This is a genomic window from Nonomuraea fuscirosea (genome assembly GCF_003001935.1).
Classification (GTDB): Bacteria; Actinomycetota; Actinomycetes; order Streptosporangiales; family Streptosporangiaceae; genus Nonomuraea; species Nonomuraea fuscirosea.
Genome location: NZ_PVNG01000001.1, coordinates 747335 through 804257 on the forward strand (window position 1 = coordinate 747335; position 56923 = coordinate 804257).

Here is a 56923-nt window from a genome sequence, read left to right on the forward strand (position 1 = left end):
CGTCGGACGCGGTTTTCTCTCAGCGGCCGATCGTTTGCGGGCCGGCCGAGGCCGGGCGGGGCGAGGGGTGCAGGATGCGGTCGAGGCGGGCGGCGGCGTAGCCGAGTACGGAGAGCGCGGTGACGATCAGCAGGTCGCCCGCCTCCAGCGGCTGAGTGCCGAGGAGCTGGCGCAGTGGCGGCGCGTACAGGGCCGCCAGTTGCAGGACGAACGCGCCGGCGACGGCGAACAGCAGCATGGGGTTGGCCAGGGTTCCCGGCCGGGTTCTGGAGCCGAGCGCGACGCCGAGTTGAGTCGCGCCGAGAGCGAAGAAGGCCATGCTCTGCCACGGCCGTCCGGTCGCCGCGGCCCAGACGGCGATGCCCAGGGTGACGGCGGTGAGGACGATGCCGATCCGGACGACGCGCTGCCACAGGCCCGCGCCGAGAATGCTCTGGCCGGGTGGCCGGGGCGGGGCGGCCATGGCTCCGGGGACGGTGGGTTCGCCGCCCAGGGCCACGCCGGGCAGGCCGTGGGTGAGCAGGTTGATCCACAGGATCTGGGCGGGAAGCAGGGGGAGCGGGAGGCCGGCGAACGGGCCCAGCAGCATCACGGCGATCTCGGCGGTGCCGCCGGACAGGCCGTAGACGAGGAAGCGGCGGATGTTGGCGTACACGCGGCGGCCCTCCTCGACGGCAGCCACCACGGTGTCGAGGTTGTCGTCGGCGAGGACCAGGTCGGCCGCCTGGCGCGCCACCTCGGTGCCGCGTCTGCCCATGGCCACGCCGATGTCGGCGCGGCGGAGCGCGGGGCCGTCGTTGACGCCGTCGCCGGTCATGGCCAGGATGCCGCCCTGCTCCTGGAGGCTCTGGACGATGTCGAGCTTCTGCTCGGGGGTGGCGCGCGCGTAGACGCCGGTCTGTCCCCGGTCTCGGTCCTGGTCGAGGGCGCCGGGTTCGCGGCAGTCGACGACCCGATCGCCGTCGGCGATGATGCCCAGCTCGGTGGCGATGGCGCGGGCGGTGCCGGGGTGGTCGCCGGTGATGAGGATGGGTCTGATGCCGGCTCGCTTGCAGTCGGCGACGGCGGTGGCGGCGGCCGGGCGCGGCGGGTCCAGGATCGCGATCAGGCCGAGCAGCGACAGGCCGCTCTCCTGGATCGAGTCCGGTAGGGAGTCAAGGTCGGTGCTCGCCACCGCCAGGACCCGGTAACCGTCCTGGGCGAACCGGTCGGCCCGTGCGGCGGCGCGGGCGAGCAGGTCTGGTTCGTCGATCAGAGCGGGGTGGTGCAGCAGGGCTTCCGGCGCGCCCTTGCAGACGAGCCGGACGCCGCCGCCGGGCAGGTGGTGCAGGGTGCTCATACGCTTGCGGTCACTGTCGAAGGGCAGCTCGGCCAGGCGGGGGTAGCGGGCCTGCACGTCCTGACGGTCGAGGCCGAGCTTGGCGGCGGCGGCGAGCAGCGCCGCCTCAGTGGGGTCACCCAGCGCCACCCATTCGCCGATGCCCGGTGCCGCCGACCCGCCGGTGCCCGGTGCTCGCGCCGATTCGGCGGAGTCAAGTGTCGCCGGTCCGCCGGTGCCCGGTGCCGTCGCCCCGCTGGAGCCCGGTGCTGCCCGTTCGCCGGAGCTCAGCGCCGGCGATTCACCGGAAGCCAGTGTTGCCGGTCCGCGGGAGTCTGGTGTTGCCGGTCTGCCGGTGCCCGGTGCCGCCGACCCGCCGGTGCGCAGTGCCGCCGGTTCGCCGGACGTCCGCGGTGGGGGTGAGAGACGGGCGTCGTTGCAGAGGACTGCTGCCGTCAGCAGTGCGTCGAAGGTGCCGGGGGCGGTGTCGCTGGTGATCTGGCCCTCCGGGGTGTAGCCGGTGCCGCTGATCGTGGCTTGGGCCGTCGGGGTCCACAGGTGGCGGGCCACCATGGTGCCCTCGGTCAGGGTGCCGGTTTTGTCGGTGGCGAGGGCCGTGACCGAGCCGAGGGTCTCCACCGCGGGAAGCTTGCGGACGAGGGCGTTGCGGGCGGCCATCCGGCGTGCGCCCAGGGCCAGGCTCAGCGTCACGACGGCGGGCAGGGACTCGGGTACGGCGGCGACCACCAGGCTGATGGCGGTGATCACCATCAGCTGCACCGGCTGCCCGCGTACCAGTCCCAGAGCCAGGACCACCGCCGACAGCAGCACGGCGACGCCCGCCAGCAGTCGGCCGACCCCCACCAGGCGGCGCTGCAGCGGGGTCAGCCCGGTGCTCTTGACCATGAGGGAGGCGATGCGGCCGCTCGCGCTGGCCGCCCCGGTGGCGGTGACCTGCGCCCGGCCGCGCCCGCGTACCACGACGGTGCCGGAGGAGAGCGGCTCGCCCGCGCGCTTGTCCACCGGCACCGACTCGCCCGTCAGCGCCGACTCGTCGACGAGCAGGGCCGCCGCCTCGTGCACCTCGGCGTCGGCGGGGACGATGTCGCCCTCGGCCAGGATCAGCAGGTCTCCCACCACGACGTCACTGGAGGGGATCTGCCGCTGGCGGCCGTCGCGGACCACCCGCGCCTCCGGGCCGGCGAGCTGTGCCAGGGCCGTGATCGCGCGGTCGGCCCTGACCTCCTGGACCACTCCGACGGTGGTGTTGACCACGATCACCAGCATGATCACGGTCGCGTCTGGCCAGTCGCCCGTCGTGATGGTCAGCACCGCCGCGATGAGCAGGACGATGATGAGCGGGTCGCGCAGTTGCGTGGCGATCCGGCGCCACAAGGGGACGGGAGGCCGCTGCGGGAGCAGGTTCGCGCCGTCGCGCGCCAGTCGTGCGGCCGCCTCGGCCGACGTCAGCCCAGTCAAAGGCGTCACCGTCATGTCCTCCGTGTTCGCCGCGGTCCTCCGGCCGGCGAACGGCCGCCCGGCTGTGTCCGCTTCCTACTGTTCGCGAACGTGGACCGCGGCGACCAGGGACGTTAGTCCTTTCCCGCCAGGCCGGAAGCACACATCGCGGCTCCCGTCCGAGGCGGGCGGCCCTAATACCTCCAGCCGTCGGGACTTCCGGCCCTGTCGGAGGGCCCCGGGTTGAGATCGGATGGGAGACGACGGAGAAGCCGTGCCGCTCGACGAACGGTCGCGAGCCGGGCACTCCCCGCCCCACCATGCCGAGAAGGGAACGTGCGCATGACCGCGGTTTCGGATGAGCAGGTCCGCGAGGGCGTCGACGAGGACACGCTGCGGAGACTGGCCGCCCCGGCACCCGAGGAGGTCGAGCAGCTGGACGCCTGGTGGCGGGCCGCCAACTACCTCACGATCGGGCAGATCTACCTTCAGGGAAATCCGCTGCTGCGCGAGCCGCTGGCGCCGAAGCACATCAAGCCGCGGCTGCTGGGCCACTGGGGCACCAGCCCGGGACTGTCACTGATCTACGCGCACGTCTCCCGCCTCATCCGGCACACCGGGCAGCAGGCGATCTACCTGGCCGGGCCAGGCCACGGCGGACCGGCGCTGGTGGCCGCCGGCTACCTGGAGGGGACCTACAGCGGGATCTATCCGCACGTCAGCCAGGACGAGGCCGGGATGTCGCGGTTGTTCCGGCAGTTCTCCAGCCCGGGCGGCATCCCCAGCCACGTCTCGGTGACCACCCCCGGCTCCATCCACGAGGGCGGCGAGCTGGGGTACGTGCTGGTGCACGCCTTCGGCGCCGTCATGGACAACCCCGACCTGCTGGCCGTGGCGGTGGTGGGCGACGGCGAGGCCGAGACCGGGCCGCTGGAGGGGTCGTGGAAGGGCGTGTCGTTCCTCAACCCGGAGCGTGACGGCGCCGTACTGCCGATCCTGCACCTGAACGGCGCGAAGATCGCCGGCCCGACGGTGCTGGCCCGCAAGGACCCGGCCGAGGTGCGCCGGCTGCTCGGGGGCCACGGGTACGACGTGCTGGAGGTGGAGGGATCGGACCTGCCGGGCATGCATCTTCGCTTCGCGGCGGTGCTGGCCGACGCCTGGGCCAGGATCCGCGCCATCCAGCATCGGGCTCGTACCGGCGCGTGGGACGGCACCCGCCCGCGCTGGCCGTTGATCGTCCTGCGCTCGCCCAAGGGGTGGACCGGCCCTGAGCAGGTGGACGGCGTGCAGGTGGCGGGCACGTGGCGGGCGCACCAGGTGCCGCTGTCCGGGGTGCGTGACAACCCGGAGCACCTGGCGATCCTGGAGAGCTGGCTGCGCTCGTACCGGCCGGAGGAGCTGTTCGACGCCGACGGCGCGCCCACCGAGCCGGTACGGAGCCTCGCGCCGCGGGGTGACCTGCGGATGAGCGCCAGCCCGCACGCCGACGGCGGGCGGCTGACCCGCGAGCTCGCCCTGCCCGACTTCCGCGACTACGCCGTCGACGTGCCGCGTCCGGCGCGGACGCGGGCCGAGTCGACCCGCCGGCTCGGCGAGCTGCTGCGCGACGTCTATCGCGACAACCCCGACACCTTCCGGCTGTTCTGCCCGGACGAGACCAACAGCAACCGGCTCGGCGCCGTGTTCGAGGAGTCGGACCGTGCCTTCGCCGAACGCGTCACCGGCGACGACGTGGCGATCAGCCGGAACGGGCGGGTCATGGAGGTGCTGTCGGAGCACAACTGCCACGGCTGGCTGGAGGGTTACACGCTGACCGGGCGGCACGGCATGTTCGCCACGTACGAGGCGTTCGCGATGGTCAGCGCCTCCCAGACGGTGCAGCACGGCAAGTGGCTGCAGGAGGCCGGCCGGCTGCCCTGGCGGGCCAAGGTGCCCAGCCTCAACGTGCTGCTGACCTCGACCGCCTGGCGCAACGACCACAACGGCTTCTCCCACCAGGGCCCCGGCCTGATCCAGGTCGTGCTGACCCAGCGCGGCGACGTCGCCCGCGTCTACCTGCCCCCGGACGCCAACTGCCTGCTGTCGGTGGCCGACCACTGCCTGCGCTCGCGGTCGTACATCAACCTCATCGTGATCGACAAGCAGCCGCAGCTGCAGTGGCTGGGCATCGACCAGGCGATCGAGCACTGCGCGCGCGGGGCCGGGATCTGGGACTGGGCCGGCACCGACGACGGCACCGGCGACCCTGACATCGTGCTGGCCTGCGCCGGGGACGTGGTGACCATGGAGACGGTCGCGGCGGCCCGGATCCTCAGGGAACGGCTGCCCGGCCTCAAGGTACGGGTGGTCAACGTCGTCGACCTGATGACGCTGATGCGGCCGAAGGATCATCCGCATGGCATGAACGGCACGCTGTTCACCGAGCTGTTCACCGACACCGTGGACGTCGTGTTCGCCTTCCATGGTTATCCGGGCGCGATCCACCAGCTTGTGCACGGCCGTCCGGACGCCGACCGGTTCCGGGTGCGCGGCTTCATCGAGGAGGGCACCACCACGACACCCTTCGACATGACCGTGCGCAACCGGGCCTCCCGCTACCACCTGGTCATGGACGCCATCAACAACGCGAGGCGGCTGCCGCGCGGCGCGAGCGACCTGATGGCCTGGTGCGAGCGGAAACTCGCCGAGCACCAGGCGTACGTGGTCGAGCACCTGGAGGACATGCCCGAGGTGCGTGACTGGTCGCTGGACGGTAAGGACTGATCGGGAACCGGCCCCCGGCGGCGGTCACCCCGGGGGCGTAGCACGTCTCAGGCTGTTTTCAGCTCGGCGGCGGGCCGCCGCGGGCTGCGCGCGACGGGAAGCCCGTAACCGCGGCCAGCTCGGCGCGGTAGTCGTGGTCGCGGGCCAGCTCCTCCTCGGCGATGGCGGCGTAGTCGAGCATGTCGTCCGTCGCGTGCCGGTCGAGGAACACCGGCCCCGCGCACCACGCGGAAGCGCCACGGCCGGGTGTTGAACACCGACGGCGCCTGCCCGGCCGCCACGAGCAGCCGCCGGGCGCCGAGTTCGGTAGCGAGTGAAACGGACTTCACACACCTCCTGCCGCCGACGCTGCCGCACCGGTCCAGCTGTGGTGAGTGTCCGAAGACCCGGCCCGCGCGCCGAAGGTCCCGGCCGAGGGGGAGGACCAAGGTCCTTCGGGCTCGGGTCGTACGGCACTGAGCATCGGCCGCCGCGAACGGTGTGATGGAGGTGAGACAGGAAAGCGCGAAAGATCAGGAAAGGGGAGGCCCGCCATGGCCACCACCATCAACCGGCCCGCGACGCACATCAGCGTGGACAAGGCGGAGCACAAGACCCCCGTCGACTACGTCTGGGCGCTCGCCCGGATCTCGCTCGGCTGGATCTTCCTGTGGGCGTTCCTGGACAAGACCTTCGGCTGGGGCTTCGCCACTCCGGCGGCCAAGGCCTGGATCAACGGCGGCAGCCCGACCACCGGCTTCCTCAAGGGCACCGGCGAGAACGCGCTCGGCGGCCTCTTCTCGGCCCTGGCCGGACAGGCGTGGGTGGACTGGCTGTTCATGGCCGGTCTGGCCGGCGTCGGCCTGGCGCTCGTGCTGGGGGTCGGCACCCGGATCGCGGCCGGCGCGGGAACCGCGATGCTGCTGCTGATGTGGGCGGCTGAGCTGCCCCTGACCACCAACCCGTTCATGGACGACCACATCGTCTACGCCATCGTCCTCGTCGGCCTGGCCCTGGCCGGCGCCGGCGGCACCCTCGGACTGGGCAACCTGCCCGTCGTCCGCCGCACCCCGTGGCTCAGGTGACCGCTCCGGCCACCCGCCCGCCCTGCCCCGCAGGGCGGGCTTTCGCTGATGAAGCCCGATGAAGCCCGATGAAGCCCGACGAAGCTGACGAAGCTGACGAAGCCGATGAAGAAGCGCGGATGGAGGAAAGATCATGATCGTCGTGGGAGTGGACGGCTCGCGGGCCGGGCTGGAGGCCGCCGGCTGGGCGGCGCGGGAGGCGGCGCTGCGTGACGTGCCGCTGCTGGTGGCGCACGCGATGCCGCGGTGGGCGTACGAGACGGAGACCGGCCGCCTGGCCGAGGTGGCCGCGTGGATGCGCGAGGGCGGCAGGAGCGTGCTGGCGGCGGCGGAGGAACGCGTCCGCGGCGACCAGCCGAAGATCAGCGTACGGACGACGTTCCTGCCCGACGACCCGCGGGCCGCGCTGATCGAGGCCACCCGGGACGCCGAACTGCTGGTGGTGGGCTCGCACGGGCTCGGCGGGGTGCGCGGGATGCTGGTCGGCTCGGTCGCCTACGGGGTGGCCGGCCATGCGTCCTGCGACGTCGTGGTGGTCCGGCCGGTCACCTCGACGGGGGAGATCGTCGCCGGGATCGACGGGTCCGAGGCGTCTTCGCGGGTGCTGGAGTTCGCCTTCGCCGAGGCGGAGCTGCGCGGCACCCGGCTGCGGCTGGTACGGGCCAGGGCCCAGCAGGGGTTCGACCCAGACCCCGTCGCGCGGGAGGAACCGGGCACGCTGAGGGAACCGCTGAGCGGCCTGCGCGCGCGGCACCCGGGCGTGCCCGTCGTGGAGGAGACGGTGCACGGCCATCCGGTCGAGGTGCTGCGCCAGTCCGCGACCGGAGCGGAGCTGCTGGTGGTGGGCTCGCATGGGTACGGCACCCTCACCGGGATGCTGCTGGGTTCGGTCAGTCACGCGCTGCTGCACCAGGCCCCGTGCCCGCTCGCCGTGGTCAGGATCACCCGGTGACCCGGTCCCGCCGGCTGGACAGATCGGCTCATCGCGGGCACCATTTATTTTACGGGACCGTTTCGTAAATAAAATGGTGAGGTGATGGTGATGGACACGGAGGTGCTGGTGGTCGGCGCGGGACCGGTCGGTCTCGCGCTGGCCTGCGGGCTGCGCCAACACGGTGTCGCGGTACGGGTGATCGACAGGGCGGCCGTCCCGGCGACCACCTCGCGGGCGAACTTCGTGCACGCCCGCGGCTCGGAGGTGCTCGACCGCCTCGACGCCCTGGGCGAGCTGCCTCAGGAGTCGGTGCGGGCCATGACGATCACCACGTACGCCGGTGACCGCCCGATGATGCGCATCCGGTTCGGCGACCCGGGGCTCGGCACCGCCGCCGCGCCCATGGTGATCTCGCAGGCGCGGGTCGAGGCGCGGCTGCGCGAGCGGCTGGCCGAGCTCGGGGTGCGCCCGGAATGGGGCAACGGCGTGGTCGAGATCGCCCAGGACGCGACCGGCGTCACCGCGGTGCTCGCCGACGGCGGCACCGTACGGGCCGGCTGGCTGGCCGGCTGCGACGGCGCCGGCAGCACGGTGCGCAAGCTGGCCGGCATCGGCTTCCCCGGCGTCAAGGTCAGCGAACGCTTCCTGCTCGTGGACGGCAGCGTCGAGGGCGAGCCCGCGCTGGACCGGTCAGGCACCAGCGGCTGGGTGCACCGTGAGGGGATGCTGGGCGCCATGCCGATGCCCGGCGGGCAGTGGCGGCTGCTCGCCTACGACCCCGCCTTCGTCGAGGAGAAGCCCGGTGAGGAGCAGATCGCCGACCGGATGCGGCACATCCTGCCCGCCCGTAGCGGCCTGCCCGGCCTGCGGCTGGGCGAGGTCACCTGGGCGTCGCTGTTCAGCGTGCACCGGCGCCTGGCCGACGGCTACCGAGCCGGGCGCATCCTGCTGGCCGGCGACGCGGCGCACGTGCATGCCCCGTTCGGCGGTCAGGGCATGCTGACCGGCCTCGGCGACGCCGAGAACCTCGCCTGGAAGCTCGCCCTCGTCGTACGCGGCTCGGCAGGGGAGCGGCTGCTCGACACCTACCAGGCCGAACGCCGCCCGCTGGCCACCGCCGTGCTGCGCGGCAGCACCGCGGCCACCAGGGTCAACATCGCCGGCGGCCCGATCGGCCGGTTCCTGCGGGACCAGATCCTGCTGCGCGTCTTCAGCCAGGCGTGGATCCAGCGGTGGATCACCTACACGACCTCGCAACTGTGGGTCGGCTACCGCCGCGGGCCGCTCGGGGGCCGGGGCGGCCGGCCCCGTCCCGGCGACCGCGTGCCCGACCTGGCCTGCGCACGCGACGACGGCACCCGCACCCGGTTGCACGCCGAACTGCGCGGCGCCTGGGCGGTGCTCGGCGCGGACGCCGCCTTCGAGGCCGCCCGGCGGCGGCTCGGCGACCGCGTCGTCCGGCTGCACGCCCCCGACACCGCGGGGCCGGCGCTGCTCGTCCGCCCGGACGGGCATCTGGCCTGCAGAGGCGGTCCGGCCGAGTTCGGCCGCTGGCTGGACGGGGCACTCGGATGACGGCCGCCGAGGACGAGGGCGCCCGCGCGACCCCAGACACCGATCTACCCGAAGGACTACATTCTGCCCCGCAGGGAGCTGGCCGCCGCCCTCCTCCGCCGCGCCCAGCGGGACGGCACGGTGGCCCCGGACGCGGACCCGTACCCGTCAGAACCATGAGGTCCCGGGGTCAGGCGCCGCCCCAGACCGGCAGGTCGGCGATGTCGTCGTGCTTCCAGCTCAGCTCGTCGTGCACGGCCACCACGCCGTCGATGTTCTCGGCCAGGTGCACGGCGGTGACGGCCTGGCTCCGCTCGGCGTAGGTCCCGGTCAGGGTGACGACGGCGTCGTCCACGGAGACGTCGGCCCTGCCGCGCAGGGCCTCGCGGACGTCCCGCTCGATCTCCTCGTCCAGGCGCAGGAAGACCTTGATGAGGTCGCGGCGGCTGACGATGCCGACCAGGCGGCCGCCGGCGTCCACGACCGGCAGGCGCTTGACGCCGTAGCGGTCCATCAGCCGCGCGGCCGTCACGACGGCCGCGTCGGGCGTGGTGACGCGGGCGGGGCTGGTCATGAGAGCCCCGGCGGTCTCGCCGAGCGACTTGCGGTAGCCGCTGCCCTCGCTGCCCGCGCTGTGCCGGATGCGGGCGCGCAGCGGCGGCCGGTAGTCGTCGCCGTAGTAGCGCTCCTTGAACTCCTCCTTGGCCAGCAGATCGGCCTCGGAGACCACGCCGAGCACGCGGTTGTCGTCGTCCAGCACCGGTACGCCACTGATGCCCCGGCTGATGAGCAGTTCGGCCACGGTGTGGAAGGAGGCGTTTTCGTTGACGGCGGCTACGTCGGTGGTCATGACGTTCTCGACCTTCTGCACGGACATGGCTACCTGCCTTCCCACTTCGAATCGTCGGTCTTCCAGGTGAGCCGGTCGACGACGTCGACCACGCCGTTGACCCGGCCGACCATGCGTACGGCGATCGCGGCCTCGGTGCGGCGCTCCATCCGGCCGGACAGCGTCACGACGCCCTGGCGGACGTCCACGCGGACGTCGCCGGTGTCGACCCACAGGCTGCGGTCGAGAACATCGTCGCGCACCTCGGCGGCGATCGCCTCGTCGCCGCGCAGGAAGAGTTTGACCAGGTCACGGCGGCTGACGATGCCGACCAGGCGGCCGTCGTAGTCGACGACCGCGAGCCGCTTGACGCCGTGGCCGTCCATGAGGCGGGCGGCCTCGACGGCGGACGCCTTCGGCGAGACGGTGACGGCCGGGGTGGTCATCAGCTCGGCGGCGGTGTCGCCCTCGGCCTTCTGCCGGCCCTTGGGGTGGCGGAGCCGGGCGCGCAGCGGGGGCCGGTAGCCCTCGCGGTAGTACTGCTCGCGGAACTCCTCCTTGCGCAGCAGGTCGGCCTCCGACACCATGCCGAGCACGTGGTTGTCGTCGTCGGTGACCGGGACGGCGCTGATGCCGCCGCTGATGAGCGTCTCGGCGATCTCCTTGAACGGGGTTGCGGCGGATACGGCGACGACCTTGTCCGTCATCACGTCCGCGACGGTCCTGCGCATGACATCCTCCTTGCCGGTTGCCTTCATCACACCTCGGGAAGGCGGCGGCGTTCAGAGGCGAAGGTCCCGAACGGGACGGTCGTTGGTCAGCGCGGCGGCAAGGGCGCCGGCCGGTCAGCTCAGCAGACCTCGCCGATACGCCTCGCCGACGGCTGCGGCACGGTCGCGGACGCCGAGTTTGTCGTAGATGTGCAGCAGGTGGGTCTTGATGCTGGCCTCGCTGATGAAGAGCTTGGCGGCCGCCTGACGGTTGGAGGCGCCGTCGGCGACGAGGGCGAGGACCTGGAGCTCGCGGTCGGTGAGGGGAGCCCTGACCGGTTTGCGTACCTGGCCCATCAGCCGGCCCGCGACGGACGGTGACAGCACCGGCTCGCCGGCGGCCGCGGCGCGGACGGCGCGCAGGAGCTCGTCGGTGGGGGCGTCCTTGAGCAGGTAGCCGGTGGCGCCGGCCTCGATCGCGGGCAGGACGTCGGAGTCGCCGTCGAAGGTGGTCAGGACGAGGGTCTTGATCCGCGGGTGGGAGCGGCGCAGGGCCGTGATGGCGGTGACGCCGTCCATCTCGGGCATGCGCAGGTCCATGAGCACGACGTCGACCTCCAGCGCGGCGGCGCGCTCGACGCCCTCGCGGCCGTTGGCGGCCTCGCCGGCGACGTGGATGTCGGGCTCGGCCTCGAACGCGGCGCGCAGGCCGTTGCGGACGATGGGATGGTCGTCGACGATGAGGAGGCGGATCACCGGGGGCTTCCTTGGAGGGCGGGGACGGTGGCGCTGACGGCGGTGCCCTCGCCGGGCGTGCTCTCGATCTCGAGGGACCCGCCGACGCCGCGCAGGCGTTGTCTCATGCTGCTGAGGCCGAATCCCTGCCCGCCGGGCTCACGGAAGCCGGTGCCGTTGTCGCGGATGTCGAGCAGGACGACGGCGCCGGTGTAGGACAGGGTGAGGCCGGCCCGGGTGGCGTCCGCGTGCTTGGCGACGTTGGCGAGGGCTTCCTGCGCGACGCGGAAGAGGGTGACCTCGATGGCGGGGCTGAGCGGGACGCGGTCGCCGGTCACCTCGACGTGGAGGTCGACGCTGGTGGTCTGGGCCCAGTTGCGGGCCAGGACGGTCATGGCTTCGGGCAGGTGGGCGTCCTCCAGCTGGTGCGGCTGGAGGGCGGCGACGGAGCGGCGGGCCTCGGTGAGGCTGTCCTGGGCGAGGTCGAGCGCGAGCCCGACGTGGGTGCCGGCGTCCTCGACGCGCTGGGCGGCGCGTAACTGGGTGATGATGCCGGTGAGGCCCTGGGCGAGGGTGTCGTGGATCTCGCGGGCCATGCGCTGGCGTTCGTCGAGGATGCCGGCCTGGTGGGCCTGGGTGAGGAGCTGGGCGTGCAGGTCGGCGTTCTCCTCCAGGGCGGCCTGAAGGTCGCTGACCGCCTTGCGGTATTTACGCTGCCGCTCCTCGATCTTGACGCCGGCGATGTGGCCGCCGCCGATGGCGACGGTCTGCACGGCGACGATCGCCAGGTGGAAGGCGATGAGCTGGAGGTCGGCGTGGGCCCAGTCGATCGCCGACTGGTACAGGACGACGGAGGTGGCGGCCACGGCGGCGAACGTCCACTTAGACGGAGCGAAGTTGGCCGCCAGGAAGAAGCCGGAGATGGAGTAGATGATGAAGATCGGGTCGTGGGCGGTCAGCAGCGCGACGGTGACCAGCAGGCCGGCGAAGTGGACGGTGATGGCGACCCGCCGCCCGCGCACCTCGGCGGGCAGCAGGGTCCGCGCTCCGAGCAGCCAGGCGAGGGCCAGACCGGTGAGAAGCAGGGTGCGGGGGATCGCGCCCGGCGGTTGGACGGGGGTGGCCAGGCTGATGACGAGCGAGGCGGCGAGGGTGATGTAGGGGACGGTCTCGGCGATGCCCAGGAAGCGTCGTTCCCAGGTGGAGGGCGGGAAGGGGTCGTTCATCCCGGGTTCCCCTTCTCTCGGGCGCGGACGGGGCTCACTCGGTGGTGGTGGCCGGTGAGGACGAGCTTAGGCGCATGGGGATCAGGAAGGCGTATCCGTACATGAGCAGTCCTGTGGCGATCATGAAGATGATCGTCGGCCATTGCCAGAGCGGCGGGAGATGCAGGGCGAGGAACCAGACCGGGTCCTCGAACCCGAAGATCTTCATCACCAGGGGCACGAGCCCCTGCGGGAACAGGGGGAGCCAGGCGATGGTGTGGCAGATCGTGACCCCGATGCGGTGGCGGAGCGGAAGATCGGCGGTGGCGGGCTTGCCGGGCTGGGGCGCGGGACCGTGCTTCATGAGGTTGAGCAGCTCGATCCCGCGCTTCTCCAGCCTGCGGCGGGCGATCCAGCCGAGTCCCCAGGCGCTGAGGGCGCCGGTCAGCACCCCGACGGCGAGGCCGGCCCACGGATGGAGGAGGACGGCGCCGGCCGCGGGCAGGGCGGTGGCGGGCACGGTGATGAGCACGAGCCAGGCGAGGCCGGTCTCGGCGCTCTCGTCGGCGCCGGTGCTGAGCGGGTTGCCGCCCCGCTTGTGGGGGTCGGTGCCGGGCACGAGCGAGGTGACGGCGAGCAGGACGACGACCCCGGCGCCGCCGCCGAGGAGGGCGGGGAGCAGGCCGAGCACCCACGGCCAGGCCCAGCTCTGGCCGCTGACCAGCAGGCCGGTCAGGGAGAGCACGACGGCGGCCGGGCCGACGACGAGCAGCCAGGCCAGCTGGCGGCCGCGTACGTCGGCACGTTCCGCGCCGGGGGTCATGAGGGTGAGCCAGAGGGCGGTCCCGTCGGCGCCGTAGAGGTTGGCCGAGGACGCGGCGGCCATCACGATCGCGATGAGCCCGGTGAACGGGACCACCATCCAGGCGCCGATGGTGACGAGCAGCAGGGGAGAGACGACGGCGTAGGAGAAGGCGGTGACGAGGAGCTGGATCCGGACGAGGTCGCGCCACCAGGTACGCAGCTCCTTGGCGGCGGCGGCGCGGGCGCCGCCGGCGGCGGGGAAGGGGCGGGGCGCGCCGCGGCGGGGCGGCACACCACCGCGCGCGGCCGAGACGACGCGCCGCGACAGCAGGCTCGCCCACGCGGTCAGCAGGAGGGCGATCAGGCCGGCGGCGGCCACGAGGATGGCGACGGCGAGGGGCCAGGGGGCCTCGACGGCGGCCACGCCCCATCCCGAGGGCAGGACGCGGACGAGGACATGGGACCAGGCCGCGCTGTCGGTGCCGCCCAGGGCGATGAGGGGTGCCCAGCCGTTGCTGCACAGGGCGATGGCGGTGCCGGTCACGACGCCGACGGCCGCCGCGGTGGCGCGGGACCTGACGAACAGGCCGATGGTCGCCACGATGACCCGGGAGATCATCACCAGGGTGACGAGCGTGGTGACGGCCGCCACGAGGCCGATGAGCACTCCGCCGGGGCCGAACCGCCAGCCGTACACGGGCAGGGACAGCAGGGCGATGAGGGTGATCAGGGGCGCGGGGCCGGCGAAGGCTCCGGCGAGCAGCGCCGCCGCGATCCGGCCCGGCGTGACCGGGAGCAGGGAGAAGTACTCGGGGCGCAGCGCCTCGCTGCCGCCGCCGATCAGGAGCGGGCCGAAGATCCAGCCGGAGAGCCAGACGGCCAGGCAGAGGGGCAGGTAGACGGGCCACAGGACGGCGACGGCGATCGTCCCCAGGGCCAGGATCAGCCCGAGCGCGGCGCCGGTGTAGAGGTTGGTGACGTTGTCGCCGCGCAGGGAGTTGCGCATGAGCGCCAGCCGCATGCCGACCATGTGCCGGGCCAGGGCGGCCGGGCGCGGAGCCGTGACGGCTCGATCTGGGGTCAGGAGCTGAGCCATGCCAGTCCCTCCGTCGCTCGGGGGCGGGCGCCGACGAGGTCGACGAACGTGTCCTCCAGGGTCGCGGCGCCGCGTACGTCGGCCAGCGGCCCGGCGGCCACCACGCGGCCGTCGGAGATGACGCCCACGTGGTCGCAGATCTGCTCGACCAGGGGCATGACGTGGCTGGAGATGATCACCGAGCCGCCGCCGCCGATGAATCCGCGCAGGATCGCCCGGATCGTGGCCGCCGAGACGGGATCGACGGCCTCGAACGGCTCGTCCAGGACGAGCAGGCGCGGCGCGTGCAGGAGGGCGACGGCCAGGCCGATCTTCTTGCGCATGCCGGTGGAGTACTCGATGACCAGCGTCCGCTCGGCGGCGTCGAGTTCGAGAACCTGGAGGAGATCGCCGGTGCGCTCGGCGACGACCTCGTGGGGCAGGCCGCGCAGCAGGCCCAGGTAGGTGAGGACCTCGCGGCCGGTGAGGCGTTCCGGCATGGCGTTGCCGTCGGGCAGCACCCCGATCAGGCCCTTGGCCCGGACGGGGTCGCTCCAGACGTCCACGCCGAAGATCTCGGCGCGGCCGGCGTCGGGACGCAGCAGGCCGACGGCCATGGCCAGGGTGGTGGTCTTGCCGGCGCCGTTGGGGCCGACCAGGCCGTAGCAGGACCCGGCGGGCACGGTGAGCTGGATGTCGTCGGCGGCGACGTGGTCGCCGAAGGCCTTACGCAGTCCGGCGACGCGGAGAGCGGGTTCCCGGTGTGTGGGCATGTCTTGAGAATCGCGCGGGAGCGAGGGCGGCGGATCGTCCGGGCGGGCAGCGGGACGGTGGATTCCGGCATCAACCGATCGGTTGATGCCGGGCGCGTCGTCAGGAGACCGGGATGTTCGAAACCCGGCCGAGGTTCTCCGCTTCCAGCGTGACGGAGGAGACGGTGTCGGCGGGCGCCGGATAGTAGACGTACCCCCGGCCGGTCATGCCGGCATCGAGGGCCGGCACCCAGTTCTCGACGAACTCCGTGTCCATCTTCAGCGGGTGGTAGCGCGTCTTCGTCGCCGGGTCGACCAGGATGAACGCGCCGAAGTCCGCCGCCGCGGAGAAGGTGCTGTCCCAGCCCGTGAACGGGGCGGGAACGGGGATGAACCGGGAGGCGCCTTCCGAGACGACGTCGAACGTGGCGAGCAGGTAGGCGCCGTCGCGGTGGAAGGGGTGGAAGTCCACGCGCAGGCGGTCCTGGCCGCGCTGCCGGCCGAGCGAACCCGCCACCGGCCCGGCCTGGTGGAACGGCGCAGGCGGGCGGGTGGATCCCCTGATGTCCGACGGCGGCCCGGTGGTGACCGTGACATCCGGCTTGTCCTGCTTGATCTGGTAGGAGATCTCCACCCGCCGGTTACGGGCTCGTCCCTCGGGGTTGTCACCGCCGCCCGGCTTCTCGTTCTTGGCGATGGGCTCGCTCTCGCCCTTGCCCGTGGCCTGGAAGGTGTAGCCGGAGCCGAGCTTGCCCGCGAGATAGTCACGCACCGCCTCGGCGCGCCAGACCGACAGGTTCTGGTTGTAGGCGTCGTCGCCCTTGCTGTCGGTGTGTCCCTCGACGGTGATCGGCGGTTTGGCGGGGTCGGCCCGCTCGCGGGTCTCGCGTACGGCGTCGTCGAGGACGGCGGTGGCCTTGCCGGAGAGCGTGGCCTTGTCGAAGGCGAACAGCACGTCGGTACGCAGTCCCACCGTCTCCTTGCCGCCCTGCCTGCGTTTCGTCCGCTGCGGCGCCTCCACCAGCTCGTTCACGTCGGAGACCCCGGACCAGATCGCGCCGGAGGGCGGCACCACCGGCCACTGGAACTCCGTGCCGGGCGACGGCTCCGCGCCCTGGCCGCGCGCCTTGGCGGCGGGCGTACCGGCGCCTTCGGTGACCGGAAGGCCCGTCATGGGCGCCATCGGCAGGTCGGGCACCAGCGACACGCGCGCGACGCCGGCGGGCAGCGGCGGGAAATACACCTCGACCGGGTAACGCACCCCCGGCCGGAACTCGTCGGGCAGGATCCCCGAGGTCATGGAGTGCCGGGTGCCGAACGCGATCCCGTTGACGTCCTTCTCCCGCAGCGTGAAGTACACCTTCCCCGCGACCGGGTCCAGCAGCCGGAACCTGCCGAAGCTCACGCTCTGCCCGCGCAGGCCGTCGTATCCGAAGTCACCGGTGATCGGCCTGTCGGCAGTGGTCGTGATCACCATCTTCATCGCGGTGAGGCCGGCGTGGCGTTCCACCGCCTCGACCTCCACCCGGAAGGGGGCGGGCACGTCGTACCCGGCCAGCCCCTCGCCGGTGAAAGCGCTCGCCGGGCTCGGAGACGCCCGCCGCGTGGCCGCGGTCTTCGACGGGGGCGGGCTGTCGTCCGGAGTGGGCGGGTTGACCCCGCCGCAGCCGACGAGCACGGCGGCGGCCAGGACGGCAGCGGCACCTCGGATCGCGCGCACGGATCACCTCCGGATCAACGCCGGGGAGCTTAGTGCCTTCCCGCCCGCCGTGGGCCGCTTCCCGCCGACACGTGCGCTCCTGTCCGGTTGCCGGGGCTCAGGCCGTCCTGGCCGCGCGGATGTCAGCGGAGCACGCGGAAGCGGTGGGTGCCGTCCCGCTTCAGCTGCTCGACCAGGCCGAACTCCCACTCCAGGTACGCCTCCATGGCCGCCCGGCCGTTGTCCGTGCCCTCGTACGGCCGCCGGTACCGATCGGCGGGAGGGACCGCGTACCGCGCCGGCTCCGACTCCAGCGGCGCGCCGGTGCCCCAGGCCGCCGTGCCGCCGTCCAGGCTGAACACCGGTGCGGACGTGAGCCGGCTGAGGTCGGCGGCGGCGAGGCGGGCCAGCCGGCCGGTCGGTGACGTGACGACGTACCTGGTGACGATGTGCCCGCCGGTGGTGTGCCCGGTGGTGTGCCGGGCGGCGGCGTCGATCGTGCCGAGCGCGGCGGGCAGCCGGGCCCTTGCAGCGTGCCAGGCGCCGGGGACGTGCCCGGCGGCGTAGTCCCGGCTGGGCCCGACGTCGATGACGACCGTGGCGGCCCGAACGGCATCGAGCGGGTCGAGGTGGTCGGTGCCGAGCCGGTCGATCACGGCCGTGGCCTCCTCGCAGGCGCCGAGCCAGGTGCGAAGGGTGGCCGCGTCCACCGTCTCGACCTGCGGCGGATCAGGGACGGGACCGGGTTCCGCGCCCCGCAGGACCAGGTCCCCTGGATCGGCGGGGCTGATCGCCCACGTCTCCCATCCCATCTGGGCCAGCCACGACCCGGTCATCGCGGCGCGGACCCCGTCGTCGTCCACGAGGACGATCCGGGCGCCGCGCACCGGCGCGTGGTGGTCGGTCTCCTGGACGAGCTGCCCGCCGGGAGCGTGGAGGGAGCCGTCGAGGTGACCGGCGGCGAATTCGGCCGCGGACCGCACGTCGAAGAGGTACCTGGTGCGGCGGGGATCGTACAGGCCGGGCAGCTCGCTCGTACGGATGAATCGGACGCCGGCCCGCCGGGCGACGGCGCGCGCGCCGGAGCGGGCGAGCGCGTGGTGGGACTCTGACACACCGGGCGGAGCCGTGCCGGTCGCCCCGTGGTCGAGCCGCTGCCCGGCCAGCGTCCAGCCGATGGTGCCGTTGCGCAGCGCCGCCACGGGGTTGGGCAGGCCGGCGTTGATCAGGGACTGCGCGCCGATGATGCTCCGCGTGCGCCCCGCGCAGTTCACCACGACGGGAGCGGCGGGATCGGGGGCGAGTTCGCGGATGCGCAGCACCAGCTCGGCGCCGGGCACGCTGGTGGCGGTCGGGATGCTCATGGTGCGGAACTCGTCGAACCGGCGCGCGTCCACGATCACGGGCGGCGTGCCGGCCTCGATCAGGGCTCCCACGTGCTCGGCGGTCAGCGACGGGGTGCGGTTGACCGACTCGACCAGCTCGCCGAACGCCTTGCTGGGCGCGTTGACGTCCTGGAAGAGCTCGCCGCCCGACGCGGTCCAGCCGTCGAGCCCGTCCAGCAGCGGGCGCACGTCGGAGTAGCCGAGCCGGCGCAGGACGTCGATCGCCTGCCGCGCGGGCGCGTCCGCGTCGCCGTACACGACGACGGCTGTGTCCAGGCGGGGGATGCGCCGCCAGGCGTCCAGCTCCAGCAGCGAAAGGGGGAAGTTCGCCGCCCACAGCGGATGCCCCCGCGCGTACAGGGCCTCTTCGCGTACGTCGGCGATGACGATTTCGTCGCGGCGCAGCAGCAGCGCGCGGACCTGCGCGGCGGTGACGGCGGCCGGCTGAGCGGGCATCGGCCGGCTCAGCGGAGCTCGACGCCGGACCAGTCGAGCCCGTCGAGGTTGACCACGATCGCCTCCTGGGTCGTGCGGGCGATGACGACGACGGCCTCGGTGTCCGGGTCGGGGTTCTCCTCGCGGTGCGGGACGAACGGCGGCACGAAGACGTAGTCGCCGGGACCGGTCTCGATCCGGTGCTCCACCGGCTCGTGGCCCTCCACGTCGAGGAAGACGAAGACGGGATGCCCGGACACGACGTAGATCGCGGTCTCGGACGCCCCGTGGTGGTGGTCGCCCGACGCCGTGGCCGCGGTGACGTGCGTCTGTCCCATCCAGAGGTTCCTGGCGCCGACCGTCTTGCCGCTGATCGCCTCGACCCGCGTCATCCCCGAGGTCTGCGAGGTCCGCCCGATCAGGCCGCTCGGCGCGACGTGGTGCAGGGTGCGGTGGAACGGGTCGACGCCGGCGGGCACGAGCACACCGCTGGGCGTGCGGACCAGGCGGGCGCCGGTAGCGTCGGACGGGTCTCGGACCAGGCCGGGGCCGGTCGGGTCGGACGGGTGAACGGGCATCATGCTCCTTTGGCGAGGGCGAAGTCGTGGGCCGGCACCTTGGTCAGGACCGGTGCCGACAGCAGGGCGCGCAGCGTGTCCGACACGCGGCCGGAGACCGTCGGCGCGACGCCCTGCCGGGTCCACAACGCCAGCGGCAGCGGGCTCGGCCGCGGCAGGTCGTCGCGAGGAACGAGGCCCACAGGGGTCTGCCCGAGCGTCGCCAGCAGCGCCACGCCCGCGCCCGCGCTGACGGCGGCCTGCACCCCGGCCAGCTGGTTGGCCTCGGCGGCGATGGCGGCCGGGATCGAGTGGTGCGCCAGGGTCACGAGAGCCCGGTCGCGCAGGGCGCAGGGATCGTCGAAGGCGACGACGGGCAGCGGCTCGCCCCGCCTCGGCGCCGTCCATCCGGGAGCGGAGTACCAGGTGAGCATCAGGTCGCCGACCGCGGTGGCGCGCGGGTCGTCGGCGGGGCCGATGAGCAGGGCCAGGTCGATGCGCCCTGTCGCGAAGCTCTCGCGGAGCTTGGTCCCGCGGTCGATCCGGAACTTGACCCCGTACCGGGGCGCCGGCGCGTCGAGCGCGGTGGCCAGGTGCGGCAGCAGCTGGGCGGCGGCGTGCTCGGTCGAGCCGATGACGATCGTCCCGCGGGCCTCGTGGCCGAAGCTGCGCAGCCCTTCGTCGTGCAGCGCCAGGAGGTTGCGCGCCAGGCCGAGCAGCTTCTCGCCGTCGGCGGTGAACCGGGAGCCGCGGCCGCGCCGCTCCACCAGCGGGCGGCCGATCGCGGACTCCAGCCGGCGGACGTGCTGGCTCACCGCTCCCTGGCTGAGGTGCAGGGCGTCGGCGGCGCGCTGGAAGCCGCCGGTGTCGGCGACAGCGACGAAGCTGCGCAACGGAGCGATGTCCAGCGTACGGTTCATGTCCTGGAGTATACCTATTATTCCTACCTGATGTAAGGGTATTTATCACGCGACGTGATGAGCCGTGATTAGAAAGCGTCGTTGGACAGTCCGGCGGGTGACACCGCAGGCTGACGAGTGTGCACCGGCCGGCCGTCGGCGGCGGTGTGACCTCAGCGCCCACCGAAGGCGCCGCCGAAGGCGCCCACCGAAGGCGCCTACCGAGAGCGCCACCGAAAGCACACCGAACGCGGCCGACGCGGCCTCAGTCCACACGTTGAAAGGTTCGCACCTTGTCGATCCAGATCCTGGGGATGGTCTCGACCGCCTACGGCTCGGAAAGCGCCGGTTGGCGGGGACCCGTCGTCGACCCCGGCTACCTCGCCGACTTCGCCCGAGCCCACGAGGAGGCCGGTTTCGACCGCGCGCTCATCGCCCACAGCGCCAGCTCGCCCGAGGGCTTCGCCGCGGCCGCCCACGTGCTCTACAGCACCGAGCGCCTGGGCGTGCTCATCGCCCAGCGGCCCGGATTCATCCAGCCCACCCTGACCGCGCGCAAGCTGGCCACGCTGGACAACCTCACCGGCGCCGGCCGCGTGGCCATCCACCACATCACCGGCGGCAGCGACACCGACCAGCGGCGCGACGGGGACTTCGCGGACAAGCGGGCCCGCTACCGGCGCACCGCGGAGTTCATCGACGTGCTCAGGCGCACCCTCACCGCCGACGAGCCGTTCGACCACGAGGGCGAGTTCTACCGCTTCGAGGGCGTGTTCAGCTCGGTCAAGCCCCGGGGGGAGGTGCCGATCTTCTTCGGCGGGCAGTCCGACGACGCGATCAGGGTGGGCGGCCGGTGGGCCGACGTCTACGCCCTGTGGGGCGAGCCCCTGGCGCAGACGCGCGACCGCATCGAGGTGATCCGCGCCGAGGCCGCGCGGCACGGCCGCGAGATCGGCTTCTCCCTGTCCGTGCGCCCGATCGTGGCCGAGACGGAGGACGCGGCCTGGGAGAAGGCCGACGGCATCCGCCGCGCCTTCGAGGACAACCTCGCCGGCAAGGGCAACGCGGCGTGGCGGATCGGGCGCGGCGAGAACACCGCGGTCGGCGCGAAGCGGCTGAAGGAGGAGGCGGCCGAGAAGCTCGTGCACGACGAGCGGCTCTGGTTCGGCGTCACCCGGCTGAGCGACGGGGGCGGCAACTCCACCGCCCTCGTCGGCACGCCCGCGCAGGTCGCCGACGCGCTGCTGAAGTACTACGACCTGGGCGTCCGCGCCTTCCTCATCCGCGGGTTCGACCCGCTGGCGGACGTGCGCGAGTGGGGCAGGGAACTCGTTCCGCTGCTGCGCGCCGGCGCCGCGGCCCGCGAGGAGAGCCCCGTCGCCACGGGGCGGGGCCGATGAGGGTGGGCGAGGCGGTCAGGGCCGCCGGCGTCGCCGGCCTCGCGGTGCTGCTGCTGGCCGGCTGCGCCTCCCGGGCGTCCGTCGGCGGCGCGGCCTCCTCCGACGGCACCGCGGTGGCCGCCGCCGGCCAGCGCGGCGACACCCTGACCTGGGGCTGGTCGCTGCCCTCGACCTGGGACCCGGTGACCTCCGCGGTCGGCAACGACGTCCACGCCCTCACCCTCGTCTACGAGGCGGTCACCGAGGTGGACGAGAAGGGCGAGGCCAAGCCCGGCCTGGCCGAGTCGTGGACGTACGCGAAGGACGGCCGCTCGGTCACCTTCCACCTCCGCCCCGGCCTGACCTTCTCCGACGGCACGAAGCTCGACGCCGCCGCCGTCAAGGCCGGCCTGGAACGCGGCAAGACCGCGAAGGACTCGACGATCGCGCCGCAACTGGTCACGGTCGAGCGCATCACCGCCGACGGCGCCACCGACGTGACGCTGCACCTCACCCAGGTGGACTACCAGATTCCGCTGCTGCTGTCCGGCAAGACCGGGCAGATCGTCAGCCCGGCGGCGGCGAAGGACCCGGCCGAGCTGGCCGTCCAGCCCGTCGGCGCCGGCCCGTTCATCCTGAAGACCTATGTGCCCGGGTCGCAGGCGACGCTGGTGCGGAACCCGGCGTTCTGGAACGCGGACGAGATCCTCGTCACGAACTTCGTCCTCAAGCCGACGCCCGACCCGTCCGTCGCGGTGGCGGGGCTCAACTCGGGTCAGTTCGACGTCGCCGACCTCACCGCGTCGCAGGTCGGCGGGGTCGAGGCGGCCGGATTCCCGGTCGAGGCGACCGACGTGCTGCCGGTGCGGGTCCTCGACGTGAACAACACCGTCAAGCCGTTCGACCACCCCAAGGTCGTCCAGGCGATCAGTACGGCGATCGACCGGCAGGCGCTGGTCAAGGCGGCCAACTTCGGCTACGGCCAGCCGGTCTGGCAGCCGTTCCCCAAGGGTTACGTGGCCCACAACCCGGAGCTCGACAACCTGCACCCGCACGACGTGGCCGCCGCGAAGCGGCTGCTGGCCGAGGCGGGATACCCCGACGGCGTGGACGTCCAGCTCGCGCTGGGCAGGGCGGACGACCCGGTCGGCGAGCTGATCCAGCAGCAGCTGAACGCCGCCGGCATTCGCACGACACTCACCGTCCAGACGCCGGGGGTCAACAACTACATCACCCGCAGGTACCCGTTCGTGCTCGACCAGTTCAACGCCCGCCAGTCGCCGGTCCAGGCGCTGCAGGTGCTGTTCGGCGCGCAGGGGCTGATGAACCTGGGCAAGAGCACCCCCGAGGCGCTGCCCGGCGCGGTCGCCAGGGCGAGCGGTCACCCGCTGACCGACCCCGCCTACCCGGCGGCGATCCAGCAGGCCACCAAGATCGCGGTGACGAACATGCCGAACGTGTTCCTGTTCACGGTGACGCGCTTCGCCGCGCACAGCCCCAAGGTGCACGGCCTGCGGAACTGGGTGGACATCCAGCGCTTCGAGGGCGTCTGGGTGGAGAAGTGACCACGCTGGTCGCGCGGAGCGTCGCCGCCCTCGGCCGGGCGCTGCTGATCGCGGTCCCCGTGCTGCTCGTCTCCACCTTCATCACCTTCATGCTCGGCGGGCTGACGGATCAGGACCCCGCCTCGGTCGTGCTCGGCGACTCCGCCACTCCGGCCGACGTGGCGCGGATGCGCGAGGTCTTCGGGCTGGACCGGCCGCTGCTCGCGCGCTACGCGCTGTGGTTGTGGGACGCCCTGCACGGCGACCTCGGCGCCTCCTGGTTCACCAGGATCCCCGTGGCGCGGAGCATCGCCGAGCGGCTGCCGGTGAGCCTGTCCGTGGCCGCCGGGGCGCTGCTCATCGCCGTCGTGCTCGGCGGCGTCTTCGGCGTCCTCGCCGCCGTCAGGCAGGGCGGCCGGCTGGACCGCGCCGTCACGGTCGTCACCTCCGTGCTGGCGACCGTGCCCGGGTTCGTCGCCGCCATCGCCCTCATCACGGTGTTCTCGCTGCTGGTGCCCGTGCTGCCGTCGGGAGGCTGGGCGCCCGCCTCCGACGGGCTGCCGACCTGGGCGAGCTTCCTCGTGCTGCCGTGCGTGGCGCTGAGCCTGGACGCCGCCGCCGACGTCGCCCGCCAGCTGCGGACCGGGCTGGCCGACACCCTGCACGAGAACTACGTCGTCGGGGCGCGGGTGCGCGGCCTGCCGGGGTGGCGCATCGTGCTGGTCCACGCCCTGCGCAACGGCGCGGGACCCGCGGTCGCCGTGCTCGGCATGCACGTGCCCCGGCTCATCGGCGGAGCCGTCATCGTCGAGACCGTGTTCGCGCTGCCCGGCATCGGCGAGCTCACCAAGACCGCGGCGCTCGGAGGTGACGTGCCCGTCGTGCAAGGGGCCCTGCTCGTCACGATCGGCGTCGTGCTGGTCTCGTCCGCGCTCGTCAACGTCCTGCTGGTCAAGCTGCGCCCCGCCGCACGGAGGGAGATATGAGGACCGTCACCGACGCCCTGCGCACCCGCGCGGGCGCCATCGCCGCGGCCGTGCTGGCGGCCGTGCTCCTGCTCGCCGCGATCGGGCCCTTCCTCGCGCCGTACGACCCGCTGCGCAACGGCGCCGACATCCTCATGCCGCCGAGCGCGGCGCACTGGTTCGGCACCGACTACCTCGGCCGCGACGTGCTCAGCCGGGTCCTGGCCGGCGCGCCCGCCTCGGTGCTCACCGCCTTCGAGGCCGTCGGCATTGGGCTCGTCATCGGCGTCGTCCCCGGCATCACCTCCGTCCACCTCGGTCGCGCCTATGAGTGGATCACGCTGCGGGTGATGGACGGGCTCATCGCGCTGCCCTTCCTGATCTTCGCCATCGCGGTGGCCGCGCTGCTCGGCAACGCCGTCCACCAGGCGATGATCGCCGTCGGGATCCTGCTCGCGCCGTCGTTCTACCGCATCACCAGGGCCGCCGCCCTCAGTCACGCGAACGCGCAGTACGTGACCGCCGCGCAGCTGTTCGGCGCCTCCACCTGGCGGGTGCTGCGCACGCACGTGTGGTCGAAGATCCTGCCCACGCTCGTCGTGAGCACCGCGAACGCCACCGCGGGCGGCCTGCTGATCGTCTCGTCGCTGACCTTCCTCGGCATCGGCGTCGTGCCGCCCGAGCCCACCTGGGGCGGCATCGTCGCCAGCGACCTCGGCTACCTGACGCAGCGGCCGTACGGGCCGGTGTTCCCGTCCCTGTTCATCATGGCCACCGTCGGCGCGCTCAACCTGCTCGCCGACGCGATCAGGGACGCCGGCGGCGACCACGGCCGCGCGCGGACGCGCGGGAGAGGAGGAGCCGCCCGTGTCCGTCTCACCTGACTCCGCGACGGCGGTCCGCACGGTCGCGGACGCCGTGAGCGAGCCCCTTCTGTCGGTACGCGGGCTGCGCGTCAGCGTCGCCGACGGCACCGAGGTCGTCCGCGGCGTGGACCTGGACGTGCCCCGCGGCTCGGCCGTCGGGCTGGTCGGCGAGTCCGGCAGCGGCAAGACGCTGACCTGCCGCGCCGTCCTGGGCCTGCTGCCCGCCGGCGTCGAGGTCACCGGCGGCCGGATCAGCCTCGGGGACACCGAGCTGACCGCGTTGCCGGCGGCCAGGCGAGCCCGCCTGCGCGGCACCCACCTCGCGGCCGTCTTCCAGGACCCCGCCTCCTACCTCAACCCGTCGATCACCGTCGGGGCGCAGCTCGCCGAGGTGCTCCGGGTCAAGGTCGGGCTGGCCCGCCGGGCGGCGCGGGAACGGGCCGTCGAACTGCTGCACGCCATGGGGCTGCGCCGCCCCGAGCACGTCTACGCGCAGTACCCGTTCGAGCTGTCGGGCGGGATGTTGCAGCGGGTGCTGATCGCGATGGCGATCACCGCCGAGCCGGAACTGCTGATCGCCGACGAGGCGACCACGGCCCTCGACGTGACCGTGCAGGCCGAGGTGCTGGAGCTCCTGTCCGAACTGTGCCGCGACCGTGGCCTCACGCTCATGGTCGTCTCGCACGACCTGGCCGTGATCGCGCAGCTGTGCGAGACCGTGTACGTCTTCCGCGACGGCGCCGTGGTCGAGGAGGGACCCACCCGGCGGGTGCTGCGCGGGCCGCGCCATCCGTACACGCGCGAGCTGATCCGCGACCACGAGCGCTTCGGCATCGACCGGGTGCGCGAACAGGGGAGCCGCCGATGACCGCGCTGCTCGACGTCACCGGACTGCACGTCGCGCTCGGGCGAGGCCGCGGGCGGACGGAGATCCTGCACGGCGTCGACCTCACGGTGGCGCCGGGCGAGATCGTCGGACTTATCGGCGAGACCGGCTCGGGGAAGACCACGCTCGCCCGCGCCGTGCTCGGGCTGGTGCGGGCCCACAGCGGCTCGATCGCGATCGACGGGCGCGAGGTGAGCGGGCTGCGCAGGAGCGCGCTGCGGGCCTTCCGCCGCGGCGGCGCCGCCCAGTACGTCTTCCAGGACCCGCTGCGCAGCCTCGACCCCGAACGCACCGTGTTCGACACGCTGATCGAGGGCCTCGCCGTGCGCGGCGGGCACTCCCGCGCCGAGCTGCGCGAGGCCGCGCGAGAGGTCGCCCGGCTCGTCTCCCTGCCGCCCGGCCTGCTGCCCCGGCATCCCGGCGAGCTGTCGGGCGGCCAGCGGCAGCGCGTGGCCATCGCCCGCGCCGTCGCCGTCGATCCGCGGCTGCTCATCTGTGACGAGCCCGTCAGCGCCCTCGACGCCTCGACCCGCATCACGATCCTCGAACTCCTGCTCCGCCTGCGCGAGACCCGCGACCTCGGCGTGCTGCTGATCACGCACGACCTCGGCTCGCTCGGCGGCGTGGCCGATCGGGTCGTCGTGCTGTACCACGGGCAGGTGGTGGAGACGGGGACCACGGAGGAGATCTTCCTGGCGCCGCGGCATCCGTACACCCGGCTGCTCGTGACGTCCGTGCCGTCGATCGGGGACGCCGAGCCGCCCGACCCCGAGCTGCGCCGGGCCCTGCGCGCCGAAGTGCGCGGCCTCACCGCCCACCCCTGAACCCTGGAGCACGACATGACGCAGACCACCGACTTCCACGCTCCCGCCGGGCTGCGGACCAGGGGCACGATCCTCGTGGTGCCCGGCCGCGGCGAGACACCCGCGACGTACGGGCGGTTCGGAGCGCGGCTCGCCTACGACGCCTACCGGGTCCGCATCGTGAACCTGCCGGCTACCGACCCGGTCACCGACCCGGTCACCGACCCGGTCACCGACCCGGTCACCGACCCGGTCACCGGCACGGCCGTCGGCGCGGCTGCCGCTCCGGCTCGCGTCGCTCCCTTCCTGGAAGCTCTCGCCCGGGGGCTGTCCGAGGCCGTCGGGGACCTCGGGGCCGAGACGACGGACGGGCTGCCGCGCCCGCTGGTGCTGGTGGGGTCAGACCTGGGCGCGGCTGGAATCGCCGCCCTGCTCGCCACGGCCTCCCCTTCGGCGGTGTGGTGGCCGCAGGCGGTCGTACTGGCCGGGCTGCCCGGCGGCGGGTCGCAGGCCGGCGGCGGGTGGGAGGACGAGCTCGACGTCAGGACCGCCTGCCCGACCCACCGCGGCGTGCTGACCGGCGACACCGCCGTGGAACGCGGCGCGCTGGCCGGCCCCGTGCCGCAGGACCTGCTGGACGCGGCGTACGCGAGCACCGCCGACGTGCCGCACCTGCTGCTCGTAGGGGACGCCGACCCGCTGGCGGACCGGGACGCGATCACGCGGGCGGCCGAGACGCTGCCCCAGGCACGGCTCGGCGTCGTGCGCGGCGCCCACCACGACGTGCTCAACGACCTGCAGCACCGCTCGGTGGCCGCCGAGGTGGTCACGTTCCTGGAGGCCGTGCGCGAGGAGCTGCGACGGGCCGTCACCGTGGAGGCCAGCGCCTGGTGACCGTTCTACTCCGTTCGGTGTAGTTCGTACGGCGATCGAAGCAAGGGCAGGTGACGATCAACGGACGACGCGCTCCCGCCTCGGCCCGGCCTAACGTTTCTCCCCGAGACAAGCCGGACGAGAACCGAAGGAGTCGCCATGAGCAGGAAAGTGATGACCGCGATCGCCGGGCTGAGCGTGACGGCCGGGCTGCTGGTCGCGGCCGGCGCGCCGGCGGGGGCCCAGGCCGGCGCGTCATCCGTCCGGGCCGGCACCGCCGAGGTGGCCGCGCCGAAGCCGCCGAAGGGCGCCAGGGCGGTGGTCCAGGTGAGCCCCAATCCCACCACCAGGCGCGGCCAGAAGGTGACGATCACCGGCCACTGCGGCGGCGGTAAGGGGCTCAAGGCCGTGCTGGCCGGGGTGGACAGGAAGCACCCCGTGCTGCGGGACATCCGCATCGTCAAGGACGACGCGAAGGGGTTCGTGGCGAAGGCGACCCTCGCACCGGAGATCGGGAACGGCGTCGGTCCCATCTTCGTCGACTGCGGCGGCGAGGCGGGAGTGACCCTGCTCGTCACCCACGTCTGATCCGACCTTTCCGAAGCCGCCGCGGTCCCTTGCACCCGTCGGCTCACGCGGCTCCGGGAACCGTGGTCGCGGGCCGCGTCGTCCAACAGGCCATCTGGGCGACGCGGCCCGGCCCCGTCACCTCCTCGAACATCGCCCCCGCCTCCCTTCTTGAGAAAAGGCCTCGTACGCATGGCCGCATCACCTCCACGCCGCGAAGCCGTTCCGGCCCGGCACCTCGCCCGGATCACCGACCTCGCGCTCGCCGTCCTCACCCTGGTCTTCTTCGTCGCCGTGGCCCTCGCGACCGGGGTGCACAACCCCTGGTCGGGCCCGATCCCCCTCGGGCTGTTCCTCGGAGCGCTGCTCCTGGTCAGACGCCGATGGCCGATGACCGTGCTGCTGCTGTCGATCGGCGGCGTCATCGTCTACCACCTGACCGGGCACTGGTCTCCCGCCGGGTGGATCTGGCCGGCCGCGGTCGCCTACTTCACCGCCGCCACCACGCCACACGTGCGCTGGGCGGCCGCCGCCGGCCTGGCCCAGCTGGTCCACTCCGCGATCGACTTCCGCCTGGTCCTGGACCTCAATCCCAGCCGCTACCTGGTCCACGTCGCCGGGGAAGGGCTGCTCCTCGCGATCCTGATCGTCGCGGGCCGCAGCTATGCCGCCGCGTCGCGCCGCCGCGAACAACTGCGCGAAGCGGACGACCGGGCCCGCGTCGCCGAGGAACGGCTGCGCGTCTCGCACGAGGTGCACGACGTCATCGCGCACACGCTGGCCGTCGTCGGCGTGCAGCTCAACGTCGCCGCCGACACCCTGGAGGAGGATCCGGCCGCGGCCGCCGCCGCGCTGAGCCTGGCCAAGGACGTCAGGAACCGGGCGATGGCCGACCTCCGCTCCCTCATCGCGATCCTGCGCGACGGCCCGGAGGGCACCGCGCCCCAGGCCGACCTGGCCTCCCTGGACACGCTCGTCGCCGACGCCCGCGCCGCCGGCCTCGAGGTGACCTTCGAGGAGCACGGCGACCGGGCCGCCGTCACCGCCATTCCCGCCATCGCCGTGCACCGGGTCGTCCAGGAGTCCCTCGCCAACACGCTCAAGCACGCCGAGGCGAGCGAGGTCACGGTGACGATCGGCTACGGGCCCCGCTCGATCGTCGTCGAGATCACCGACGACGGCCGCGGCGCCTCAGGTGCAGGCGCGGGCACCGCGGGCCACGGCCTGGCCGGCATGCGGGAACGGGTGAGCGCACTCGGGGGCGCGTTCACCGCCGGGCCCGCACCCGGCGGCGGCTTCGCCGTGCGGGCCGAGATCCCCGTGGCAGGAGGCTCGACGGCGTGACGATCACGGTGCTCCTCGTGGCAGGCTCGTCGGCATGACGATCACGGTGCTCCTCGCCGACGACCAGGCACTCGTCCGGGCCGGCTTCCGCAGCCTGCTGGCCCGTTCACGGGACATCACGGTCGTCGGCGAGGCCCAGGACGGCGACGAGGCCGTACGGCTGGCGTCGAGCACCCGCCCCGACGTGATCCTCATGGACATCCGCATGCCCGGCACCGACGGGATCGCCGCGACGCGCCGCATCGTCACCGACCCGGCCACGCGGAGCAGCCGCGTCATCATCCTCACCACGTTCGACACCGACGAGCACGTCTTCGCCGCCCTGCGCGCCGGAGCCAGCGGCTTCCTCACCAAGGAGGTCGAGCCGGCCGAGCTCCGCCGCGCGGTCGCCGCCGTGGCCGGCGGGGACGCGCTCCTGTCGCCGGGGGTGACCCGCCGCGTCATCGAGCAGTTCGCCCACCGGCAGGACCTCACGCCCGCCGCGGGGGAGCGGCTGGCCGCGCTCACCTCCAGGGAGCGGGAGACGGTCAGGCTCGTGGCGCTCGGCCTGTCCAACCACGAGATCGCCGAGCGCCTCGTCATCAGCCCGCTCACCGCCAAGACCCACATCTCCAGGGCCATCGCCAAGCTGAACGTGCGCGACCGGGTGCAGCTCGTCATCCTCGCGTACGAGAGCGGCCTGATCCGGCCCGGCGCGTGAACCCCCTGTCCTGAGCGGGAGCGCCGTCACCCGTCCAGGCGTCGCCGGTGCAGCCGCCGGGTCGTTCTCACCCGTCCTGGAGGTCGCCGGGGACGACGGCGACGGGGCAGGCGGCGTGCTCGACCATCGCCCTGACGACCGTGCTCAGCCGGCCGTGGTGGCGGGTCCGTTCCGCGCCCACGACGAGCAGGCCGGCCCGGCACGACGCGGTGCGCAGGGCCTCCTTCGCCGGCGCGGTGACGGCGTGCCCCTCCACCCGCACCTCCGTGTGCCGGACGCGCCAGGGGGCCAGGCGTTCCTCCATCCGCTCGCGCCCGGTCCCGGCGGCGGCCTCGACGTCCGGCACGGGCGCCATCGCCACACCCCAGGCCATGGTCTGCAGGTGCACGGCGTGCACGGCCACGAGCGGAAGCCGGCGCAGGGTCGCTTCGTCGAAGGCGAACTGCAGGGCCGCGTCCGGCGTGGCGGGGCTGAGGCCCAGGAGCACGGGGCCGGGGCTGGACGATGCCGGGATCGGGCCGGGGCCGCGTACGACGATCACCGGGGAGTGCGCGTGGGCGGCGACGTAGCCGGCGACCGAGCCGACCAGCGACCTGGCCAGGGCGCCCAGGCCCCGGGAGCCGACGACGACGAGGTCCGCGCCGGCCGACAGCTCGACGACGCGCTCGGCGGGGGATCCCTCGTACAGATCGGTCATGACGTGGTCGACGGCGCTGGTGGAGCGCGCGCATTCGGCGCCGTGGGCGAGCACGTGCTCGGCCGCCTTGCGCAGATGCAGCTTGGCCTCCTCGGCCGCCTCGCCGTACGGCCAGCGCCAGGCGTGCGTCAGCGTCAGCGGCAGCCCCCTCAGCTCGCACTCGTCGAGCGCCCAGTCCAGAGCCTGGACCGAGAAGTCGGAGCCGTCGTAGCCGACGACCACGCTGCGGGTTTCGGCCATGGTTGTCACCTCGCTCTGACCGACGGCTACCCCATGAGAGGGGGCATATCCCTTGGTCACGCCGCCGAACGGCGTGCGAGGGGGCGGGACCACTACATGAGTGCGCTATCGTAATTGCGAAGATTCGTAATTGATGAATTTCGGCGTGAGGGTGGTCGTGTCGGGGAGACGGCGGGATGAGGCGGAGGGCCCGTGATGTCGGTGCCGCTGTACGAGGCCAAGGCCGAGCTGTTCCGCCTTCTGGGCCATCCGGTCCGGATCCGGGTGCTGGAGCTGCTGCAGGACGGCCCGAAGCCGGTCCGCGAGCTGCTGGCCGCGATCGAGGTGGAGCCCACCGGGCTGTCGCAACATCTGGCGGTGCTGCGCCGCTCCGGCCTGGTCACCGCGCAGCGGGAGGGGACCACCGTGGTCTACGCGCTGGCCGGCGGCCGGGTGGCCGGTCTGCTGCGCGCGGCCCGCGAGCTCCTGGCCGAGAAGTTGTCCGGCCAGAACGAGCTGCTCAACGAGCTGCTGGAGGGCGATGACGACGATGTGGCGCAAGATCGTTAGAACGGGGCGGGTGGCGGAGCCCGCCCCGGAGCGCCCGGACGGCGAGGTGCCGGAGCAGGCCGCGGAGCTCGCCGGATCGGTGCAGATCAGGCACGTGGACGCGGGGTCGTGCAACGGCTGCGAGGTGGAGATCGCCTCCGCGTTCGGCCCGGTCTACGACGCCGAGCGGTACGGCGCGCGGCTGGTGGCCTCCCCGCGGCACGCCGACGCGCTGATGGTGACGGGGCCGGTGACGCGCAACATGGAGATGGCGCTGCGCCGTACCCACGACGCCGTCTCCGAGCCGCGGCTGGTGATCGCGCTGGGCGACTGCGCCCGCGACTGCGGCGTCTTCGCCGGCGCGTACGGCGTGGCCGGGGCGGTGCGTGACGTGGTGGACGTGGACGTGGAGGTGCCGGGCTGCCCGCCGCGTCCCGAGGCGATCGTGGCGGCGTTGCGCGGGCTGACCGGCCGATGAACCTCGTCGGCACCCTGTACGTGACGGCCCTGGCCGGCTGCGCGGTCGCCGCGCTGGCCGCCCTGACGGCTCCGGCGCGGGCGCGGCTGCCGCTGACCGGCTGGTGCACCGCCGTCGCGGGGGCCGTGGGAGCGGCGGCGGGAGTGGCCGCCCTTTCAGGCGGCGTTTCCGCCGGCGTTTCCGCTGGTGTCTCTCCGGGTGGTCCGGCCGGCGGTTCCGGCCCGAGCTGGTCGGCCTGGCTGCCGGACCTGCTGCCGCTGGCCGGGGTACGCCTCGCGATCGACCCCTTGGGCGGGGTGTTCGTCGCGGTCACCGGGCTGGTCACGGTGTGCGCGGCGATCTACGGCATCGGCTACTGCGCGCACGGACTGGACGGGCGCCTGTTCCAGGCCGTGCTGCCGCTGTTCGTGGCGGCCCTGCTGCTGGTGCCCGCCGCGGCGAGTGTGAGCACGTTCCTGCTCACCTGGGAGCTGATGGCGGTGACGTCGCTGCTGCTGGTGCTGGCCGAGCACCGGCGGCGGGCGGAGGTGGGCCGGGCCGGGCTGTGGTACGCGGTCATGACGCACCTCGGCCTCGTGGCGATCCTGGCCGGGCTGGTGGCGTTCGCCGCCGGAGCCGCAGGGGAGAGCTTCGCCGAGCTGCGCGCCGCCGAGCTGCCGCCGGGCGCCGCGACGGTCGTGTTCCTGGCGACGGCGGCCGGCTTCGCCTCCAAGGCCGGCATCGTGCCGCTGCACGTCTGGCTGCCCCGGGCGCATCCGGAGGCGCCGAGTCACGTCTCGGCGCTGATGAGCGCGGCGATGGTGAACCTGGGCGCGTACGGGATCATCAGGGTCGGGCTGGACCTGCTGGGCGGCGGGCCGGCCTGGTGGTGGCTGCTGGTGCTGGCGGCCGGCGCGCTGTCGGCGCTGTACGGCATCCTCCAGGCGGCGGTCACCTCCGACCTGAAGCGGCTGCTCGGCTACTCCACGACGGAGAACCTGGGCCTGGTGCTGGTCGGCGTGGGCGCGGCGGGCTTCTTCGCCGTCTCCGACCTCCCCGTGCCGGCCGCGCTCGCCCTCGCCGCGGCCCTTCTCCACGTGGTCAACCACGCCGCGTTCAAGACGGTGCTGTTCCTGTCGGCCGGTTCGGTGCTGCACGCCACCGGCACCCGCGACCTCGACGCGCTGGGCGGGCTGCGCACGCGGCTGCCGTACACCACCGCCGTGTTCGCCGTCGGCGCGCTGTGCGCCTCGGCGCTGCCGCCGGGCAACGCCTTCGTCAGCGAGTGGCTGCTGCTGCAGAGCCTGATCCACGCCCTGCCCGGCGCCGGGGTGGCGGGCGCGGTGACGATGCCGCTGGCCGTCGGGGTGATCGCGTTGTCGGCCGGGCTGGCCGTGGCGACGTTCGTCAAGGCGTTCGGGGTGGGCTTCCTGGCCCGGCCGCGCAGCGCCGAGGCCGAGGCGGCGCGCGAGAGCCCGCCGCCGATGCTGGCCGCGATGACGTTCGCGGCGGTGGGCTGCGTGGTCCTGGCGCTGGCCCCCACGCTGGTCGTGCCCGCGCTCGGCCGCGCCGTCGGTGTGGTCTTCCCCGGGCGGGACGTCGTCAGCGGGGAGCTGACGCTGCGGCTGGCGGGCGTCTCGGGGATGATCTCGCCGCTGCTCATCGCCGCCGCCCTCGTGATCGCCGTCGTGGCCGTGCTCGGCCTGGTACGGCTGACCGCCGCCCGGCGGGCCCGGCGCGCCGCCCGGCTGTGGGACTGCGGCGCCGGGCCCATGTCGGCCCGGATGGAGTACACCGCCACCTCGTTCGCCGAGCCGCTGCAACGGGTCTTCGACGACGTCCTGGCCCCGGAGAGCGACGTGGACGTCACCCCGATGAAGGAATCGGCCTATCTGGTGGAACGCGTACGTTTCCAGGCACGGGTGCCCGATCGCATCGAGCACCGCCTCTACGATCCGCTCATCGCCGCGGCGGCGGCCGTCGGGAACAGGGCGCGCGCCCTGGCCACCGGCAGCGTGCACCGCTATCTCGGCTACGGCTTCTGGGCGCTGACCGGCGCGCTGCTCGTCCTGGTGGCGCTGTGGTGACCGGCACGGTCGGAGCGGTGCTCCAGGTCCTCCTCATCGCGGTCGGCTCCCCGCTCTTAGTGGGAGTGATGCGGCAGGTCCGCGCCCGCCTGGAAGGACGCGCCGGAGCCGGGATCGCGCAACCGTGGCGGGACCTGCGCAAACTGCTGCGCAAGCAGGCGATCTCGCCGCACGGCACCGGCTGGGTGTTCCGCCTCGCGCCGCTCCTACTGGCCGGCACGGCGCTGGTGGCCGCCGCGGTGGTGCCGCTGGTGACCACGGCCTCGCCGCTGGACGGCGTCGCCGACCTGTTCGCGGTGACGGCGCTGCTCGCCCTGGGCTCGGTGGCGCTGGCGCTCGGCGCACTGGACACCGGGACGGCGTTCGGCGGGATGGGCGCCAGCCGCGAGATGACCGTGCTGGCGCTGGTCGAGCCGACGATCCTGGTGTCGGTGTTCGCGCTGTCGATCAGGGTCGGCTCCACCAGCCTGGGCTCGATCGTCACCGCGACGGCGCGGGACCCGCTGTCGGTGATCTCGCCGGTGAGCGCGCTGGCCGCGGTCGCGCTGGCGATCGTCACGATCGCGGAGACCGGCCGCATCCCGGTGGACAATCCGTCCACGCACCTGGAGCTCACGATGATCCACGAGGCGATGGTGCTGGAGTACGCCGGCCCGGACCTGGCGCTGATCGAGTGGGCGTCGGCGATGCGGCTGTCGGTGCTGCTGGGCCTGCTGGCGAGCCTGTTCTTCCCGCTCGGCATCGCGGGCGCGGACGCGGGCGTGCTCGGGCTGGCGGCGGCCGTGATCGCGATCGTGGTCAAGGTGGCGCTGCTGGGCGTGCTGCTGGCGGCCGGCGAGGTCTTCATGGCCAAGCTGCGGCTCTTCCGTGTGCCCGAGCTGCTGGCCGGTTCGTTCCTGCTGGCGCTGCTGGCCGTGGCCGCGTCCTTCTTCCTGGCCTGAACGGGGGCGAGACACATGACCGATGCCCTGTACGTCCAGGCTCTCTACCTGGCGTGCGGCGCGTTCCTGCTGACCGGCGTGCTGGTGCTGTGGCGGCGCGAACTGTCGGCGATCGTACGGCTGTTCACCCTGCAAGGGGTGGCGCTGACCGCGCTCGTCGTCGTCCTCGGCCTCTGGCAGGGCGAGCTGGAGCTGGTCCTGGTCGGCGCCGGGGTGGGCGCCCTGCGCGCCGGGCTGCTGCCGTACCTGATGCGCCGCGCGCTGGTGGCGGGCGGCGCGGGCCGCGAGACGCAGCCGCTGGTCAACGTGGCGACCTCGCTGCTGGTGGCGGCGGTGCTGGCGATGCTGGCGTACGCGGTCTCCCAGCCGCTGATCCGGCTGTCGCCCACGCCGGCCACGCAGGCGGTGCCCGTCGCGCTGACCGTGCTGCTGATCGGCTTCTTCGTCCTGGTGACCCGGAAGAGGGCGCTGTCGCACGTGGTGGGCTTCCTGCTGATGGACAACGCCATCACCGCCGCCGCGTTCCTCACCACCAGCGGCGTCCCGCTGGTGGTCGAGCTCGGCATCTCCCTGGACGTCCTGCTGGCCGTGCTGGTGCTGCAGGTGCTGACCACCCGGATGCGGGCCGCGTTCGGCGGCACCGACCTCGACGAGCTGCGGGAGTTGCACGACTGATGGAAAGCCTGCTGGTGCTCGCACCGGTCGCGGTGCCCGCCGCCGCCGCGTGCCTGTACGCCGTGCTCGGCTGGAACCGGGTCACCGCCTGGCTCGGCACGCTCTCCGCGGCCGGACTGCTGGCCTGCGCGGTCGCCCTGTCCGCGGCTTCGTCCACGGCTTCCTCCGCGGGTTCGTTCACGGGTTCGTTCACGGCGGGCCCTGGTGAGGCGTTCGGCGGGCTGCTCTTCGCCGACGCGCTGAGCGCGTTCATGCTGATCGTGATCGGCGTGGTCGCGCTGCTGGCGATGGCGGCGAGCCCCGCGTACCTGGCCGCCGAACTCGCCGCCGGGCACACGGACCCGCACGCGATGCGCCGCTACGGCGTGCTGACGCAGGCGTTCATCGCCGCGATGGCACTCGCCGTCCTGGCCTCAGGGCTGGGCCTGCTGTGGGTCGCCATCGAGGCGACCACCATCGTGACCGCGTTCCTGGTCGGGCACCGGCGCACCCGGGCGGCCACGGAGGCCGCGTGGAAGTACGTGGTCATCTGCTCGGTCGGCATCGCGCTCGCGCTGCTCGGCATCGTCATGGTGCACTACGCCGGCACGCACGCCGGCGTGACCTCCCTGGACTGGGCGCCGCTGGCCGAGGGCGCGAGCCGGCTCGACCCCGGTGTGATGCGCGTCGCGGTCATGCTGCTGGTGCTCGGGTTCGGCACCAAGGCCGGGCTGGCGCCGATGCACGCCTGGCTGCCCGACGCGCACAGCCAGGCCCCGGCCCCCGTCTCCGCGCTGATGTCCGGGGTGCTGCTGTCGGTGGCCTTCTACGCCATCCTGCGGGTCAAGGTCATCGCCGACGTGGCGCTCGGCGCCGGATTCGCCCGGACGCTGCTGATCGTCGTGGCGCTCGCCTCCCTGACGGTGGCCGCGCTGCTGCTGCTCGGGCAGCGCGACTACAAGCGGCTGCTGGCCTACTCCAGCATCGAGCACATGGGGCTGCTCGCCCTCGGCGCGGCGATCGGCACCAGCCTCGCGCTGGTCGCGGTCCTGCTGCACATCCTCGGGCACGGGCTCGGCAAGTCCGTGCTGTTCCTGTCGGCGGGCCGGCTGCACCAGACGTACGGCAGCAGCCTGATCGGCGCGGTCCGCGGCCTGGCGGGCCGGGCGCCGTTGCTAGCAGGGACCTTCGCGCTGGGGCTGCTGGCCCTGCTCGGGATGCCGCCGTTCAGCCTGTTCGCCAGCGAACTGGGCCTCGCGCGAGCGGGCTTCGCCGCCGGGCTGGGCTGGCCGGTGGCGGCGGCGCTGGTGCTCATGCTGGTCATCGTCGCGGCCGTCACCCGCCACACCCGCCGCATGCTCCTCGGCGACGGGCCGGGCATCAGACCGGGGGACGGGCCGGACGCCGGGCCCATGCCGCCAGACGGGGCAGGCGGCGCCCCGGCGGACGGCCCGGGCGCGGCGGCGGGTGGAGCCGTCACGCTGCCGCGCAGCCTGGCCGTGCCGCTGGTCGCGGGGCTGGCCGCCTGTGCCGTCCTGGGCCTCACCCTCGGGCCGCTGCACTCCCTGCTGCGCGCCGCCGCCATGATCGCCGGAGCGACTCCATGAGCATCCGTACCATCGCCGACATCAGCCCCGGCGAGCTGACCGAGCACGCGGCCCGGCTGCTGGCCGGCGGCCACCGGCTGGCCATGATCTCCGCTCGTCAGGAGGCGGAGGAGTTCGCCCTGGCATACCTGTTCGTCGCCGGCGGCCCAGACCGCCGCACCGAGCTGCGCCTGCGCCTGCCCGCCGCGCGACCGGCCGTGCCGAGCCTGGCCCGCCTGTCCTTCCCCGCCGGCCGGTTCGAACGCGAGATCCGCGACCTGTACGGCATCACCCCGCTCGACCACCCGCTGCCACGCCGCCTGGTGCGCCACCACCACTGGCCGCGCGGCTGGTACCCGATGCGGGCCGACGCCGGCCCGCCCCCCGCCTTCGGCGACCCGGAAGGCCCCTACCCGTTCCTCACCGTGGAGGGCCAGGGCGTCTACGAGATCCCCGTCGGGCCCGTCCACGCGGGCCTCATCGAGCCCGGCCACTTCCGCTTCTCCGTGGTCGGCGAGACCATCATCAAGCTCAAGGCCCGGCTCTGGTTCGTGCACAAGGGCATCGAGAAGCTCTTCGAGGGCCGCCGCCCCGAGGACGGGCTGGAACTGGCCGAACGCGTCAGCGGCGACACCAGCGTCGGCCACGCGCTCGCGTACTGCCTCGCCGTGGAGGAGGCCACCCGGGCCCAGGTGAGCGGGCGGGCGCAGCGGGAGCGGGCCGTGCTGCTGGAGCTGGAACGCCTCTACAACCACGTCACCGACCTGGGCGCGCTCTGCAACGACGTCGCCTTCGGCATCATGCACGCCCAGACCGGACGGATCCGCGAGCAACTGCTGCGCGTCAACGACGAGGTCACCGGGCACCGGCTGCTGCGCGGCGGCGTCCGCCTCGGCGGAGCCGGCCTGAAGACGCTGCCCGATCCAGAACGGCTGCACGCCATCGGCGCGGACGTGGCCGAACTGGCCGCGCTCGCCCTGCGGCACACCGTGGTCGCCGACCGCTTCACCGGCACCGCCGTCCTGTCCGCCGACGCCGCCCGCGACCTCGGCACCCTCGGCTACGTGGCCAGGGCCAGCGGCCTCGGCGCCGACGCCCGCCGCGACCACCCGTTCACCGGCCTCGGCGACTTCACCCCCGCCCGCCGCACCGGCGGGGACGTGCTCGCCCGCTTCCAGATCCGGGCCGAGGAGATCGCCGCCTCCATCGCGCTGATCACCCACCTGGTCGACGGCCCCCCGGCGGCGGAGCCGGCGCGCCCGGAGGAGAGGTCGTCCTCGGGCGTGGGCCTCGTCGAGGGCTGGCGCGGCACGATCGCGCACCGCGTCGAACTCGCTCCCGACGGCACCCTCACCCGCGTCAAGATCGTCGACCCGTCCTTCTTCAACTGGCCCGCCCTCCCGGTGGCGCTCGGCAGCGCGATCGTCCCGGACTTCCCCCTGGTCAACAAGAGCTTCAACCTGTCCTACGCCGGCAACGACCTCTGAGCCCGCTCTCCTGATCGTCCTTGCCGGGATAGCTTGGGGACATGGTGCCTCACCGGGCGTCGCCCGCCATCAGGAAGGTCGACGCGGTCATGGTCCCGGTCCCGGACCTCGACAGCGGCCTGCGTTTCTACCGCGACCGTCTCGGCCACCAGTTGCTGTGGCGCGACGACGAACTGGGACAGGCGGGCCTCGGGTTGCCCGACACCGACACCGAGATGGTGCTGACGACCAGGCCCGGCCTGGTGCCGGCGTGGCTGGTGGACTCGGCGGACGACGCCACCGCCCAGGTGGTGCGGGCCGGCGGCCGCATGGTCGCCGAGCCCGTGGACGTGCCCGTCGGCCGCCTCGCGGTCGTGGCCGACCCCTTCGGCAACGAACTGGTCCTGATCGATCTGTCGAAGGGGACGTACGTCACCGACGCGTCCGGCGCGGTCACGGGCGTGCGGAACCCGGCCGGGTGACGAGCCCGGCACGTTCGTCACCAGATGTCGGCGATACGGGGGCGGCGGCGTCAGGGCACGTCACTCGCTGGTCGTGACCGTGAGGGTGGCGTCGACGATGCGGTGGTCGGAGCAGGGCTTGTCGCGGTCGGCGCCGCAGACGTGGCCGATGGGGTGGGCGTCGGCGGTGTAGGTGGTCAGCCGGGCGGCGGGGGCGAAGATCAGGTCGACCTTGCCCGACTGGTCGCAGGCGCCCAGCCGGTTGCTCTCGGTGGTCTGCTCGCCCCAGCCGGGGCAGACGGCCTCGCGGTCGTCGAGCTCGTGGTAGCGGCCGGTGTTGGCGCGGTTGGCGTCGGTGTCGATCGAGGCGTCGTACCAGGTGTCGAGCAGCGGTGAGTGCGGCTGGACGTTGAAGTCGCCGGCGATGATCGGGACCTCGCCCCGGGAGCGGTAGGACTCCAGGACCTCGTGCACCCGGCCGAGCTGGGCGGCCCGGTGGGCGGCGACGGTGGTCAGGTGGGTGGTGCAGAACCTGACGGTCATGGGCTGCGCCGTGACGGGCGCGCAGAGGAGTTTGCGCGGCCTGCCCGATCCGTCGTCGGGCAGGGTCTGCCGTAGCGTGCCGCCCAGCGGGAAGCGGCTGAAGAGGGCGACGCCGATGCCGTGCCCGGCGCAGTAGCCGGGGTCGCCCGCCTCCGTCATCGGCTCGTAGCGGGCGAAGTTCCCGAGGTCGCGCGGCCAGCCCATGCGTTGCAGGGCGTCGATCACGGCGCCGTACTGGTTGCGGCAGATCTCGTTGACGGAGACGAGGTCCGGCCGGCGGTAGCTGATCGAGCCGGCGATCGCCTGGATGACGCCGTTCGTCGTCGAACCCAGGTGCTGGTGGTGACCGGCCATGTTCCAGTGCCAGATCTTGTACGTCACGGTCGCGTTCGCAGCGGCGGCGGGCGCGGGACCGGCCGGCAGGGCGACGGTGGCGACGAGGATCGCGGCGACCGTCAGCAGCCGGCGGGCGAGATCGGGCACGGGTGAGATCCGCATGAGTCCCCTTCTCCGATGATCAACTCACCGCCATCCTGACCGAAGGACGTGCCCGGCGCCAGATGCGGATCGAGGAGAGGGACGTCCTGAGGCGAGGATGCGGCGTAGGTCTGGATATTTCCGGCGTCGGCCGGATAAACGGCGCCGGCGTGGCCGGACTTATGGCGGACATTCGCCGGACATTTGCCGCCGGATACCGGTAGTAAGGGGAATTGCGCAGATCGCCGGCAGTCCGGCATGGATAAAGTGGCTGCCGGAACAGCGGATCGCGTGCGACACGACACAGGCCCCGCTTGTGTCGGCGATGGGGCGATCCGCAGGAAAGGAAAACGACATGAATTCGAGATTCGCCGTCATCGGTACGCTGGCCGCGGCCATTGTCACCACCGGTTCCGCGGTCTCCACGGCCCACGCCGAGGCCGGGCCGCGAAGCATTCCGCTGGTACGCTACTTCGACGGTTTGAAGCATTATGTGACCAGCGGCCCGCGGCCCGGCCCGAACTACCGCGAAGAAGGCCGGTTTCCCATTCTGACCAGGAACACCCCGGGCACGAGGGCGATCTACGGCTGCCTCGCCGGCCACGCCCCGCGTGACCAGTTCCTGTCCGCCACGGCCGACTGTGAGAACAGGCCGGGCAATGCCGGGAAGAACACGTTGCTGCGCCGGGAGGGGTTCCTCTACACGAGCCCGGGCGCGGGCAGGCGGCCCCTGTACCGCTGCTACGTCCCGCACACGAAGAGCCACTTCGTGTCCGTCCGCTCCGACTGCGAGTCGAAGCCGCCGACGTCGAAGGTGAACGCCGAGTTCGTCCTGGGGTACTTCCCGTCCGCCGGGCGGTGAGGAGGGGCGGGGGTCGGCGCAGCGCCCCAGAATGACTGTCGCCGGTGGCGGCGGAATCGGCGAATCATTCCACCGCCTCGTCTCGGCCTCGTCCCCGCCTTATTCGTCTCCCGAGAAAAGGAAACCCCCCGCCATCAATCGAGGGGCGGCGGTGAAGCCTATCTGGTCCACCGGGATCTCCGATGGTGGACGGATCCGGAGAGGTTCCCGCCCGCACGCCGGCTCGGCGGCGACGTGCCGCACAGCCGGTAGCTCACCGGAGGCGGCGCCGGACGGACGTTCACTCTGACGGGCCCGGAGCCGTTGAGCGGCCCCGACCAGGTCGCCTGCCTGGCGCGCGTGCTCGGACGTGAGATCTCCACCGCGGACGTGCCGCCCGACCAGGCGCGGGTACGATGCGGTCGGCCGGCGGGCACGTTCGAGCGCTGAACCCATGATCACCGTGCCGTCTTCCGGTGTGGGGGATGACCCAGGGCTCGACCAGGCCGAGCGGTGTGTCCTCCGCGACCGGCGGCGTCACCGTACGGGACCGGCGGCATCGTCTTACGGGGCCGGCGGCGTCACCGTGCGGGGCCGATGGCGTCGTCGCCGAAGACGGCGGCGAGTGCCTTGCCGATCAGGTGGGGCAGGTCGGTGCGCCCGTCGTCCTCGGCCCAGCGCACCAGCGCCGTGTGCAGGGCGGCCAGGCAGGCGCTGGCCGCCGCCTGCGCCTGGAACGCCGTGTCGGGGTCGGCGGCGTCGTCGCCCAGGGCGCCGATGACGGCCTGCTGGAGGGCGTACTGGTTGTCCAGGTGCCGGGCCCGCAGCGCAGGCGTGGAGATCATCAGCTGGAGGCGGGCGAGCAGGAGCCGACGGTCCGCGTCGCCGGTCAGGACCGTGGCCGCCTCGATCAGCGCGCCGCCGATGCGACGGACCAGAGGCCCTCCGGCGGGCGAGGCGACGATCCGCTCGGCGACGAGTTCGCCGTGCTGGTCGACCAGGACGAGGTCCTCCTTGGTGGCGAAGTGCCGGTAGACGGTCATGGGGGACACGCCGGCCGCCTCGGCGACGTCGTTCATGGTCGTGGCGTCGTATCCGCGCTCGCTGAACAGCCGTACCGCGTGCGTCTGGATCGTGCGCCGCGTCTGGGCCCTTCGTCGCGCTCGCAGAGTTGAGTTCTGGTCGGTCACGTGTTAGACACTACCGGTCATGATAGTCACTACCAACTTGGTAGAAGCTAACATTAAGGAGTGGTGGACATGAACGATCTGACCGGCAGGACCGCCCTGGTCACCGGAGCGTCCCGTGGCATCGGCCAGGCGATCGCCATCCGGCTGGCGGCCGGGGGAGCGACGGTGATCGTGCACTACGGCGCGGACGAGGAGGGCGCGGCGGCGACCGTGGGCGAGATCGAACGCGGCGGCGGGAACGCCTTCGCCGTCCGGGCGCGGCTCGGCGTGGACGGCGACGTCGAGACGCTCTTCGCCGGGATGGAGCAGGGCCTGGCAGGGCGGCCGCTCGACATCCTGGTCAACAACGCGGCGGCCCCGCCCGCCGGCCCGCTCGGCAGCACGACCAGCGCCGAGTTCGACCACCTGTTCGCGGTGAACGTACGGGCGCCGTACTTCATCATCCAGCGCGCGCTGGACCTGATGCGCGACGGCGGCCGGATCGTCACGATCTCGTCCGTCGCGACCCGGATGGCCAACCCCGCACAGACCTCCTTCGCCATGACCAAGGGCGCGATCGAGACGATGAGCCTCACCCTGGCCAACGAACTCGGCGCCAGGGGCATCACGGTCAACGCGGTCGCCCCCGGCGCCACCCGCACGCCCGCCAACGCCTCCGTCTTCGAGGCGCCGGGCCTGGCCGGGTTCATCGCGGGATCGACGGCGCTCGACCGCCTCGGCGGCGCCGACGACGTCGCCGACGTGGTCGCCTTCCTCGCCTCCGACGCCGCCCGCTGGGTCACCGGCCAGGTCATCGACGCCAGCGGCGGCCTGTTCCTGGGCCCGCGCACCTGACGCGACCCCCGGGTCACAGGCGCTCGCTCAGGAGAGGGTGGCGCTGCCCGGCTGGGCGGACAGGAGGCTCTGGGCCCAGCCGGTGGCGTCGACGGTGCCGTGGCCGGTGAGGTCGTCGCCCTTGCCGTCGTAGGGGTCGGCGTCGTGGTAGCGGTAGAGGGCGCCGGCGGGGTGGTGGCCGTAGTAGACGCCCGCGCCCGGAGAGAGGAGGTGGGTGAAGTTCTGCCAGGTGGCGTCACGGAGCTGGTGGCGTTTCCAGTCGCCGGCGCCGTTGACGCGGTAGGAGAGCAGCTGCCCGTTGGCGGTGGTGCCGAGCAGCCAGTCGGGTCCGGCGGTGGTGAGGGTCTTGAGGGTGAATCCGTCGCCGATGAGGGTGTTGTTCTTGATGTCGGCCAGTACGGGTTTCGCCGTGGTGATCGTGTAGCGGCGCAGTGTGCCGGCGGCGATGCCGTAGAGGTGGCCGTCGCCGTCGTAGGCGAGGTGGTCGTGGGTGTAGCCGTTGCCGAGGTGGACGGGCGGCTCGAACTCCAGGGTGTCGCCGTTGGTGCGGACGTCGACGCGGTAGAGCATGCCGTCGGAGCCGGCCTTGGTGAGCAGGATCGTGTTGTAGTTGAGCGTGGCCATCGCCTTGGGGGTGAAGCCGAGCTTGGCGGTGGAGACGACCGCGCCGTGGGTGCGCTTGCCGGTGGCGGCGTCGATGGCCGTGTAGGTCAGCTGCCCGTCGGGCAGCACCCCGTACACCGAGACGCGGCCCTTGGGGGCGGCAGTGGCGCAGTTGCGGCTGGTGACGTCGTTCCAGGCGCGGTTGTCCGACTGGCCGTAGGTGACGCCGTCGAAGGCGGGCCTGATCCGTTCGGAGCCCTCGAACCCCCAGGAGGCCGACCCGTTGCCGTCGGAGTCGCGCCCGAGCTCGAAGTGCAGGTGCGGGTGGCCGTTCGCGGTCTCGCCGTCCTTGCCGACCTGGCCGATCACCGTCCCCTGCCGCACCTTGTCGCCGACCGACACGCCGCGGGACTTCAGATGGAGGTACGTGGTGAAGTAGCCGCCGCCGTGATCGATCTGGATCATGTTGCCGGCGTTGCCGTGCTTGAAGGACTGGTTCACCCTGCCCGCGGCCGGGGCGATCAGGGTGGCCCCCTCGGTGCCGTGCTGGTCGGGCTCCTTCACCATGTCCAGGGCCGGGGCGTGGCCCCACGTGTTCAGCTGCCACTTCTGGCCGCAGGGGAACGGGAGCTGGAGATCGGGGGCCGCCATCGCCTGGCCGCTCGATGCGCCGGCGACGGTGAAGGCGGCGGTGAAGGTGGCGGCGAGCGTCGTGGCGACGACGGATCGTAAGAGGGCCGATCGGGACACTGTTCCTCCTGGGTTTCCGGCGAGGAGCCCGCTGCTCGCGGCCGGGCCGGACGGGGACGTCAGGGCGATCCAAGGGTCCGGCGCGGATCGAGCCGTGGCCTTGTCACGGAGCCGACCGTAGGGAACGGCGGTATGCCGCCGGTATGTGGGACGCCCGCCGCCGGCACGGGGCGGCGGCGCGGGTCAGGCGGGTGTCGCCAGTCCGGTCATGATGGCCCGGGCCACGGGGGAGGGGTCCGAGCCGTCCAGGGCGAAGCCGTCCGGTACGTGCACCGCGGGCTGGGCCATCATGCGCGGGGCCGGGCCGCGGTGCGGCCAGGTGGCGGTGTGTATGACGAACGGATGGCACAGGTAGACGTCGCCCGCCCGGCCGGTCGCGTGCGCGGTGGCCCGGCACAGCACCGACGGCCGCCACTTCGCGCCCACCTCCGCGCCGTTGAGCCCGGTCTCCCCGTACGGCCGCAGGATCGGCGGGATGTGCAGGTGTGAGCCTTTGACGAGCCGGGTCGGCGCGTCATCGGGGCCGGTGTCGGAGAACAGGAACAGCGCGAGCAGCCCTCTCCCGCGCGAGCGCACGTTGACCCAGTAACCCCCGTCGGGGCCGTCGTAGCTGCCTTCGATGTGGTAGCCGGACCCCATCCCCGGATGGTCCTCCGACGGGAATCGGACGGGGATCAGACCGCCCACCTCGGTGCGACGGGTCCACCGGCCCGGCCCGATCAGCTCGTCGTACGCGGCGGCCAGCGCCGGCGACGTGGCCGCCTCGGTGAACGGGGCGCCGGAAGGACAGGGGACGTCCACGCTCGGCCGCCAGGTGGCGGGGTCGTCCCGGCGGACGCCGTGCCCGGCCAGCGACTCCCAGATGATCTCCCGGCACGCCGCGGCCGTGTCCGCGCCGAAGGCGCCCCGGACGACCACGTAGCCGTCGCGCATGAAACCGTCCACGTCCACGCGTCGATTGTGCGGCCCTTCGCGGGCATAAAGCACCCGATTTACCCGCATGCCCGCCTGTCGCGGGCAGACCTGCTGATACTCCTCCCCGGGCGGGTGGCGGGCGCCGGTTCAGCGGGAGGTGCAGACTGCGTGCACCTCGACCGTGACCCGCTTCTTCTTGGAGCTGAGGAAGACGAGGCTCCACGCCTCGGGCACCCCGTCCGGTGGGTCGCTGATGTCCTGGGGCGCGTTCACCTCGACGATGACGGGCTCCTCCCGGTTGTGGTCGCCGTGGTAGGCGTAGCCGCCGCCGACGGCCCGGTGCCCGCGCGGGCAGACCACGTTCGTGCTGAGCACGCCGGGGGACAGGCTTCTGCCCTCCGTGACGACGGTGAGCGCGGCGCCCGTCCAGCCGAACTGGCGCGCCGCCGCGAACCCGCCCCCGGCGAGCACGCCGCCCACCGCCGCGCCCGCCGTGACCAGCCCGAGCGTCCGCGCCATCCGTGTAACCCCACCCATGAGCGCCCTTCCCCTGTTCCGCCGGTACGGCAGGACGTTAGCCGGGGCGTGTTGAGGTTCTGTTGACGATCCGTCGAGGCCGCGCCGCGCGGCGCGAAGGCCGTCAGCGACCCGGAAGCGACTCCGCCAGCCTGCTGAGGATCAGGTCGAGTTCGGCGTCGGTGAGCGGCACGAGTTCGAGGGTCAGGTCGCCCTGGTCCTGGTCATGGTCCATGACCCAGATCTGCGGAGAGCCGTTCCGCAGCGCGAGCGCCAGGCCGGCGGCGGTCAGTCCCGCGCGGGCGGGATCGATGCCGAGGCGGACGCGGGAGAACGGCAGGCCGGCCGGGTCCTGGACGCTCGCGGCGCTGATGCCGGGCAGGCGGCCGGCCCGCACGGTGAAGCGGGCGACCTTGGCGTCCTGCTCCCGCCGCCAGGCCGGCCGGTCCATCTCCCGCCGGGCCCGGAGTGCGGCGACCACTCCGAAGATCGCCTCCTTGCTCGGCTTCATCGCCCGGCCGATCCCCTTCTCCTGGGCCCGGACGGCCCGGACCAGGCCGGCCCGGCCGATGACCAGACCGGCGGTGGGCGAGGCCAGATACTTCTGGGCGCTGACGACCACCAGGTCGGCGCCGGTGCCCAGCAGTTCGTCGATCCTGAGGTCCTGGCCCGCGCCGTCGATGATCACCGGAACCTGCCGCCGGTGCGCCGCCGCCACCGCCTCCGTCAGCGGAACGTCCTGGCCCCGGGTCAGCCGGGAGGACACGAGCAGCAGGCACGCCACGTCCGGGCGGACGAGGTGCTCCTCCAGCTCGTCGACGGAGCAGCCGGCGTCCGAGCCGGCCAGCAGCGGGGTGGCTCCGGCCAGCCGGATGTCCTGCACGATCGGATGCCCGTAGTCGACGGCGTGCCCGGCCGGGAGCAGGACCGTCGTGGGCATCCCCGCGGCGTCGGGCAGCGCCGCGATCCGCGCCTGCGACGTGCCCGTCATCGTCGCCGCGACGGCCAGGGTGTTGGCCGCCGACGCGCAGTGCACGACCGTGCCGGCCTCCCCGCCCAGGACCTCGACGATGGTACGGCAGGCGAGGTCCTTCAGCTCTTCCATGACGAAGAAGCCGGACAGGGCCTCGGCCGTGGCCGCCGCGACCTGGTCCGTGCTCCGGGAGACGCCGAGCGGGGTGAACGTCCCGCGCGCGTTGACGACCGGCGTCAGGCCGTACTGATCGTGAAGTCCCATCTGCCCATCTAACCGGCACGGAGGCAGGGCCCTCGACGCGCCCGGAACGGCATGGAACGTCGTGGAACGCCTTCCCTGGTGTTCGCATCGAACAATCACCCACGGGGGGAACCATGAACATACGACGTGCCCTGGCGGGGCTGATGCTGGCCGGTGCGCTGGCGACGACACTGGGGGCGGCCCCCGCGACCGCCGCCGCCGGCTCGGTGCACCTCGCGATCGAGGCCACCGGGCAGGGCGGATACCGGGCCTACTTCGTCAGCGTCACCGGCTTCGCGCCCGTCGCCACCGCCGGGCAGGGCGTCTGCGTCAACCTGTACGGCGACGACTACCTCGACCACCACCTGTTCGGCGGCTTCGGCGTCGCGTGCGGCCAGACGCTGAGCAACCCGTCGCCCGGCCGCGTCAGCATCTCGTTCTACCTGGACGGCAACACGCTCGACGAGGACTGGGGCGGTGACGAGGTCTTCGCCAAGGTGGACATCGGGCCGCCGTCCTCGGTGAGACTCACGTCCAACGTGGTGCACGGGGACTACTGACGGGCACCGCGGACAACACGAAGGCCCCCGCTTCGATCCGGGGGAGCGGAGCGAGGGCCTTCCGTCGTCCCAGACCCTGGGCGGGTGGTCAGTCCTCCGTGTCGACGGTCACCGACGCGGGGTTCGGCGCCTTGACGGACACCTTGGCGCCCCACCCGGTGAAACGGCTGTCGATGGTGATCGTCTTGCCGTCGAACGCGCTGGTGTCGAACACGCCGGTGGCCGCGTACGACGACCGCACCCTGCTCACCAGCCCGGCGGAGGTCAGCGTGAGCGTGTAGGACACCTTCGTGTCGTTGTGCATGCGCAGCGGGATCGACGCGTCGAACCAGCGCGAGACCTTCTCCAATTCCTTGAACGTGATGGTCCCCGTCAGCGTGCTCCCGCGCAGCCTGCCCTTCTTGACCAGCGCCGCCAGCGTCTTCGGCTCGACGGGGTTGATCACCTGCCCGTAGAAGCCGCTGCCGCCGCCCGGCAGGCCCTTGCCCTTGAGCCAGGACTTGCCCGCCGGTAACCGCTCCTCCCGCATGCCGCCCGAGATGTAGCTCACGTTGCCGATGCTGATCGTGCGTTCCTTGGGCCGGCTCTTGGCGATGGCGGTGATGTCCGAGGCCGCCACGCCCTTGGCGTTGAACTGGAACGTCCCCTTGCGGCTCTGCAGCTTGACCTTCTCCTCGCCCGACAGCGTGGTCGTCTCGGTGAACCGCACACCGCGCCCGGGAGCGAGCTTGCCCTTTAGCGCGCGTACGGGATCCTTCGGGGCGGCGGCGGTGGCGGTCGCCTGGGCAGGCAGGGTCGTGGTCAGCAGGCAGCCGCAGGCCACCAGAGCCGTGATCATCGTTCTTCTCATACGTCGTGATCTTGCCGTAGGCGGATCACGACTCGGGCACGCCCAGGGCCTGGACGGGGCGGCGGGTAATTGGATGGCGCCCCGCCACCCGCGACCGCATGATGGTTACGGAAAGCGATGGCTTCAACCCATGGAGTGACAACATGTTCGGCATCCGTGCGTCCCTGCTGGCTCTCACTCTCGCGCTCACGCTCGCCGGACCGGCGGGCGCCGCCGACGGCTTCGGGAGATGTCCGGACGGTCACCTGTGCCTGTTCCGCGACTTCGAGGGGAACGGCACCATCGCCTGGTTCCGGGCCGGCGCGCCGAACCTGGAGCCCTTCGGGGTCAAGGACGCCCGCTCCGCGTGGAACCGGACCGGCCGCTCCTACTGCCTGTACGCCTCTCCCGGTTACGTGGTGCACAACGCCACCGTCCCGCCGGGCCACAAGGAGAACCTCAACCCGGAGATCGCCTACAACTCCGTACGGGCCTGCTGAGGTCGCACCGCGCCCCGGGCCTGTCTGTGACATTGGGCCTTGCGTCAAGGTTCGATGTCAACTTATGCTGCGCCGCAAGTTAAGAAACTTTCCTAACCGGGGAGGCGGTGGCGACGGCTTCCCGGTGACGGAGGTGCGGCGGTCGTGCCGGTCGCCCCTGACTGTTCCCCGGAGAATCGGAGTCGTTCGTGAGGCGTAGCGCAGTAGCGAGGATCTTAGCCGTCGTGGCCGCGATGGCCCTGCCGCTGGTGGTGCCGTCCGGCGCCGGCGCGGTCACGGCCCGGTCGGCGGCGGCCGACCCCCTGGTGTCCCAGGGCAGGACCGTGACGGCCTCCTCGGTCGAGGCCGCCGGCCTGGAGCCGGGCCAGGCGGTCGACGGCAACACGTCCACGCGCTGGGCCAGCGCCGAAGGGGTGGATCCGCAGTGGATCCGGGTCGACCTCGGCTCGGCGCACAACGTCTCCCGGGTCCGGCTCACCTGGGAGGCCGCGTACGCCACCGCCTACCGGGTGCAGACCTCGGCCGACGGCTCCACCTGGAACGACGTCTACTCCACCACCGCCGGCGACGGCGCGATCGACGACCTCACGGTCAGCGGCCAGGGCCGGTACGTACGGGTGCACGGAACCCAGCGCGGCACCCCGTACGGCTACTCGCTGTGGGAGCTGGAGGTCTACGGAACGCCCGTCGGCGGCGGAGGCGGTGGCACCCCGGTGCAGGCCAACGGGCAGCTCCGGGTGTGCGGCATCAAGCTCTGCAACGAGAACGGCAAGCAGATCCAGCTGCGCGGCATGAGCAGCCACGGCATCCAGTGGTACAGCCAGTGCCTCAACACCGCCTCCCTCGACGCGCTGGCCGACGACTGGAAGGCCGACGTCCTGCGCATCTCGATGTACATCCAGGAGGACGGCTACGAGACGAACCCGCGGCTGTTCACCGACCGCGTGCACTCCCTGATCGAGCTGGCCACCGCCCGCGGCATGTACGCCATCGTCGACTGGCACATGCTGGACCCCGGCGACCCGATGTACAACCTCGCCCGGGCCAAGACGTTCTTCACCGAGATCGCCCAGCGGCACAACGCCAAGAAGAACGTCCTGTACGAGATCGCCAACGAGCCGAACGGCGACGCCGTCACCTGGCCGGTCATCCGCGACTACGCGCACCAGCTCATCCCGGTGATCCGGCAGCACGACCCCGACGCCCCGATCCTGGTCGGCACCCGCGCCTGGTCCTCCCTCGGCGTCTCCGGCGGCGGCAGCGAGGCCGAGATCGTCAACAACCCGGTCAACGCGGCCAACATCATGTACACGTTCCACTTCTACGCGGCCTCGCACGGCAGCGAATACCTGAACACGCTCTCCCGGGCCGCCGACCGGCTGCCGATCTTCGTCACCGAGTTCGGCACCCAGAGCGCGTCCGGTGATGGAGCCAACAACTTCAGCAGGTCACAGCAGTACCTCGACCTGCTGGCCCAGAAGAAGATCAGCTGGGTCAACTGGAACTACTCCGACGACTTCCGTACGGGCGCCGTCTTCAGGACCGGGACCTGCCCGAACGGCTCGTTCGCCGGCACGGGCAACCTGAAGGAGGCCGGGGTCTGGATCCGCGACCGGATCCGCACCGCCGACGACTTCTGACGGCCGGGCGGGCCCGCCTGCGCTGAGAGCGTTCCGCACCTCTCGTCACCGGTTCCGCACCGGTGACGAGGGGTGCGGAACGTTTTTCTTTGCCATGCCATCCTTGGGCACTAGCCTTTACAGAGCGTTACCTTATAACTACGTTGAGCACGTCACCGCATGTCAGAGGCACTGTGCTGCCTTCAGCCAAGGAAAGGTCATGTTGTGCGTGCTCTTGTTCGCGTCGCCCGGACGATCGTGATCGGCGCCGCGGTTCTCGCGGTCTCGGCGGTCCCCGCCCATGCCGGCCCCCTCCGCGCGGTCCCCGGCGCCCCGTCCGTCCAGCCGCCCACCGCCTCGTGCTTCCAGTTCCCGTACTTCGGCCCGAAGGGGCACGCGAACTTCGACTTCGGCCGCGAGATCGTCCGGCTCCTGGACGAGCGCGGCGTCCGCGTACGGGGCATCGCGCCCATCGAGGCCAAGCCCGCCAACCGGGGCGTCTACATGCCCATCGGCTGGAAGCGGGACCACATCGACCCGTGCAACGGCGTCTACTACCCCGGCGGCTTCGTCCTCCACGACGTCAGGAGCGGTCACGAGGCCGCCATCCACGACATCTACCTGCGCCCCGACGGGGCCCACGCGCAGGTGTCCATCGACGGGGAGCCGCAGGGCGAGCGGCTGGTGGCCACGTACAGGCTGCACGAGTTCGCCGCCGGCGTGCCCACGCCGCGCCCGCTCGAAGGCGGCGTCGGCCCCCGCTACTGGCCGTTCTACGTCAGCGCGTACCTCAGCCGCACGGTCAGGGACCTGACCGGCCTGCCGCTGGACGAGGGCGACTACCTGGCCAACCTCGACGCGGTCGTCCAGTACGTGCCGTAGGCGCGACCCCTGACCTGAGCCCCGCCGGGCCGTGCCACGGGGCGCGGCCCGGCACTCGCGAATCGAGAGACGACACGATGCGACTGACCAACGCCGGCAATCGGTGGACGTGGACCGCCGCCGCCTCCATCGCCGTCCTGGCGGCCACGGTGCTCCTCGGCCCCGCGATGCGCCAGAGCACCGCCACCAGCCACTGGGACGCCCCCGCCACCACCGTGAACAAGCAGATCGACGCCACCGACCTGTACGCCTTCACCAGCCCGGAACGGCAGGACACGGTCACGATCGTGGCCGACTACATCCCCTTCCAGGCGCCGCACAAGCCGTACCAGTTCGACACCGACGCCCGCTACGAGGTGCACATCGACAACACCGGCACCGGCCGGGCCGCCATCACCTACCGCTGGACGTTCGCCGATAAGGCCCTGCCCGCGCCCTCCTTCGTCCGCGCCCGCGAGCGGCAGGCCGGCCCCGAGCACCAGGCCGGCCCGCTCGACTCCCTGGTCGAGCAGAGCTACACGCTGACCAGGCTGCGCGACGGCAAATCCGAGATCCTCGTCCGCGACGGGTACGCGGCCCCCACCGACCTCGGCGGCCCCGGCTACGCCGCGACCCGCCGCAAGGCCGTGCGCGACCTGCCGGGCGGCGGCAAGGTCTTCACCGGCACCGCCGCCGACCCGTTCTACTCGGACAACCGCGCGGTCAACCTGCTGCGCTTCGGGCTGCCGTTCTTCCCCGTCAAGACCGGCGTGCCGATGAACGTCAGCGCGCTGGCCCTGCAATTGCCCAAGTCGGAGCTGGCGCTCGGCGGCGACCCGGCCCGCAACCCGGTCATCGGCGTCTGGACCACGGCGTCCCGCAGGTCGAGCGCCCTGCTCGGCTCCGGCGCGGCCGGATACACGCAGGTCTCGCGGCTGGGCAACCCCAACTTCAACGAAGTGATCATCCCGCTCAAGCGCCGCGACCACTTCAACACGCTGCGGCCGGACGGTGACGAGAGCGGCGGCCTCGTGGTGCCCTCCACCCTCGACCCCGACCAGGCCGAGGTCGTCGCCAAGCAGGCGAACGTCACGGCGCCGCCCGCGCCACGTAAGGACCTGGAGCAGATCTACCTCACCGGCCTCGCCAGGACGGGCGGGCCGATCAAGCAGGACCTCAACTCCCACCGGCTCAACCAGGACGCCCCGCGCACCGCGAAGGCGGAGGAACTGCGGCTCAACCTGAGCACCCCCGTCGCCGCCGCACCCGACAAGTACGGCATCCTCAAGGGCGACGCCCAGGGCTACCCGAACGGCCGCCGCCTCATCGACGACGTGGTGACCATAAATCTGCGCATGCTCCTGGGCGAACCCGCCGGCCGCGGCGCGCCCGGCCTCATCGCCGAGGACAACCCGGCGTTCCTCCTCAAACCGATCACCGACAGCTTCCCCTACCTGGCCCTGCCCGTCACCGCCGCCGGCTGACCCCACCCCCGAGGACCTCCGATCAGATGAGTCGCCTACGGCGATTGCCGCCCCTGCTGGGATGCGTGCTGCTGGGCTGCGTCCTGGTGACCCTGTTCGCCCCCGGCGGGCTGCTGCGCAGGGACGAGCCGCCTCCCGCGCCGGCGGGCTGGTCACCGTACGACCTGGCCGGATCGATCCAGGCCGTCCAGGTGCGCCTGCGTCGTCACCCCGACGACGCGGCCGCCTGGGCGAGCCTCGGCGACATGTACCTGAAGCAGGCCCGCCGCACCGCGGACACCGCCTACTACGCCAAGGCCGAGGGCGCGTTCGAACGCTCGCTGCGCCGGCCGACGGGCGACGGGGAGCCGTACATCGACGCCGTGATCGGCATGGGCGCGCTGGCCAACGCGCGGCACGACTTCGCCGGCGCCGTGCGCTGGGCCGAGCGCGCCCGCAGGGCCGCGCCGTTCCGGTGGGCCCTGTACGGCGTGCTCACCGACGCCCACCTCGAACTCGGCCACTACGAACAGGCCGAGACCGCGCTGCGCCGCATGCTCGACGGTCACCCCGACCTCGCCTCCTTCACCAGGGCCGCCCGCCTGGAACAGTTGCGCGGCAGGCCGGGCCACGCCCGCGACCTGCTGCGCCGTGCCTGCGCGATCCCCGGCGACCCGGCCGAGTACGCCTTCTGCCAGTGGCAGCTCGGCGAGCTGGCCTGGAGCACCGGCGACCCGCGTACCGCCCGTGCCGCCTACACCCAGGCGCTGGCCGCCGACCCGGGACACGCGCCCGCCCGGGCCGGCAAGGCCCGCGCCGAGGCCGCGCTCGGCCGCACCGAGCAGGCCCTGCGCGACTACGCCACCGCCGTCATCCGCTCCCCGGCGTACGTCGTCGAGTACGGGGAACTGCTCGAACACCTCGGTGACGCGGAGGGAGCCAGGCGGCAGTACGCCGTCTTCACCGCTCAGCAGCGACTCCTGGCCGCGAGCGGCGGCGCCGACGACCTGGCCGCCGGCACGTTCGCGGCGAACCATGGCGAACCGGGCACCGCGGTCCGGCACCTGCGGGCCGAGTGGGCGCGACGGCACAGCGTCGAGGTCGCCGACGCGCTCGGCTGGGCGCTGCACCGGGCCGGCCGCCACACCGAGGCCGCCGCGTACGCCGTCCGCGCCGACGCGCTCGGGGGGCGTAACGCGTTGTTCGCCTATCACCGGGGCGAGATCGAGCACGCGCTCGGGCACACCGGCGCCGCCCGTACCCACCTGACCAGGGCGTTGTCCATCAACCCGTACTTCTCGCCGGCCGGGGCGGCGCGAGCCCGCGAACTGCTCGCGGAGAAGACGTGATCGCCGCGCTGCCCGCCGCCGCGACGCTCGCCGCCACAACGGCGCTCGCCACCGCTGTGACTCCGGCCGCCGCTGCGACGCCGACCGCCGTGGTTACTCCGGCCGCCGCCGTGACGTCCACCGTCGCCGTGACGTCGGCCGCTGGCGTGTCGCCGGCCGGCACGATGAGGCCGGCTGCGCATCCTCTGGGGAACTTCAGCGTCAACCACTACGACGGGCTGACGATCCACCCCGACCGGATCGAGCACCTGGCCGTCGTGGATCTCGCCGAGATCCCCACCCTGCAGCAGCCGCCGATCGGCCCTCCGGACGCCTACGCCCGCCGGGCCTGCGCCGACCTGCGGGACGCGGTGCGGGCCGACGCCGATGGGCGGACACTGAGCTGGCGGGTCACCGGCGCCTCGTTCGTCTACCGGCCGGGCGCGGCCGGGCTGCGCACGAGCCGGCTCACCTGCCGGCTGACCGCGCCCGTGCGGGTCGACCGGCCGGTGGCCCTGACCTTCGCGAACGCCTACCGTCCCGACGCCGTGGGCTGGCGGGAGATCACGGCCAAGGGGCAGGGCGTGCGCCTGCGCGACTCGACCGTCCCCGCCGGGAGTGTGTCGGGCGAGCTGCGCGACTATCCCGCCGACCTGCTCAGCTCGCCGCTCGACGTACGCGCGGCCAGGATGACGGCGGAGCCGGGCGACGCCGGCGGGCCCGTCGCACCGGCGGGTGTGCCGGGCGTGGACGTCGTCACCCGCTACACCGGCCTGCTGGCCGACCGGCTCAACGCGCTGATCGGCGCCGACCGGCTGACGGTGCCGCTCGGGATGCTGGCCCTGCTGGTGTCGCTGGCGCTGGGCGCCGTGCACGCGGCGATGCCCGGCCACGGCAAGACCGTCATGGCCGCCTACCTCGCCGGACGGGAACGACGGCTGCGGGACGCCGTCACCGTCGCGGCCACGGTCACCGTCACGCACACGGCGGGCGTGCTGGTCCTGGGCGTCCTGGTCACGGCCGCCGGCGTGATCGCCGGGGACGTGGTGCTGAGCTGGCTCGGGGTGGCGAGCGGCCTCCTCATCACCGCGATCGGCGCCGCCCTCCTCCACTCCGCCCGCCACCACCGGCCAGGCCACGAGCACGGCCACGGCCACAAGCACGAGCACGGGCACGGGCACGGACACGGACACGGGGAGGGGAACGGCCGGCGGCAGGGGAATGGGGGCGGGCACGGTCCTGGGAGGCGGCCGGGCAGTGGGGTGGTGGGGCTGGCGGTGGCCGGTGGGCTGGTGCCCAGCCCGTCCGCGCTGGTGGTCCTGCTCGGCGCGATGGCGCTGGGCCGCACCGCGTTCGGCGTCCTGACCGTCGTCTGCTACGGGCTCGGCATGGCGGCGACGCTGCTGGTCACGGCGCTCGCCCTGCGCAGGCTGGGCGGCCTCACCGTCGCGGGGCGGATGCGGCGGCTGCGCCCGTACAGCGCCGTCATGACCGCCGCGCTCGTCCTGCTCGTGGGGCTGGGCGTCACCGTACGCGCGGCGGCGGCGCTCGTATGAAGATCGCTGGGAGCCGTGACAGCGGTCACGGAACCGGGTACGACGGGAGTCGGACTTACGGGTAGGAAGGTTGATGAGAGCCATGTCAGACGAGACCGTAGAGCTCAGCCCCACCGCATGGGTACGCGAGCAGACGACGAGGATCCGCGAGACCGGGACCACCGAGGGCATCCTGATCCTGGGCACGCCGATCGTGCTGCTGACCGTGCGGGGCGCGAAGACCGGCAAACTGCGGCACACCCCGGTGATGCGGGTGGAGCACGAGGGCAGCTACGCGGTCGTGGCGTCCAAGGGCGGCGCTCCCGAGCATCCCACCTGGTACTACAACATCAAGGCGTACCCCGAGATCACCTTGCAGGACGGGACCGTCACCCGTGACTACGTCGCGCACGAGGCCGAGGGCGCCGAGCGGGCGGAGTGGTGGGAGCGGGCGGTCGCGGTCTTCCCGTCCTACGGCGAATACCAGCAGAAGACCGACCGGCAGATCCCGGTCTTCGTGCTCGACCCGAAGTAACCGCCGCAGCTCGTGCTCAGCCGGCGGCGTGGAGAGCCGCGTCGCCCGGCTGCTCCGTGGGGCTCCAGCCGAGCTCGGGACCCAGTTTCGTGGCGATGTCGGTGAGGATCTGCACGTAGTCCTCGTGTTCGAAGGTGAACGGCAGCGCGAACGCGACCTCGTCGATCTCGCGGAAGGCGGCGTGCGCGTACAGCCGTCCGGCGATCTCGGCGGAGCTGCCCACGAGGTCGGGCGCGAACAACAACCGGCCCGGGCCCTGCGGTTCCGCGGTGCGCGGCAGGCGCTTGGCGGCGTACTCCTCGTACCTGACCCGCTGCTCCGGCGTGGCCGAGTCCGTGGGGATGACGACCAGACCCTGGGAGACGCGGGCCCGCTCACCGTCGGGGTGCTCGGCCCTGAACGCGCGTACGTGGGAGAGCTGGATCTCGGCGAAGTCCACCGAATCTTCCGCCTTGACGACGCTGCTGGTCAGCAGGTTCATGCCGTGCTCGCCCGCCCATCGGGCCGAGCGGAGACTGCCGCCGCCGTACCAGAGGCGGGAGCCCAGGCCGGGCGAGTGCGGCTGGACGCGGTCGGAGAAGACCT

Annotated in this window: 53 protein-coding genes (1 of these 53 only partly in view); 32 read left to right on the top strand and 21 right to left on the bottom strand. The window is 72.8% G+C overall.

The features are described from left to right. Positions 1-19: 19 nt before the first annotated feature. Entirely contained in the window at positions 20-2806 is a 2787-nt protein-coding gene (locus B0I32_RS03325) for a cation-translocating P-type ATPase (RefSeq protein ID WP_245955527.1), read from the bottom strand. Positions 2807-3118: 312 nt separating this feature from the next. Between B0I32_RS03325 and B0I32_RS03330 the strand changes: the two genes are divergently transcribed. Continuing rightward, a complete protein-coding gene (locus tag B0I32_RS03330; RefSeq protein WP_106234715.1) occupies positions 3119-5542 on the top strand; it encodes a phosphoketolase family protein in 2424 nt (807 codons plus the stop codon). A gap of 58 nt (positions 5543-5600) precedes the next feature. Here the strand turns inward: B0I32_RS03330 and B0I32_RS57425 are convergent, their stop codons facing one another. Beyond that, positions 5601-5753: a hypothetical protein gene (locus B0I32_RS57425; protein WP_181306938.1), complete on the bottom strand. Its 153-nt coding sequence runs from the start codon at positions 5751-5753 to the stop codon at positions 5601-5603. Between the two features lie 322 nt (positions 5754-6075). Between B0I32_RS57425 and B0I32_RS03335 the strand changes: the two genes are divergently transcribed. The 3 genes from B0I32_RS03335 to B0I32_RS03345 all read left to right on the top strand — a co-directional run bounded on the left by B0I32_RS03335 (position 6076) and on the right by B0I32_RS03345 (position 9115). After that, positions 6076-6606 (top strand): DoxX family membrane protein, encoded by a 531-nt coding sequence (locus B0I32_RS03335; protein ID WP_106234717.1) that lies wholly within the window; start codon positions 6076-6078, stop codon positions 6604-6606. Between the two features lie 133 nt (positions 6607-6739). Next, positions 6740-7558, top strand: coding sequence for a universal stress protein (locus B0I32_RS03340; RefSeq protein WP_181306940.1), 819 nt, complete (start codon positions 6740-6742; stop codon positions 7556-7558). An 84-nt stretch (positions 7559-7642) separates the two neighbouring features. Then, positions 7643-9115, top strand: a complete 1473-nt coding sequence (locus tag B0I32_RS03345; protein ID WP_245955529.1) for an FAD-dependent monooxygenase — start codon at positions 7643-7645, stop codon at positions 9113-9115. A 169-nt stretch (positions 9116-9284) separates the two neighbouring features. On the opposite strand, the gene B0I32_RS03355 is transcribed toward B0I32_RS03345, so the two are convergent. The 10 genes from B0I32_RS03355 to B0I32_RS03400 form a co-directional block, all read right to left on the bottom strand. Further along, positions 9285-9971, bottom strand: a complete 687-nt coding sequence (locus B0I32_RS03355; protein WP_245955531.1) for a CBS domain-containing protein — start codon at positions 9969-9971, stop codon at positions 9285-9287. Positions 9972-9973: 2 nt separating this feature from the next. Next, the gene (locus B0I32_RS03360) at positions 9974-10654 is read right to left on the bottom strand and encodes a CBS domain-containing protein (RefSeq protein WP_106234718.1); all 681 of its coding nucleotides are present in this window, start codon (positions 10652-10654) and stop codon (positions 9974-9976) included. A 114-nt stretch (positions 10655-10768) separates the two neighbouring features. Further along, the gene (locus B0I32_RS03365; RefSeq protein WP_106234720.1) at positions 10769-11389 is read right to left on the bottom strand and encodes a response regulator; all 621 of its coding nucleotides are present in this window, start codon (positions 11387-11389) and stop codon (positions 10769-10771) included. Then, positions 11386-12594 carry a sensor histidine kinase gene (locus B0I32_RS03370; protein ID WP_106234721.1) on the bottom strand — a complete coding sequence of 403 codons (1209 nt, stop codon included), beginning with the start codon at positions 12592-12594 and terminating at the stop codon, positions 11386-11388. The genes B0I32_RS03365 and B0I32_RS03370 overlap by 4 nt, the downstream gene beginning before the upstream one ends. 34 nt (positions 12595-12628) lie before the next feature. Further along, positions 12629-14473 carry a hypothetical protein gene (locus tag B0I32_RS60815; RefSeq protein ID WP_106234723.1) on the bottom strand — a complete coding sequence of 615 codons (1845 nt, stop codon included), beginning with the start codon at positions 14471-14473 and terminating at the stop codon, positions 12629-12631. After that, on the bottom strand, positions 14458-15225 hold the full coding sequence (locus B0I32_RS03380; RefSeq protein WP_106234724.1) for an ABC transporter ATP-binding protein: 768 nt from the start codon (positions 15223-15225) through the stop codon (positions 14458-14460). The genes B0I32_RS60815 and B0I32_RS03380 overlap by 16 nt, the downstream gene beginning before the upstream one ends. A 100-nt stretch (positions 15226-15325) precedes the next feature. Beyond that, positions 15326-16924 carry an OmpA family protein gene (locus B0I32_RS03385; protein ID WP_106234726.1) on the bottom strand — a complete coding sequence of 533 codons (1599 nt, stop codon included), beginning with the start codon at positions 16922-16924 and terminating at the stop codon, positions 15326-15328. Between the two features lie 122 nt (positions 16925-17046). Continuing rightward, positions 17047-18744: a rhodanese-like domain-containing protein gene (locus tag B0I32_RS03390; protein WP_106234727.1), complete on the bottom strand. Its 1698-nt coding sequence runs from the start codon at positions 18742-18744 to the stop codon at positions 17047-17049. An 8-nt stretch (positions 18745-18752) separates the two neighbouring features. Beyond that, positions 18753-19304 (bottom strand): cupin domain-containing protein, encoded by a 552-nt coding sequence (locus B0I32_RS03395; protein WP_245955536.1) that lies wholly within the window; start codon positions 19302-19304, stop codon positions 18753-18755. Then, entirely contained in the window at positions 19301-20200 is a 900-nt protein-coding gene (locus tag B0I32_RS03400) for a LysR family transcriptional regulator (protein WP_106234729.1), read from the bottom strand. The genes B0I32_RS03395 and B0I32_RS03400 overlap by 4 nt, the downstream gene beginning before the upstream one ends. Before the next feature lie 272 nt (positions 20201-20472). Between B0I32_RS03400 and B0I32_RS03405 the strand changes: the two genes are divergently transcribed. The 10 genes from B0I32_RS03405 to B0I32_RS03450 all read left to right on the top strand — a co-directional run bounded on the left by B0I32_RS03405 (position 20473) and on the right by B0I32_RS03450 (position 30106). Then, positions 20473-21579: an LLM class flavin-dependent oxidoreductase gene (locus B0I32_RS03405; protein ID WP_181306942.1), complete on the top strand. Its 1107-nt coding sequence runs from the start codon at positions 20473-20475 to the stop codon at positions 21577-21579. Continuing rightward, entirely contained in the window at positions 21576-23123 is a 1548-nt protein-coding gene (locus B0I32_RS03410) for an ABC transporter substrate-binding protein (protein WP_146178022.1), read from the top strand. Before B0I32_RS03405 ends, B0I32_RS03410 begins: the two co-directional genes overlap by 4 nt. Next, positions 23120-24088, top strand: coding sequence for an ABC transporter permease (locus B0I32_RS03415; protein WP_219911625.1), 969 nt, complete (start codon positions 23120-23122; stop codon positions 24086-24088). The genes B0I32_RS03410 and B0I32_RS03415 overlap by 4 nt, the downstream gene beginning before the upstream one ends. After that, the gene (locus B0I32_RS03420; protein ID WP_106234732.1) at positions 24085-24951 is read left to right on the top strand and encodes an ABC transporter permease; all 867 of its coding nucleotides are present in this window, start codon (positions 24085-24087) and stop codon (positions 24949-24951) included. Before B0I32_RS03415 ends, B0I32_RS03420 begins: the two co-directional genes overlap by 4 nt. Continuing rightward, complete coding sequence (locus B0I32_RS03425; protein ID WP_106234734.1) at positions 24935-25801, top strand: ABC transporter ATP-binding protein; 867 nt, start codon at positions 24935-24937, stop codon at positions 25799-25801. Before B0I32_RS03420 ends, B0I32_RS03425 begins: the two co-directional genes overlap by 17 nt. Further along, positions 25798-26643, top strand: a complete 846-nt coding sequence (locus tag B0I32_RS03430; protein ID WP_106234735.1) for an ABC transporter ATP-binding protein — start codon at positions 25798-25800, stop codon at positions 26641-26643. The genes B0I32_RS03425 and B0I32_RS03430 overlap by 4 nt, the downstream gene beginning before the upstream one ends. Positions 26644-26658: 15 nt before the next feature. After that, positions 26659-27516, top strand: coding sequence for an alpha/beta hydrolase (locus tag B0I32_RS03435; RefSeq protein WP_106234737.1), 858 nt, complete (start codon positions 26659-26661; stop codon positions 27514-27516). A gap of 138 nt (positions 27517-27654) precedes the next feature. Continuing rightward, on the top strand, positions 27655-28083 hold the full coding sequence (locus B0I32_RS03440; protein ID WP_106234738.1) for a hypothetical protein: 429 nt from the start codon (positions 27655-27657) through the stop codon (positions 28081-28083). 171 nt (positions 28084-28254) lie between these two features. Then, positions 28255-29406, top strand: a complete 1152-nt coding sequence (locus tag B0I32_RS03445; RefSeq protein WP_106234740.1) for a sensor histidine kinase — start codon at positions 28255-28257, stop codon at positions 29404-29406. 34 nt (positions 29407-29440) lie between these two features. Then, complete coding sequence (locus B0I32_RS03450) at positions 29441-30106, top strand: response regulator (RefSeq protein WP_106234741.1); 666 nt, start codon at positions 29441-29443, stop codon at positions 30104-30106. 67 nt (positions 30107-30173) lie between these two features. Here the strand turns inward: B0I32_RS03450 and B0I32_RS03455 are convergent, their stop codons facing one another. Next, positions 30174-31043 carry a universal stress protein gene (locus B0I32_RS03455; RefSeq protein ID WP_106234743.1) on the bottom strand — a complete coding sequence of 290 codons (870 nt, stop codon included), beginning with the start codon at positions 31041-31043 and terminating at the stop codon, positions 30174-30176. A gap of 195 nt (positions 31044-31238) precedes the next feature. Here B0I32_RS03455 and B0I32_RS03460 point away from each other — a divergent pair, with 195 nt between their 5' ends. The 8 genes from B0I32_RS03460 to B0I32_RS03495 are packed head-to-tail and all read left to right on the top strand — an operon-like array spanning position 31239 to position 39244. Then, entirely contained in the window at positions 31239-31592 is a 354-nt protein-coding gene (locus B0I32_RS03460) for an ArsR/SmtB family transcription factor (protein ID WP_106234744.1), read from the top strand. Then, positions 31564-32049 (top strand): NADH-quinone oxidoreductase subunit B family protein, encoded by a 486-nt coding sequence (locus B0I32_RS03465; protein ID WP_106234746.1) that lies wholly within the window; start codon positions 31564-31566, stop codon positions 32047-32049. Before B0I32_RS03460 ends, B0I32_RS03465 begins: the two co-directional genes overlap by 29 nt. Continuing rightward, positions 32046-34115 carry a proton-conducting transporter transmembrane domain-containing protein gene (locus B0I32_RS03470; protein WP_106234748.1) on the top strand — a complete coding sequence of 690 codons (2070 nt, stop codon included), beginning with the start codon at positions 32046-32048 and terminating at the stop codon, positions 34113-34115. Before B0I32_RS03465 ends, B0I32_RS03470 begins: the two co-directional genes overlap by 4 nt. Continuing rightward, positions 34112-35056: a respiratory chain complex I subunit 1 family protein gene (locus B0I32_RS03475; RefSeq protein ID WP_245955538.1), complete on the top strand. Its 945-nt coding sequence runs from the start codon at positions 34112-34114 to the stop codon at positions 35054-35056. Before B0I32_RS03470 ends, B0I32_RS03475 begins: the two co-directional genes overlap by 4 nt. Before the next feature lie 15 nt (positions 35057-35071). After that, positions 35072-35731 carry a hypothetical protein gene (locus tag B0I32_RS03480; protein ID WP_106234751.1) on the top strand — a complete coding sequence of 220 codons (660 nt, stop codon included), beginning with the start codon at positions 35072-35074 and terminating at the stop codon, positions 35729-35731. Next, entirely contained in the window at positions 35731-37317 is a 1587-nt protein-coding gene (locus B0I32_RS03485) for a proton-conducting transporter transmembrane domain-containing protein (RefSeq protein ID WP_106234753.1), read from the top strand. Before B0I32_RS03480 ends, B0I32_RS03485 begins: the two co-directional genes overlap by 1 nt. Then, a complete protein-coding gene (locus B0I32_RS03490) occupies positions 37314-38783 on the top strand; it encodes a hydrogenase large subunit (protein WP_106234755.1) in 1470 nt (489 codons plus the stop codon). Before B0I32_RS03485 ends, B0I32_RS03490 begins: the two co-directional genes overlap by 4 nt. Before the next feature lie 41 nt (positions 38784-38824). After that, entirely contained in the window at positions 38825-39244 is a 420-nt protein-coding gene (locus B0I32_RS03495; RefSeq protein ID WP_106234756.1) for a VOC family protein, read from the top strand. Between the two features lie 60 nt (positions 39245-39304). Here the strand turns inward: B0I32_RS03495 and B0I32_RS03500 are convergent, their stop codons facing one another. Then, the gene (locus B0I32_RS03500) at positions 39305-40264 is read right to left on the bottom strand and encodes an endonuclease/exonuclease/phosphatase family protein (protein ID WP_106234758.1); all 960 of its coding nucleotides are present in this window, start codon (positions 40262-40264) and stop codon (positions 39305-39307) included. 334 nt (positions 40265-40598) lie between these two features. Here B0I32_RS03500 and B0I32_RS03505 point away from each other — a divergent pair, with 334 nt between their 5' ends. Continuing rightward, on the top strand, positions 40599-41105 hold the full coding sequence (locus B0I32_RS03505) for a hypothetical protein (RefSeq protein ID WP_106234760.1): 507 nt from the start codon (positions 40599-40601) through the stop codon (positions 41103-41105). Positions 41106-41665: 560 nt separating this feature from the next. Here B0I32_RS03505 and B0I32_RS03510 read toward each other — a convergent pair. Next, entirely contained in the window at positions 41666-42274 is a 609-nt protein-coding gene (locus B0I32_RS03510; RefSeq protein WP_106234761.1) for a TetR/AcrR family transcriptional regulator, read from the bottom strand. A gap of 69 nt (positions 42275-42343) precedes the next feature. On the opposite strand from B0I32_RS03510, the gene B0I32_RS03515 reads away from it, so the two are divergent. Then, positions 42344-43108, top strand: a complete 765-nt coding sequence (locus B0I32_RS03515) for an SDR family NAD(P)-dependent oxidoreductase (RefSeq protein ID WP_106234763.1) — start codon at positions 42344-42346, stop codon at positions 43106-43108. A 27-nt stretch (positions 43109-43135) separates the two neighbouring features. Here the strand turns inward: B0I32_RS03515 and B0I32_RS03520 are convergent, their stop codons facing one another. The 4 genes from B0I32_RS03520 to B0I32_RS03535 form a co-directional block, all read right to left on the bottom strand. Continuing rightward, on the bottom strand, positions 43136-44461 hold the full coding sequence (locus tag B0I32_RS03520) for a M23 family metallopeptidase (protein WP_106234765.1): 1326 nt from the start codon (positions 44459-44461) through the stop codon (positions 43136-43138). A 183-nt stretch (positions 44462-44644) separates the two neighbouring features. Beyond that, the gene (locus B0I32_RS03525) at positions 44645-45412 is read right to left on the bottom strand and encodes a phytanoyl-CoA dioxygenase family protein (RefSeq protein ID WP_219911626.1); all 768 of its coding nucleotides are present in this window, start codon (positions 45410-45412) and stop codon (positions 44645-44647) included. A 111-nt stretch (positions 45413-45523) separates the two neighbouring features. Further along, a complete protein-coding gene (locus B0I32_RS03530; protein ID WP_106234766.1) occupies positions 45524-45895 on the bottom strand; it encodes a hypothetical protein in 372 nt (123 codons plus the stop codon). A 121-nt stretch (positions 45896-46016) separates the two neighbouring features. Beyond that, positions 46017-47129, bottom strand: a complete 1113-nt coding sequence (locus B0I32_RS03535) for an aminotransferase class V-fold PLP-dependent enzyme (RefSeq protein ID WP_106234768.1) — start codon at positions 47127-47129, stop codon at positions 46017-46019. 113 nt (positions 47130-47242) lie between these two features. Here B0I32_RS03535 and B0I32_RS03540 point away from each other — a divergent pair, with 113 nt between their 5' ends. After that, complete coding sequence (locus B0I32_RS03540) at positions 47243-47668, top strand: hypothetical protein (RefSeq protein WP_146178023.1); 426 nt, start codon at positions 47243-47245, stop codon at positions 47666-47668. 88 nt (positions 47669-47756) lie between these two features. Here B0I32_RS03540 and B0I32_RS03545 read toward each other — a convergent pair whose 3' ends face one another. Continuing rightward, on the bottom strand, positions 47757-48518 hold the full coding sequence (locus tag B0I32_RS03545) for a hypothetical protein (protein WP_146178024.1): 762 nt from the start codon (positions 48516-48518) through the stop codon (positions 47757-47759). A gap of 143 nt (positions 48519-48661) precedes the next feature. Here B0I32_RS03545 and B0I32_RS03550 point away from each other — a divergent pair, with 143 nt between their 5' ends. From B0I32_RS03550 to B0I32_RS03580, 7 genes are all read left to right on the top strand, one after another. Next, a complete protein-coding gene (locus B0I32_RS03550) occupies positions 48662-48997 on the top strand; it encodes a peptidase inhibitor family I36 protein (protein ID WP_181306944.1) in 336 nt (111 codons plus the stop codon). A gap of 233 nt (positions 48998-49230) precedes the next feature. Further along, the gene (locus B0I32_RS03555) at positions 49231-50637 is read left to right on the top strand and encodes a cellulase family glycosylhydrolase (RefSeq protein ID WP_106234920.1); all 1407 of its coding nucleotides are present in this window, start codon (positions 49231-49233) and stop codon (positions 50635-50637) included. A 204-nt stretch (positions 50638-50841) separates the two neighbouring features. After that, positions 50842-51498: a hypothetical protein gene (locus B0I32_RS03560; protein ID WP_219911627.1), complete on the top strand. Its 657-nt coding sequence runs from the start codon at positions 50842-50844 to the stop codon at positions 51496-51498. 77 nt (positions 51499-51575) lie between these two features. Next, complete coding sequence (locus B0I32_RS03565) at positions 51576-52961, top strand: DUF4331 domain-containing protein (RefSeq protein WP_106234775.1); 1386 nt, start codon at positions 51576-51578, stop codon at positions 52959-52961. A 44-nt stretch (positions 52962-53005) separates the two neighbouring features. Continuing rightward, positions 53006-54289 (top strand): tetratricopeptide repeat protein, encoded by a 1284-nt coding sequence (locus B0I32_RS03570; RefSeq protein WP_181306946.1) that lies wholly within the window; start codon positions 53006-53008, stop codon positions 54287-54289. Next, positions 54286-55824: a High-affinity nickel-transporter gene (locus B0I32_RS03575; RefSeq protein ID WP_219911628.1), complete on the top strand. Its 1539-nt coding sequence runs from the start codon at positions 54286-54288 to the stop codon at positions 55822-55824. The genes B0I32_RS03570 and B0I32_RS03575 overlap by 4 nt, the downstream gene beginning before the upstream one ends. 82 nt (positions 55825-55906) lie before the next feature. Beyond that, entirely contained in the window at positions 55907-56338 is a 432-nt protein-coding gene (locus tag B0I32_RS03580) for a nitroreductase family deazaflavin-dependent oxidoreductase (RefSeq protein WP_106234778.1), read from the top strand. A 16-nt stretch (positions 56339-56354) separates the two neighbouring features. Here B0I32_RS03580 and B0I32_RS03585 read toward each other — a convergent pair whose 3' ends face one another. Further along, positions 56355-56923 carry the 3' portion of an LLM class flavin-dependent oxidoreductase gene (locus B0I32_RS03585; protein WP_106234780.1) on the bottom strand. It continues 484 nt past the right edge of the window, so the window shows 569 of its 1053 coding nt (coding positions 485-1053); the start codon falls outside the window, past its right edge; its stop codon occupies positions 56355-56357.

Excerpts from the sequence above, each read along its gene's own strand:
- B0I32_RS03495 (WP_106234756.1), top strand. The coding sequence starts at position 38,825 with ATGGTGCCTCACCGGGCGTCGCCCGCCATCAGGAAGGTCGACGCGGTC.
- B0I32_RS03480 (WP_106234751.1), top strand. The coding sequence starts at position 35,072 with ATGACCGATGCCCTGTACGTCCAGGCTCTCTACCTGGCGTGCGGCGCG.
- B0I32_RS03440 (WP_106234738.1), top strand. The coding sequence starts at position 27,655 with ATGAGCAGGAAAGTGATGACCGCGATCGCCGGGCTGAGCGTGACGGCC.
- B0I32_RS03435 (WP_106234737.1), top strand. The coding sequence starts at position 26,659 with ATGACGCAGACCACCGACTTCCACGCTCCCGCCGGGCTGCGGACCAGG.
- B0I32_RS03340 (WP_181306940.1), top strand. The coding sequence starts at position 6,740 with ATGATCGTCGTGGGAGTGGACGGCTCGCGGGCCGGGCTGGAGGCCGCC.
- B0I32_RS03395 (WP_245955536.1), bottom strand. The coding sequence starts at position 19,304 with ATGATGCCCGTTCACCCGTCCGACCCGACCGGCCCCGGCCTGGTCCGA.
- B0I32_RS03505 (WP_106234760.1), top strand. The coding sequence starts at position 40,599 with ATGAATTCGAGATTCGCCGTCATCGGTACGCTGGCCGCGGCCATTGTC.
- B0I32_RS03565 (WP_106234775.1), top strand. The coding sequence starts at position 51,576 with ATGCGACTGACCAACGCCGGCAATCGGTGGACGTGGACCGCCGCCGCC.
- B0I32_RS03465 (WP_106234746.1), top strand. The coding sequence starts at position 31,564 with ATGACGACGATGTGGCGCAAGATCGTTAGAACGGGGCGGGTGGCGGAG.
- B0I32_RS03490 (WP_106234755.1), top strand. The coding sequence starts at position 37,314 with ATGAGCATCCGTACCATCGCCGACATCAGCCCCGGCGAGCTGACCGAG.
- B0I32_RS03330 (WP_106234715.1), top strand. The coding sequence starts at position 3,119 with ATGACCGCGGTTTCGGATGAGCAGGTCCGCGAGGGCGTCGACGAGGAC.
- B0I32_RS03450 (WP_106234741.1), top strand. The coding sequence starts at position 29,441 with ATGACGATCACGGTGCTCCTCGCCGACGACCAGGCACTCGTCCGGGCC.
- B0I32_RS03470 (WP_106234748.1), top strand. The coding sequence starts at position 32,046 with ATGAACCTCGTCGGCACCCTGTACGTGACGGCCCTGGCCGGCTGCGCG.
- B0I32_RS03400 (WP_106234729.1), bottom strand. The coding sequence starts at position 20,200 with ATGAACCGTACGCTGGACATCGCTCCGTTGCGCAGCTTCGTCGCTGTC.
- B0I32_RS03485 (WP_106234753.1), top strand. The coding sequence starts at position 35,731 with ATGGAAAGCCTGCTGGTGCTCGCACCGGTCGCGGTGCCCGCCGCCGCC.
- B0I32_RS03335 (WP_106234717.1), top strand. The coding sequence starts at position 6,076 with ATGGCCACCACCATCAACCGGCCCGCGACGCACATCAGCGTGGACAAG.
- B0I32_RS03535 (WP_106234768.1), bottom strand. The coding sequence starts at position 47,129 with ATGGGACTTCACGATCAGTACGGCCTGACGCCGGTCGTCAACGCGCGC.
- B0I32_RS03550 (WP_181306944.1), top strand. The coding sequence starts at position 48,662 with ATGTTCGGCATCCGTGCGTCCCTGCTGGCTCTCACTCTCGCGCTCACG.
- B0I32_RS03460 (WP_106234744.1), top strand. The coding sequence starts at position 31,239 with ATGTCGGTGCCGCTGTACGAGGCCAAGGCCGAGCTGTTCCGCCTTCTG.
- B0I32_RS03370 (WP_106234721.1), bottom strand. The coding sequence starts at position 12,594 with ATGAACGACCCCTTCCCGCCCTCCACCTGGGAACGACGCTTCCTGGGC.
- B0I32_RS03420 (WP_106234732.1), top strand. The coding sequence starts at position 24,085 with ATGAGGACCGTCACCGACGCCCTGCGCACCCGCGCGGGCGCCATCGCC.
- B0I32_RS03540 (WP_146178023.1), top strand. The coding sequence starts at position 47,243 with ATGAACATACGACGTGCCCTGGCGGGGCTGATGCTGGCCGGTGCGCTG.
- B0I32_RS03455 (WP_106234743.1), bottom strand. The coding sequence starts at position 31,043 with ATGGCCGAAACCCGCAGCGTGGTCGTCGGCTACGACGGCTCCGACTTC.
- B0I32_RS03355 (WP_245955531.1), bottom strand. The coding sequence starts at position 9,971 with ATGTCCGTGCAGAAGGTCGAGAACGTCATGACCACCGACGTAGCCGCC.
- B0I32_RS03390 (WP_106234727.1), bottom strand. The coding sequence starts at position 18,744 with ATGCCCGCTCAGCCGGCCGCCGTCACCGCCGCGCAGGTCCGCGCGCTG.
- B0I32_RS03380 (WP_106234724.1), bottom strand. The coding sequence starts at position 15,225 with ATGCCCACACACCGGGAACCCGCTCTCCGCGTCGCCGGACTGCGTAAG.
- B0I32_RS03345 (WP_245955529.1), top strand. The coding sequence starts at position 7,643 with ATGGTGATGGACACGGAGGTGCTGGTGGTCGGCGCGGGACCGGTCGGT.
- B0I32_RS03530 (WP_106234766.1), bottom strand. The coding sequence starts at position 45,895 with ATGGCGCGGACGCTCGGGCTGGTCACGGCGGGCGCGGCGGTGGGCGGC.
- B0I32_RS03580 (WP_106234778.1), top strand. The coding sequence starts at position 55,907 with ATGTCAGACGAGACCGTAGAGCTCAGCCCCACCGCATGGGTACGCGAG.
- B0I32_RS03515 (WP_106234763.1), top strand. The coding sequence starts at position 42,344 with ATGAACGATCTGACCGGCAGGACCGCCCTGGTCACCGGAGCGTCCCGT.
- B0I32_RS60815 (WP_106234723.1), bottom strand. The coding sequence starts at position 14,473 with ATGGCTCAGCTCCTGACCCCAGATCGAGCCGTCACGGCTCCGCGCCCG.
- B0I32_RS03500 (WP_106234758.1), bottom strand. The coding sequence starts at position 40,264 with ATGCGGATCTCACCCGTGCCCGATCTCGCCCGCCGGCTGCTGACGGTC.
- B0I32_RS03360 (WP_106234718.1), bottom strand. The coding sequence starts at position 10,654 with ATGCGCAGGACCGTCGCGGACGTGATGACGGACAAGGTCGTCGCCGTA.
- B0I32_RS03545 (WP_146178024.1), bottom strand. The coding sequence starts at position 48,518 with ATGAGAAGAACGATGATCACGGCTCTGGTGGCCTGCGGCTGCCTGCTG.
- B0I32_RS03410 (WP_146178022.1), top strand. The coding sequence starts at position 21,576 with ATGAGGGTGGGCGAGGCGGTCAGGGCCGCCGGCGTCGCCGGCCTCGCG.
- B0I32_RS03445 (WP_106234740.1), top strand. The coding sequence starts at position 28,255 with ATGGCCGCATCACCTCCACGCCGCGAAGCCGTTCCGGCCCGGCACCTC.
- B0I32_RS03430 (WP_106234735.1), top strand. The coding sequence starts at position 25,798 with ATGACCGCGCTGCTCGACGTCACCGGACTGCACGTCGCGCTCGGGCGA.
- B0I32_RS03555 (WP_106234920.1), top strand. The coding sequence starts at position 49,231 with ATGGCCCTGCCGCTGGTGGTGCCGTCCGGCGCCGGCGCGGTCACGGCC.